We start from the raw sequence: 57,320 nt of genomic DNA, 5'->3' as shown, positions 1-57,320 counted from the left end.
GCGGTTGATCGCGCCCTGCTCGTCCTTGATGAAGGCGTTGAGCTGGTGCTTCCAGTTCAGTTCGCCCGGCCGGATGCCGAAGGTGATGCGGTAGACCAGCGAGGGGTCGCCCTTCTCCTTCACCAGCGGCGTCACGACGAGCTCCACCGGCGACTTCTTGGCGTAGTAGCCACCGATCGGCCCCCACAGGATTCCGGCGTCGATATCGCCGGAATCGAGGTCGTCGATCATCGCCTGCGCGGGGTTGTCGTACCGGCGGTCCACCATCAGCGCATAGGGCTTGGCCATGGCCATCAGCCCGTTGCGGGTGAGCAGGTCGCCGGGCGGCGAGCCCGCCACCACGCCGATGCGCCGGCCTTTGAGGCGCGGGTCGGACAGCGTGTCCACATCGGCGAGATCGCTGCCCTTCTTGGTCAGCAGCACCCAGGCCGAGCGGTAATAGGCATTGGTGTTGAGCACCGGATCGCCGCCGGCGACATAGCCCATCACGACGTCGCAGCGCTTGGCGGCGAGAGTCATGCGGTAAAAGCCGGTGGCCTGCGGGAACCAGGTGTAGTCGAGCGGCAGGCCCATCTTCTCGGCCATCAGCTCGGCAATCTTGTTCTCGAAGCCCTCGCCCGCCTCATTGGTGAAGGGCAGGTTCGCCGGGTCGGCGCAGACGCGCAGCGTCGAGCGGTCGACGAGATCGGCCACCTGCGCCGAGGCGGGCGTGGCCACCGGGGCGAAGGCGGCGAGAAGCAGGGCGAGAAGCACGGCGCCCCGCGCGCCCGGGCGCGACGCCGCCGCCCGGACAAAACCGGAAGGCGGCGCCGTCACGCCCGATACCGGATCAGCCCGGCCGTCCGAAACACTGGTTTTCATTGGAGGTGTACGCCTTCGTCTTGTCCTCGCGCTTGCTCGGCCGCTCGCGGCCCAGAGCGCCGTCGGCGCGGGCCTTGAGGTAGACATAGATGTCGTCGAGGTAGCACATGACGTTCTTGTTCTCGCCGAAGGCGGGCATCACCTGGTCGGCCGTGCCGACGCCGACGTTCCGCTTGCCGTTGACGACAATCTCCATGAACTCGGGATAGGTCATGGTCTTCAGCGAATTGGCGAGCGCCGGCGCATAGGAGGATCCCATGCCGTCCGGGCCGTGGCAGACGTGGCATTCGGCGTGATAACGGCGGTAGCCGGAATAGGTGTACCAGTCGAGCGTGCCGTCGGCGCCGATATTGTAGGTCGGATCGCCATCCGGCAGCGTGTACTTGCCGAGTTCGTCCTTCTCCTTGGCGACCGGCTGCGCGGTCGCGGCCGGGGCGGCCGCATCCTGTGCCACTGCCGGGACAGGCAGGACGAGCGTCGCCGCCAGGACGACAGCCGACATGCCGGCGGACGCCGGCAGGATGCCGGAAACAAGCCATCCGCGAACGGAATTCATCATGAAGCAGTCTCCTCAGGGGCCACGAGGGGGCCTTGTCCGCCGCTGGGGACGGGCGCTCGGCCCGCATGCCCGGATCGGAATTGTTCTAAGAGTCTCATAAGGCGCGAAGGCCGGAGACGGTGGGGCCTGGCGCACCGGTTTCCCCGGCGGCCAGGCCCCCCGCAGCGTCTCGGGAAGGGCGGGCTCCCTTGGGAAGCCCGCCAACCATGCTCAGTTCGGGATCGCGAACACCGTGAGCTGACCACCGAGGTTGGTGTAGTTCGACAGGGCCGCATAGCCGCCCACCGCCCCCAAACCGGCGTTCGGGTCGGTCAGGCCGGCCGCCAGGCCGATGCCCGCCCAGCCACCGACACCCGACAGGATGGCGATGTATTGCTTGCCCTTGTGCTCGTAGGTGGTGACGTTGCCGATGATGCCCGACGGGGTCTTGAACTTGTAGAGTTCCTTGCCCGTCTTGGCGTCGACCGCCTTCAGGTAGCCTTCGAGCGTGCCGTAGAACACCACGTCGCCGGCAGTGGCCAGAGCGCCCGACCACACCGAGAAGGGCTCGGGGAGCGACCAGACGATCTTGCCCTTGGTGTTGTCCCACGCGATGAAGTTGCCCATGCCGCCATGGCTGTTCGGCGCCGGGAACATCGAGAGGGTCGCACCGACATAGGGCTGGCCCGCAGTGTAGCTGACGCGGAACGGCTCGTAGTCCATGCAGACGTGGTTGGTGGGGACGTAGAACAGGTTGGTCTTCGGCGAGAAGGCCGCCGGCTGCTGGTCCTTGGTGCCGAGCGCCGCCGGGCAGATGCCCTTGGTGTTGACGTCTTCACCCTGCTGAGCCGTCGAGTACTTCGCCACGACCTGCGGCCGGCCGAAGGTCGGGCTGTTCTTGTCCATGTCGACCTTGGTGGCCCAGTTCACCGCCGGATCGAACTTCTCGGCGACGAGCAGTTCGCCGGAGACGCGATCGAGGGTGTAGCCGAAGCCGTTACGGTCGAAATGGGTGAGCAGCTTGCGCGGCTGGCCGTTGAACTGCTGATCCGTGAGGATCATCTCGTTCACGCCGTCGAAGTCCCACTCGTCATGGGGGGTCATCTGGTAGACCCACTTGGCGACGCCGGTGTCGGCGTCACGCGCCCAGATGGTCATCGACCACTTGTTGTCGCCGGGACGCTGGGCCGGGTTCCAGGTCGAGGGGTTGCCCGAGCCGTAATAGACGAGGTTGGTCGCGGGATCGTAGGAGTACCAGCCCCAGGTGCAGCCGCCGCCGATCTTCCACTGGTCGCCTTCCCAGCTCTTCAGCGAGGAATCCTTGCCGATCGGCTTGCCGAGCGCCGTGGTCTTCTCCGGGTCGACGAGCATCTCGTCGTCGGGGCCCATCGAATAGCCGCGCCAGACCTGCTTGCCGGTCTTGGTGTCGTAGGCGGTGACGTGGCAGCGCACGCCGAACTCGCCGCCCGAGATGCCGACGATGACCTTGTCCTTCACCGGCAGAACGGTGGCGGTGTTGGTCTCGCCCTTCTTCGGGTCGCCGTTGACCACCGACCATTTTTTGGCGCCGGTCTTGGCGTCGAGCGCGACAAGGGTGGTGTCGGCCTGGTGCAGGAAGATCGTGCCGTCGGCATAGGCGAGACCGCGATTGACCGTGTCGCAGCACATCACCGGGATGACGTTCGGATCCTGCTTGGGCTCGTACTTCCAGATGATCCTGCCGTCGTTGTTGAGATCGAGGGCATAGACGATGTTCGGGAAGGGCGTGTGCACATACATCACGTCGCCGATGATGAGCGGACCGCCCTCATGGCCACGCAGCACGCCGGTCGAGAAGCTCCAGGCTACCTGAAGCTTGCCGACGTTGCCGGCGTTGATCTGGTCGAGCTTGGAATAACGGGTGTTGGCGTAATCGCCGGTCTGGATGCCCCACTGCTTGGGGTCTTTGATGATGTTCGTCAGCCCATCATTGGCCGAAGCGGGCCAAGCGTAGGCCGCCACAGCAGCCAGCGCTGCCGCCGCAATTATCTTGCGCATGCCTATTCTCCTCCTGAACGATCCTCCGGGACCGATCATGCCGATCGACCCGTCGCGGCTTGTTTGCCGTTCTGACCTTTTTGTCCTCGGCAGCGTGTCACGACCGGCTGGGGGAGAAACAGCCGGATCTCACGGGGGCGCCTCGCCCCAAGCTGGCCTACGAACCGGGTCGGGGCGAGCCCCGATAGCCGTTGAAGCCGAAGACGAAAACGAGGCTAGTCCGAATTGCAGGGGTTCGCAATAAGAACTCTTAGAGAACACGAACCTATTATAATTTTGCTGCGACAGCGAAACAAAATACAATATACCAGATTCAAATACTTGATTTCACCTTACCGGGCGACCCATACGATGCTGCATCGCAGCACGCTCATTCCCACTCCAGCTCGTGGTAGGCGGCGATCGCGTTGCGCGGGTTGAACTCGTCGAACAGCGCCCATTCGTTGCGTTCCGACTCCGCCGCCAGCGCCGGCGCCTCGCCCATCGGCCGCCCTTCGGCCAGGATGCGGCGCACATCGTCCCGCAGCACGGTAAGATAGCGCCGCTCGGCCTCGCTCGCCTGCGGCCAGGGCACCGCCGCCGGCCCGTGGCCGGGTACCGCCCGCGCCGTCGGCTCGGCCGCGAGCGAATCAAGCAGCTTCAGCCACCCCATGAGACTGCCGTCGAGCGTCGGTATATGGCCGACGAAGAGCAGGTCGCCCATCACCCGCGTGCCGGTCGCCGGGTCGAACACGGTGAGATCGTTGTCGGTGTGCGCCGTCGGATGGGCCACCAGTTCCAGCGGGCGGCCACCGAGGTCGAGCGTTATCCGGTTCTCGACGAGAAGATCGGGCAGCACGATCTCGGTGCCCTGCGCCTCCTCGCCCAGAAGGCGCCGCGCCTGCGCCAGATAGGTCTCGGCGCGTTGGGAGAGGGCGCGGGGAAGCTTGTGATGGCCGACGAAACGCGTCCCCTCCCCCACGAAGGCGGCGTTGCCCAGCGTGTGGTCGGGATGCATGTGCGTGTTAATGACGTAGCGCAGCGGGCGGTCGGTGACGCCGCGCACGGCCTCCTTCAGCCGCGCACCGGCCAGCCGGCTGTTGCCGGTGTCGACCACCGCCGCCGCCTCGTCGCCGACGATGAGCGTCGCATTGGCGATGGCGCCGTCATTGTCGGGCGCGGCCAGCGCATAGGGTGCGCGGTAGACGTGGATACCGGGCGCCACCGTCTCGAAAGGCAGCGGCCCGGCGGGAGGTGCGGCGAAGGCACGGCTCGCCACGCTTCCCGCGACGGCGGCGCCGAGCGCGAGGAAATGGCGGCGATCCAGTCGGGGAAACACCGGCATGGCACCAGGGCGTCCGGCGCGGCGGCCAACAGGCGGTTCCGGCCGGCAGGCCCGCCGGAGCCGGCAGGCCGCCGCAGCGGGACGCTACTTCTTGGTACCGTCGGCGTTGAACTGGTCGAGATAGGCTTCGAGATCGGCGCGGTCGGTCTCCTTCGGCAGACCGGCGAACACCATCTTCACGCCCGGCATGTAGGCCTTCGGATTCTCCAGATACTTGGAGAGGATCTCGGCGGTCCACACGTCGCCCTTGGCGTTGTGCTCCTTGAGCGTGTCGGAATAGTTGAAGCCTTCGACCGAGCCCATCTTGCGGCCGACAATGCCGTTCAGCTCGGGGCCGACCTTGTTCTTGGCGCCCTCGCCGACCGCATGGCAGGCCATGCACTTCTTGAAGACGTTGGCGCCCTTGGCGGGATCGCCGGTGGGGCTCTGGGCCAGCGCGGCGGTGGAGCCCAGCGCGAGCAGGGCGGCAGTGATGACGAAGCGGTTCATGGCGTCCTTCCGAGGCAGAGGTTTTTCCGGCACCGTCAAGCGCGGCACCTTTCGCGCGGCGCATAGTGTAGCGCCCCGTTAGAATGATCCTAGACGGCCAAAGGTCCAGCCCGCACGGTGCATTTCGTCGCGGGGGCGCCCTCGCGCCCCGACGGCGGAAACCCCTGCCGGCGGTCGCGGCGCTTCAACCGCGCGGCACCAGTTCCCACATCCGCTCGAAATGCACCATCTGCCAGGCCGACCAGCGCTCGAACTGGGCGAGGAAATCCTCGTCCATGGAAGCGATCTCGCCGGCCGCGCCGAGGGCGAACCAGCCGCGCTCCTCGGCCTGCGCGAACAGGCTGCCGACATGGGCGGGAGAGACGCGGAACCGTTCGGCCAGCGCCCGCCGACCGAGCGGCACTCCCTCCGGCGCCCCGGCCACCGTCGCGGCGTAGTGGCGCCCGATCACCGCCGCCAGCATGGGATAGCCGCAGTCGCGCAGGGTGAAATGCAGCACGGCGGGAAAGGCGTGCAGGAGAGTGCCGTTCTCCAGCACATAGGCGGCCGAGCGGCTGATGAGGCTGCCGAGCCGGTCGGGATCGGCAAGCGCGGCGCCACGCCCCGGAGAGCGCGCCTCCACGATGTCGGTGGCTTCCACGAAGAGCCGCTGCGAGCGTCCGATCTCCGCGATCACCCGCTCGGTCGGGCGCAGCAGCGTGGCGCGCCGGTCGTCGGGGTCCGGTTCCACCTCGACGAGCCGTCCCGCCCTCAGCGCGGCGACGAAGCCGGCGGTGTGGCGCGGGCTGCCGCCCGCCGCCCGCTGGAGCGCCGCGAGCGTCGGGGCGGGTCCGCCACGCTCGCGCCAGGCGTAGTAATTGTGGATCAGCATGAAGCAGACGAGATAGCGCCCGAGCTGGTCGAACAGCTTGTAGTAGGGCCAGTCGAGTGCCGCGCCGGTCGCCATACCGTGGCAATAATGCGCCAGCGCCAGCCGCAGGCGCGGGTGGGCGAGCAGGCGCGTCGCCTCCTCATCAAAGCCCGGGGGGAGTTCGGCCGCCGGCCGGCGGGTCGGCGCGGCCGCCTGTTCGCCCGCCGCCGCACTGGCATCCCGCCTCGGCAAGTCTTCACCCCCCGCAATAGCTGCAAAGTTTGGGCTGGCCGGCCCTTCATCCGTAGAAATACTGGGCAACGGACGAAAAACGGAGGTATCCATGCGGGGTACGCTCGCCGGCGCGCCGGTGGCGTGCCACCGCGCCCGCGTGCCGTCTCGCCGTCCAGATCCGTCGACCCGAGAGGAAACCCGCATGTGCACCGACCATCGTCTCAGCCTGTCCCGCCGCCGGACCCTCGGCATGGGTCTCGGCCTTGCCTCCACCGCCTTCCTCGGCGGGCTCGCCCTGCCCGCCTTCGCACAGACCGACATCGCCACGCCGCCCAACGCCATCAGCCCCGACGAGGCGCTCAAGCGCCTGCTCGACGGCAATGCGCGCTATGTCGCGAACACGCCGGAGCAGAAGGATTTCACCGCCGGCCGCGCCGCCCGCGCCAAGGCGCAGTATCCGTTCGCCGGGCTGGTGAGCTGCGCCGACTCGCGCGTCGCACCGGAACTCGCCTTCGATCAGGGGCCGGGCGAACTCTTCGTGGTCCGGGTCGCCGGCAATTTCGTGAACGATGACGGGCTGGCCAGCCTCGAATACGGCGTCAAGTTCCTCGGCGTGCCGCTGATCATGGTGCTCGGCCACACGAGCTGCGGCGCGGTCGACGCCACCATCAAGGTGGTGAAGAACAATATCAGCCTGCCCGGCCACCTCGACGACCTCGTCGGCCACATCAAGCCGGCCGTCGAGATCGCGCTGAAGCAGAACCCCGACAACCCGCTCGACGCGGCCATTGCCGAGAACGTCCGCTACAATGTGGCGGAGCTGAAGAAGGCGACGCCGATCATCTCCGAGTTCGTCGAAAGCGGGAAGATCAAGGTCGTCGGCGGCCTCTACGACCTCGCGAGCGGCAAGGTCAGCCTCATCTGAGCGACCCGGCGGCCCGTCATCCGGCCGGGCCGCCGCCCTCTTCACCACCTTCCTTCCGGTTCGAGGAAACGCCGCTTCCCGGCGGCACTGGTCGCGCACCGCATAACTTAGGTATTGACCTAAGTATTATCTGCCGGTAGGTAAGTGGCCGACAACATCGGCACACACGGCCTTCCATGCAGCCTCAAACCTCCGCTCCGCCCGCCGCCGTCATCGATGGAATCTTCCGCGCCCTCGCCGATCCCACGCGCCGCGACGTGGTGCAGCGGCTGACCGCCCGGCAGGCCTCGATGAGCGAGCTTGCCGCGCCCTACCGTATGGCGCTGCCCTCCTTCCTTGAGCACATGAAGGTGCTGGAAGGCTGCGGGTTGGTGCGCTCGCGCAAGGTCGGGCGGGTGCGTACCTACCAGCTCGAAACGGCCCAGCTCAAGGTCGCCGAGGACTGGCTCGGCCGCCAGCGCACGCTGTGGGAGCAGCGGCTCGACCGGCTCGACAGCTATCTGCTTTCCATGAAGGAGGAGACGCCCGAATGACCGCCCTGCTCGCGACCTTCGACCCCCGCTATGACCTCAAGCTGGAACGCGAGATCGACGTGCCTGTCGACCTCGTCTGGAGGGCCTGGACCACGCCCGCGCATCTGCGCCAGTGGTTCGTGCCCAAGCCCTGGACCATCGCCGACTGCGAGATCGACCTGCGGCCCGGCGGCATCTTCCGCACCGTGATGCGCTCGCCGGAGGGCGAGGAACACGACAATTCCGGCTGTTTCCTCGACGTCGTGCATCACGAGCGGCTGGTGTTCACCGACACGCTGCTGCCCGGCTTCCGGCCGTCGGCCAAGCCCTTCTTCACCGGCGCGCTGCTGCTGGCGCCCCTTGGGAGCGGAACGCGCTACACGGCGTTCGCCATCCATGGCGACGCGGAAACACGCGATTCGCACGAGAAGATGGGCTTCCACGACGGCTGGGGCACGGTCGCCACCCAGATGGTCGACTACATCAAGTCCGGCGCGCTCTGAGCGGCCGGCGCGCGCCGCCTCAGCCGGGGCGGCGCGCCACGATGAACAGGCGCGGGAAGCGCAGCAGCAGCGTCCCGCCCTCATGGTGCTCGTAGCTCGCGTCGATGCGCTCGATATAGCTATCCACGAAGGCCTTGCGCTCGCCGTCGTCGAGGCGGTCGAGATAGGGCTTCAGCCCCGTGCTCTTGAACCATTCGGCGATGGCGGACGCCCCTTCCATCGGGTGCACATAGGTGGTGCGCCAGATGTCCACCGTGCAGCCGGCGGCGCGCAGCCAGCGGTAATAGTCGTCGAAGGAACCGAGATCGGCCTTCGAATCCTTGGCGCCGCGCAGTTTTTCCGCCCACGGTCCCGCATCGGCGATCTCGCGCATGGCGACGTGCGAGGGCTCATGGTGATTGTCCGGCATCTGCACCGCGAGGCAGCCGCCCGGCGCCAGCGCCTCCGTCAGATGCGGCAGAAGCCGTTCATGGTCGCCGAGCCATTGCAGCACCGCATTGGCGAAGACGAGATCATAGGCCCGCGCGGGCTGCCACGTCGCGATATCGCCGAGATGGAAGGTGAGGCCCGGCAGGCGTTTGCGGGCTTTCTCCAGCATGTCCGGCGAGGAATCGAGCCCTTCCACCGCCGTGCCGGGATAGCGCGCCGCGACAAGTTCCGTGCTGTTGCCCGGCCCGCAGCCGATGTCGATCGCCGTGCGCGGCGCGACGAGCGGCACCCGCGCCAGGAGGTCGGCGGAAGGGCGCGTGCGCTCCGCCTCGAACTTCAGATACTGCGCGGCGCTCCAGTCATTGGCGGTCATCGGCGCACTCCCTGCACGTTGGTCTCCCTGCCCTAGCACGGCCGGCGGCGCGGGCGCCAACCTCCGGCACGCACCCCATTGACACAGACGTCGCTAAATGAGAAATACGTCTCACTTTGATCCAACCGTGTCATCACGAGACCCTGCCATGCCCCTTACTCCTGCCCTTATGGACGCCAAGATCAACGAGCATTTCGCCTTCGAGGCGAATGACGACGTAGAAGGCGTCCTCTCGACGCTGACGCCCGACTGCGAGCACGATGTCGTCGGCTGGCCGGCCGGCCCGTCCTTCGGCCACGAGCCGACGCGCGGCTTCTACGAGACGCTGTTCGCCGACCTCGCCGACGGCAGCGCCACGCCGATCCGCCGGATGTATGGAGAAAACTTCCTCGTCGACGAGACGCTGTGGAGCGGGCGCGCGGTCGGCCGCCCCTTCGGCATAGAGGGCGGCGGACGCCCGCTCGAATTCCGCATGCTGCACGTGATCGAGTTCGCGTCTTCCGGCAATATCAGCCGCGAGCAGGTGTGGCTCGACGTTGCCGCCATCCTGCGCCAGCTGTCGTGAGCCGGACGATGGCCGAGGCTAAGCCGCGCGAGCGGTCGAACCAGCATTACCGCACCCGCAAGGACCTTCTCGCCGCCGCCGCGCGGCTGATGAAGGAAGGGCGCAAGCCCTCGCTCGAAGAGGTGGCGGAGAACGCCCGCGTCTCGCGCGCGACCGCGTACCGCTATTTCCCGAACCTTGAGGTGATGCTGGCGGAGGCTTCGGTGCACATCGCCATGCCGGAGGTGTCCGGCCTGTTCGACGGCGACGACACCACCGACCCGACGGCGCGCGCGCTGAAGGCCGAGCGGGCGCTGCACCGCATCGTCTACGACAACGAGCCGGCGCTGCGGGTGATGCTCGCCTCCTCGCTGCTGGTGGAAAACAAGGCCGTGCCGGTGCGGCAGAACCGGCGTCTGCCGCTCATCGAGGCGGCGTTGGCGCCGGCGCGCGATGAGATGACCGACGACGATTACCGGCACCTGTGCGGAGCCCTGGCGCTTCTCCTGGGCCCCGAAGCCATGATTGTCTTCCGGGACGTGCTGCGGGTTGACGAAGTCACGGCACGGGATGTGAAAGAATGGGCCGTGCGAGCGCTCGTCCGGGCAGCGCTCGACGGTGACGTGCCGGGAAACGTGCCGAAAAGCCCTGCGCCGCCGGCGAGCCCGGCGGCCTGACGACCTTCAAAAATGGGGAGCGACCACAGATGAAAAGGAACGTGCTTGCAACGATGATTGCCTTCGCGGCCGGTGTTGCGGGGCTTCCCGCCGCCGGCCATGCGGATGCCAAGCGCGGCGCGTATCTCGCCGCCATCATGGACTGCGGCGGCTGCCATACGCCGGGCATCATGCTCGGCAAGCCGGATTTCGAGCGCGCGCTGAGCGGTGGCAATGTCGGCTTCCAGATCCCCGGCCTCGGGGTGTTCTTCCCGCCCAACCTCACTCCCGACGACGAGACAGGGCTGGGCAAGTGGAGCAAGGCCGATATCGTCAAGGCCGTGACCAAGGGCGAGCGGCCGGACGGGCGCATGCTGGCGCCCGCCATGCCATGGCACTCCTACAGCCAGCTGACGGCGAAGGACGCCGACGCGCTGGCGAGCTACCTCAAGTCGCTCAAGCCGATCTCGAACAAGGTGCCGGCGATCTCCGGCCCGAACGAAAAGCCCGGCGGGCTTTACCTCGTCGTCACCCAGCCCTGACGGGCGGGCGACCGGCCTGCCCCGGCGCATGGCGGGGCAGGTCTTCCCTCGATGAACGCGCTGCCTATCCCTCGATGATCTCGCGGATGCGCTTGGCCAGGACGTCCATGGCGAAGGGCTTGGTGATCATCGCCATGCCCGGTTCGAGGAAGCCGGAGGCCAGCGCCGCATTCTCGGCATAGCCGGTCATGAACAGCACCTTCAGCTTCGGCCGCGCCAGCCGCCCGCCATCGGCAACCTGCCGTCCGTTGAGGCCGGGCAAGCCGATGTCGGTGATCAGCAGGTCGATGCGCCGGTCGGACTGCAGGATGGCGAGCCCCGTCGGCCCGTCCGCCGCCTCGATGGCCCGGTAGCCGAACTCGCTCAGCACCTCGACGATCAGGCCGCGTACGACCGGCTCGTCCTCTACCACGAGGACGACCTCGCCGGCATCCGAGCCGGGCACGTCCTGCGGCCGGTCGGCGTCCTCCTCCGCCTCGTCGGGGCCGCGGTAGCGCGGCAGGTAGAGCTTCACCGTGGTGCCCTGCCCGAGTTCCGAATAGATGCGGGCATAGCCTTCGGACTGGCGGGTGAAGCCGTAGATCATCGACAGGCCGAGCCCCGTGCCCTGCCCGATCGGCTTGGTGGTGAAGAAGGGCTCGAAGGCCCGCGCCATCACCTCCCGGCTCATGCCCGCGCCCGTATCGGTCACGCAGATGCACACATACTGGCCGGGCTTCACATCGCGCTGGCGCGCCGCGTAATGGCTGTCGAGATGAGCGTTGCAGGTCTCGATGGTGAGCTTGCCGCCTCCCGGCATGGCGTCGCGTGCGTTGATGGCAAGGTTGAGGATCGCGCTTTCGAGCTGGTTCGGGTCGCAGCGCGTCAGCCACAGACCGGCCGCCAGCACCAGTTCCAGCTCGATGCGCTCGCCGAGCGTGCGCCGGAGCATGTCCTCCAGCGAGGAGACCAGCGGGTTGGCCCGCACCGGGCGCGGGTCCAGCGGTTGCCGGCGCGAGAAGGCGAGCAGGCGATGGGTGAGGGCCGCCGCCCGCTCCGCCGACATGCGCGCCCCCGCCAGCCAGCGGCTGAGGTCGTCGAGCCGGCCCTGCGCAATGCGGTTGCCCAGAATATCGAGGCTGCCGGATATGCCCTGAAGCAGATTGTTGAAGTCGTGCGCGATGCCGCCGGTGAGCTGGCCGACCGCCTCCATCTTCTGGCTCTGGCGCAGCGCATCCTCCACCGCGCGCTGGTCGGTGATGTCGCGGCCGACGGCATGGACGCGCCCGTCATGGGGCACCGCGCTCCACGCCAGCAGCCGGAACTCGCCGGGCTTGGTGCGGTAGCGGTTCTCGAAGGCATAGGTGGTGACGCCGGCGGTCGAGCGGGACAGCTCGCGCATGCTCGCCTCGACATCGTCGGGATGCAGGAAGTCGACGACGCTGCGGCCCACCATCTCCGCCTCGTCCCAGCCGAGCAGGCGCTGGGCGGAGGGATTGACCGCCGTGATCACGCCCTCGAAATCGCAGACCAGCATCAGGTCCTGGCTGATCGTCCAGAGCCGGTCGCGATCCTGCGCATAGGCCTCCTCGGTGCGCTTCTGCGCGTCGATCTCGGTATTGGTGCCGATCCACGCTGTGATGACACCGCGCGCGTCGAACAGCGGCACGGCGCGCGCCAGATGCCAGCGATAGACACCGGCGGCGTCGCGCAGGCGGAACTGGGTCTCGTAGGTCTCGCCCGAGGCGAGCGCCGCAACCCAGCGCTGGAGCGTCGCCGGCACGTCGTCGGGGTGCACGAGCCGGGTCCAGCCCTCCCCTTCGAGCGAGCCGCGCGCCGCGCCGCTGAAGGCGTAGACCTGATCGTTGAACCAGTCGAGCCGGCCGTCGGCGCGGGCGGTCCACACCTGGTTGGGCATGTTCTGCGCCAACGCGCTGAACTGCGCCTCGCTCTTCTCCAGCGCCGACTGGATGCGCCGGCGCTCGGTGACGTCCTGCACCGCGCCCACCATGCGCACGGGCCGGCCGTCCTCGTCGCGCTCATACTCGGCCTTGCGGGCGATGATGCGCAGCTCGCCGTCGTCCCTCCGGCGGATGCGGTATTCGACGTCGAGCGGGGCTTCGCCAGCCCGCCGCTTCGCCGGGCTGGAAATGATGCCGGCATCCTCCGGCAGAACCAGCTCCTCGACGGCCGAGGTCGGAATCTCGTCCGCCGGAGGGAAACCGAAGATGCGGCAGAACTCCGGCGTCGCGCTGATGAGATTGGCCGCGATGTCGACCGAGAACAGCCCGACACCCCCCGCCGCCTGAGCGCGGCGCAGATGTTCCTCGCTCCGCTGCAGCGCCATCTGCGCCCGGTATTCCTCGGTGCGGTCGCGGATGAGCTTGACGAAGCCGATCGGCGTGCCGCGGTCGTCGCGCAGCGGCGCCATTTCGCTGAGCCCCCAGAAGCGGTCGCCCGACTTGAGCAGGTGCCAGCGCGCATCATGGGCGCGGCCAGTCTCCAGCGCCTCGGCGCGCTTGGCCTCCGGCCGGCCGAGTTCGCGGTCCTCGGGGGTGAAGAAATCCGCCATCGGGCGGCCGAGCATCTCGGCCTCGCTCCAGCCGAGCATGCCGGCCGCACCCCGGTTCCACAGCGTGATGCACCCGTCAAGATCGGTGGCGACGATGCCGTAATCCACCGTGCTGTCGAGGATCTGACGGTGATGGGCCTCGCGCGCCCGCATCAGCCCTTCGGCGCCGGCGCGCTGGATATGTGCCCACGAACGCTCCGTGACCTCGCGGATGAGCGCCACCTCCTCTGCCGTCCAGCGGTGGGGCGCCTTGTCGTGCACCGCCATCAGCGCGGTGAGCCGTCCTTCCTTGACGAGGGGCATGCACACGGTGGCGGCGATGCCGATGGACTGGAAGGCCCGCGCTGCCGCCTCCGGCAATTCCACCGCATTGTCGGCGATGACCAGAGGTCGCCCGGCACGCAGCTCTTCCACTGCGCGGGCGCCGAAATCGGCGAGGCTGTAATGGCCGAGCAGGGAGGGCGATCCTTCCGCGTGCCAGTTGCCGCGAATGGTGAAGCCGTCCTCGTCCTCATCCATGTCGGCATAGGCGCAGCTCGACAGGCCGAGTTCCTTGGCCGTGAGCCGGGTGGTGATCGCCAGTATCTCGTCGGCGTCGAGGCTGCCGGCCACCGCCCGGCCGAGACCGTCGAGAAAGCGCAGCCGCGCCTCGCTCGCCTCCAGCGCCACGCGGGTGCGGTGAGCCTCCGTGACCTCGACGACGACGGCGATGACGCCCGCCGGCTGGCCGGTATCGTCGGCCACCGGCGAATAGTCGAGATTGAGCCAGACCTGCTCGGGCTCGCCAGCGCGGTGCAGGGTCAGGGGAAAGTCGCGGTAGCTCAGCGTACCGCCCGCGAGCCCCACGCGCATGACATTGTCGTTGAAGTCGGCGACCTCGGGCCAACCCTCGCGCACATTGGAGCCCAGCAGGCGGCTGTCGCGCCCCCCGGCGAACACCGAATAGGCGTCGTTGTAGATCATCACGCCCTGCTCGCCCCACAGCAGCACGAGCGGCACCGGGCTGGGGAGCATCAGGTTCACGGTGTTGCGCAGGCTGGGCGGCCAGCTAGTAAGCGGCCCTATCGGCGTTGCGTCCCAGGGATACAAGGCGATCCGCCGCGCCATCTCGCCGCCTCCGGCAAGAAAAGGATGCGCGGCAGGCCCGTCGATCTCACGGCGTTCAGGCCCCATTCACTCCCCCCGGGGCACCGGACACGCGCGCACTGGAACGCCGTCACTATACCCGACCCGCTCAAACGCCCGAATCCGTGAAAAGTTCCGGTACGCCGAGCGCAATGATAGAACAGCTTCGGGCTCGGAACACGAAAGCGCGCAATGGAGGCGGACGGCCGGAACGCCGCCCTTCCTCCGGACGTTCATGCCGCAGGAATCGGGAGATCACGATGGACGAGCGAGAACACCGCATCCGTGAACGGGCACACCGCCTGTGGGAAGAGGAAGGCCGCCCGGACGGGCGCGCCGACAGCCACTGGTTTCAGGCCAAGGAGATCGTCGCAATCGAGGAGGGGCGCCCGGAGGCGTTCCGACCCGTGGACGCCGCCGAGGCGCCGCCCGAGCCCATCGAGGCGCTGACCAATGCCGGCGAGTTCCCGACCTTGACCGATCAGGGTGAGATGCAGATCCCGCACCGCGCCAGTCCCGAGTCCGATACCGGCGGCGACAACGAGCCCGTCAGCGAAATCGAGACCATCCACCGCACGCTGGAGGTACCGGCGAAGCGGCGCCGCAAGACCTCCCCGGCCGGCGACCCCGAGGGCGCCATGAGCGGCAATGCCGGGCGGCGGATCAGAAGCTGAGGGTGCGCCGGCACGCCCGCCCTCGCGCGAGGACGGCGTGCCGGCACCCATGGCCTCTAAGCCTCGCCGGAGACGAACAGGCGGCGCGTCAACGCGCGATACGCCTCCTCCGAAGCCCCCCGCCGAGCCGCCAGCAGCGGGGCTATGTCGTTCGTTGGCGCATAGCGCAGCCGGTCGGTGCCGTCAGTGGCGGCCTCGAAGATCGCCGCGACCACCTTTTGCACCGCGTCGGCATCGGGTGCCTCGGCCATGCCGCCATAGACCCGGCCGATGTGCTCAAGGAACGGCACATAGTCTGCGACAGGCTGGAGGGTGGCGCCCTCGCCGCTCATTCGCGCGATGAACTTCGTCTGCGGCGCGGCGCCGGGCTCGACGAGCTTCACCCTGATGCCGAGGGAGCCCAGTTCATAGGAGAGCCCCTCCGACCAACCTTCCAGCGCGAATTTCGAGGCGCTGTAGATAGATGCCATCGGAAAGCCGATGGCTCCCGCGCCCGAGCTGACATTGACGATGGTGCCGGCGCGATTGGCGCGCAGATGCGGAAGCACCGCCCGTGCGGCCGGCACTTGCCGAAATCACCGAGGCCATCGAAGGCGTGCACGAGCTGCGCGACCGGCCCGCCGGGCTCATCCGCCTCAATGCGTCCACATGGGGCGCGGACCGGCTGCTGCCGATCATCGCCGGCTTCATGGCCGACTATCCCGACGTCCGCATCGACCTTGTGACCAATGGACGACTGGTCGACATCATCGCGGAAGGTTTCGACGCAGGACTGCGCCTTTCCTCCGTCGTGCCGCAGGACATGGTGGCGCTGCCTCTCGGCATCGAGGAGGCGCTGGTGATCGTCGGCGCCCCGGCCTATCTCGACTTCGCCGGCGTTCCGCAGACGCCGGGCGACCTTCTCGCCCACCAATGCCTCCGCGCCCGGCTGCCGAGCGGCGCGGTCATGGCCTGGCATCTCGGCAAGGATGGCGAGGGCCCGGAGGTAGACGTCACCGGACGCCTGATCCTCGGGACAACGGTTCTCGCGGCCAAGGCTGCGGCCGCCGGGCTGGGCCTCGCCTATGTCGAGCGCCGCGAGGCCGAGGCGTTCCTCGCCGACGGCCGGCTCGTCCAGGTGCTCGCGGACTGGACGCCGCCTTTCGACGGCGAGGCGCTTTACTATCCCCGCCAGCGCCATCCCTCGGCGGCGTTCCGGGCCTTCGTCGATTACGTGAAGGCCTGGAAGGCAGCCCGTCACGCCGCGGCTACCGCGCCGGCCTGACGCCCCTTGACCACGCCCGAGGTCACGCCGGCGCGACCGGCGGCGAAATCCGGGGCAACGCAACACCCGAAATCTCCCCGCAGATCGCGATCAGCCGATCCTGCAGGCCGGTATCGAGCGCCTGCGGGTTCGGCTCCATGCGCTTCATGTGATAGAAATACCGGCCCGTCACATCCGCTTGGGGATCGTCACCGGCCGCGAGCCAGGCCTGGGTGAGATGGGCCTGATCCATGTCGTCGGGCGCGCCGGGGCCGCCCATCCGGGTCGGTACCCAGCCGGGCTCCAGCGCATTGGCGAAGACGTCCGGCCAGCGGCGCGCGATGGCGAAGGCGAGCATGGCGTCGTGCAGCTTGCTCTCGGCATAGGCTTCCGAGCCGTTCCAGCGCCGCTTCTGCCACAGAATGTCGTCGAGATGGGCGCCGGCGTGGTGATGCATGCCCGACGAGAGATAGACCAGACGCTTCGGACGCTCGATCAGCGCCGTCAGCATATAGGCGGACAGCGTGTTGATCGCGAAGACGTGCGGCAGTCCGTCGGCGGTCAACCTGTGGGCCTCGCGATAGCCGACGGCGGCGTTGTGGATCACGGCGTCGAACGTGCCCAGCGCATTGACCTGCGTGGCGACCTCCCGCGTACCGGCGATGGTTGAGACGTCGCCCGTCAAGACCGCTTCGGCCTGCGGCAGGGCCGCGCGGGCATCGTTTGCGCGCACGGCATTGCGCGCGTGCAGCACGACGCGGTGCCCCCGCCGGGCGAGCCATTCAGCGGCCATCAGCCCGAGGCCCGTCGACGAGCCGGAAATGAAGATGCGGGACATGGGTATTCTCCTTGTCGCGATGATGACGGTTCAGGAACGGACGGTCCGGGCGGTGGCGACCAGGGCCGCACCGGCCAGGGCAGAGCCCGCGCCGAAGAGGTAGACGGTGGCGTAGCCGAAATGCCCGGCGATCACGCCGGCGGCGGGCCCCGAAATGCCGTAGGCGATGTCGAGGAACGCGACGAAGGCGCCCATGGCGCTGCCGCGATTGGCCGGCGGCACCCGCTTGAGCGCCTCGACGCCGAGCGCCGGGAAAACAAGCGCGCAGCCGAGGCCCGTGACCAGCGCGCCGGCGAGCGCCACGACCTCGTTGGGCGCCAGCCATATCGTCGCCTGACCGAGTGCCTCGATCGCCAGCGACCACAGCGCGACACGGTAGCCGCTCATGCGGTCGGGCAGCTTGCCGAGCACCACCCGCACGAAGATGAAGCCGGCGCCGAAGGCGGTCATGACGAGGCCGGCATTGTCCCAGTGGCGCGCCGCGAAATAGAGCGAGGCGAAGGCGGTCAGCCCGGACAGGCCGACCCCTTGCAGCATGAGGCCGAGGCCCTCGCGCCAGATCTGGCCGACGACCTTGTAGAAAGGCAGCCGCGGGCCGGCGGGCGTCACATAGGAGGTCTCGCGAACTGCGAGGCCGGCGGCGGCGAGCGGCGCGACGATGCAGGCGATCATCGCCGCCTCAAGGCCGGAGGTCTGGTAGAGCAGCATGCCGATGGGCGCGCCGATGGCGAGAGCGGCGAACATGGCGATGCCGGTCCACGACATCGACATGCCGGCGCGCTGGGGCCCGACCGAGGCGATGGACCATGACACGCAGCCCGTGACGAACTGGCTTTCGCCGAGACCGGCCGCGAGCCGGCCCACCACGATGATCGCCAGGCTGACGGAAGGCGGAAGACCGGGCAGCGCCGCGACGAGGTAGAGTAGGCCGGCGAGCGCGCTCACCACCGCGCCCTGCAGCGCGGCGCACCTGCCGCCGTGATGATCGGTCAGGCGGCCGGCATAGCCGCGTGTCAGCACCGTTGCGAGGAACTGGATGCCGATCACCAGACCGACGACGAAGGTGGAGAAGCCGAGCTTCTCGTGCACGAAGAGCGGGACCACCGGCAGTGGCAGACCGACCGCGAGATAGCCGCAGAACAGCGCCGCGATGATGCCCGGTGCCGGACGGGAAAGGATTTGCGGCGCGGCATCGGGCCGGCCCGCACCCTTGACGGCGAGTGCCGACATGAAGGCCTCCTGAGATGAACGTGGAAATGGAAGCGCCGCCCGCGAAGGAGGCCGCTGTGATTTTTCAGGCGGCCGTGTCCGCGTGCACCCCGGAACCTGCCGGCCGGTAGCCGCTGGCGTCGAGCAGATGGCCGAGCGAGCCGTTCACCTCGGCCTGCAATTTCGGCAGGTCGACGCCGACCAGCTTGCCGCCGCGCTTGCGGAACGCGCCCGCGACCATCACCGTGTCCACATTGGCGCGTTCCACCGCCTGCACGATGGTTCCGATCGCATCGTTGACCGGGAAGACGGCCACGTCGTCGGTGCGCACCATGATGATATCCGCCTCGCGACCGACCGCGAGCGTGCCGATGCGGTCCTGCAGGCCGGCGGCGCGGGCGCCGTTGACGGTGGCGGCCTCCAGCACGGCCGCGACCGAGATCGGGGCCGGCACATCTCGCTCCTTGCGGAAGCGGCGATAGCGCATCGCCGAGCGCTGCTGGCCGAACAGCGCGTGCATCTCGCCGAACAGGTCGCTGCCGAAGGCGGTGTCGAGGTCGATGCCGAGCGCCGGCGTCAGGCCGTGGCCGATGGCCTGCTGATAGGCGAAGCTCTCGTCGTCGAAGCCGAACAGGGCGTCGGAGCGGGGATTGACCGTGACGTTCACCCCGGCGGCGGCGAGCCGCTGCCAGGTCTCCTCCGGCAGGCGCGTGCAGTGGTTGAAAATGTTGTGCGGCCCGAGCAGGCCCGGCTCGTCGAATTCCGAGCCGAGCGCCGCGAGATCGCCGATGAACTCGGTAAGGATGCGCATGTCGAGCGCACGCGCGGCGCGCCACCAGTCGAGATTGAACTGGCCGAACGACCCGACCCGCACCAGACCGTCGCCCCGGTTCCAGTTGTCCGCAAGGCGCTTGAGATCACCCGGGATGTGGGCGGACGACGCCTTCTTGTCCATCGCGGCGCCAACCATGTGCAGGGCGCGGATACCGCTGCCGTCGAGCGCATCGAGCGCCGCATCGGTGTGCTCGGGGCTGCGCGAGGAGTGGCAGGCGTCGATGACGGTGGTGATGCCGGCATCGAGGCAGGCGAGCGCCGTCAGCTTCGTGCTGAGATACATGTCGAGCGGGCGATAATGCGAGCCCAGCTTCTCGGCCACGACGTCGATATAGGCAAAGAGGTCGTCGACGTCCGGTATCAGGCGGCGCATCACGCCCAGCCACATGTGATGATGGGCGTCGACAAGGCCCGGCATGACGATGCTGCCGGATGCGTCGATGACCTCGGCGCCGTCCGCCGCCAGGTCGGCGCCGATTGCGGCGATCTTCCCGTTCTCCACCAGCAGGTCGCCGACGGGAGGCGCGGCGGTGACCCTGTCCATCGTGACGAGCGTGCCGCCCTTGAAGAGCGTGCGGGATGTACCTTGCGTGCTCATGATCCAATCCTTTCGTCCGGGGCTCTGATGCCTCGCCCTCGGTATCGCGCACCGCCGTTCTTGAATTAAATGCGATTGTGTCAGATCATTCCTGAGCAAAAATCAGATACAGGTATGCATCGGGCATCGATGGGTATGGCATTCGACGGCAGAATCCTGTCCGGCGTCAGCGTGCTGGCGGCCGTGGTGGAAGGCGGCAGCTTCGTGAAAGCGGCCGAGCTCATCGGCCTCACCGATTCCGGTGTCAGCCGGGCCATCGGCCGGCTGGAGGCGCGCGTCGGCGTGCGCCTGCTCGACCGCACGACGCGTTCGGTCAAGCTGACCGACGAGGGCCGCCGCTTCTACGATGAGGCCAAGCCCCATCTCGATGCCATCGAGAACGCGGCGCTGGCCGCCTCGGGTGCCGCCTCGGCCGTGCGGGGGCGCCTGCGGGTCGACATCGACCCCTTCTTCCTGCCGCTGGTGCTCGCCGGGCGGCTCGGCGCCTTCTGCGAGCGCCACCCCGATCTGACGGTGGAGTTCGTGACCCGCGCGCAGCTCGGCGATCTCGTCGCCGACGGTATCGACCTCGCCATCCGTTTCGGCCGGCCGCGCGGCGCCTCGCTCATCTCGCGCAAGCTGATCGAGGCGCCGATCCTCACCGTGGCGTCACCCGCCTATCTCGACCGCCACGGCCGGCCCGCGCATCCCTCGGAGCTGACCCGCCACCGCTGCCTGCAGTTCCTCGACCCGGCCACCGGGCGCCCCTTCGAGTGGGAGTTCGTACGAGGCTCGGAGACGATGGAGGTGGCGACCACGGGGCCGCTGACCTTCACCGACCCCAAGGCGCTGCTGGAGGAGTGCCTGGGCGGCACCGGCATCGCCCAGGTGATCGGCTGGGGCGTCGGCGCGCAGCTGGCCGCCGGGGAGCTGATCGATCTTTTTCCCGACTGGCACGGCGAGCGCTTTCCGCTCTACGCCTACCATCCCTCGCGGCAGCACCCGCCGGCAAAGGTCCATGCTTTCATCGACTATTGCGAAGAGATCGCCCGAAGCCTCTAGGACGCCGATTGCGCCGGAGCGGGTCCTTCCCGCTCGCTGAACCGGCGCGCGGCCCAGTCGATGAAGACGCGCACACGCGGCGACAGCAGCCGGCTGCGGGGATAGAGCAGCGACACCGGCCCCGGCAGCGGCGGCGTCTGCCTCAGCAATTCCACCAGCCTGCCGCCCGCGAGGTCGCGCTCGACGTGGAAACGGGGCAACTGGGCCAGACCCAGCCCGAGCTGAACCCCGAGGAGATAGCTCTCCGGGCCTGTCACCGAGAAGGGCGCCGCCATCTCGATCGCCCGCGGGCCATCCTGCGTCTGGAAGACGACCGGCGTCAGCGCCCCCGTGCTCAGGCGGCGAATGCCGACAAGACGGTGGCGGCTCAGCTCCTCCAGCGTCTCGGGCACGCCGAAGCGTTCGAGATAGGCCGGGCTCGCGCAGGTCACGCGCTCCAGCAACGCCACCTGCCGCACGGCCAGATCGCTGTCGGGCAGCGTGCCATAACGCAACGCGCAATCGACCCCTTCCTGCACCAGATCGACCCAATGGTCGCTCTCGCTCATGGACAGCTCGATGCCGGGAAAGCGGGCGAAGAAATCCGGCAGGCCCGGCATCAGGAAATGACGCGCCAGCGTGCCCTGCACCTCGACGCGGAGCATGCCCTTGGGCTCCGCGCCGGCGAACGCGCCTTCGGCGTCCTCGATATCCTCAAGGATCGCCACGCACCGGCGATACCAGGCTTCGCCGTCAAGCGTGGGCCGCACGGTCCGGGTGGTGCGCTGGAGAAGCCGCACGCCCAGCCGATCCTCCATCGCCTTGATCACGGTCGTCGCCGTCGAGCGGGGAATGCCGAGGTCATGGGCGGCCTCGGTGAAGCTGCGCCGCTCCACTACCCGGATGAACAGGCGCATCGCATCCAGCCGATCCATCTCGCCTCATCGTTCGTGTCTATTGAATAGAAATGCCGAATCTAACGCGATTATCTTCATCCGACCAGAGCGCATATCCCTCTCATAGCGTTCACGGCAGAGACGGAGATACGAAAATGCCTGCTGAGACACACACCAGGGTCGCGCTCGTGACGGGCGCCTCGCGCGGCATCGGCGCCGCCATCGCCACGCGCCTCGCCAAGGACGGCTTCACCGTCGTCATCAACTATGCCGGCAACGCCGCCGAGGCCGAAAAGCTGGCCGGAGAGATCGAGAAGGCCGGAGGCCATGCGCTGACCGCGCAAGCGGACGTGTCGGACGCCGCCGCCATCGCCCGGATGTGGGATGCGGCCGAAGCGGCCTTCGGCGGCATCGACGTGCTGGTGAACAATGCCGGCATCATGAAGCTGGCCACCCTCGCCGAGGGCGACGACGCGCTGTTCGACAGCCAGATCGCCATCAACCTCAAGGGTCCGCGCAACACGATGAAGCTGGCGGCAACCCGGCTGCGCGAGGGCGGACGCATCGTCAACCTGTCGTCCAGCGTCGTCGGCCTCTACCAGCCGACCTATGGCGTCTACGCCGCCACCAAGGCCGGCGTCGAAGCCATGACCCACGTGCTGGCGAAGGAACTGCGCGGCCGCAACATCACGGTCAACGCCATCGCGCCGGGACCGACCGCCACCGCGCTGTTCCTCGACGGCAAGCCGCAGAGCGTGATCGACACCCTGACCAAGCTCGCCCCGCTGGAGCGCCTCGGACAGCCCGAAGACATCGCCAACGCGGTCGCCTTCCTCGCGGGGCCAGACGGCGGCTGGATCAACGGACAGATACTCCGCGCCAATGGCGGGATCGTCTGATCACCCCCCACAGAAAGGACCTTGTCATGAGCGGGAAGATCATCCTCGTCACGGGCTCCTCCAGCGGTTTCGGCCGGATGACCACGGAGGCGCTGGGCCGCGCCGGACACACCGTCTACGCCTCCATGCGTGACGTCGCGGGGCGCAACGCCGCGAACGCCGCCGAATTGTCGGCTATCGCCGGCAGCGACATCCGCCCCGTCGAGCTCGACGTCCAGTCGGAGTCCTCGGCCAATGCCGCTGTCGAGAAGATCATCGCCGAGAGCGGCCGCATCGACGTCCTCGTCCACAATGCCGGGCACATGATGTTCGGCCCCGCCGAAGCCTTCACGCCGGAGCAGTTCGCCCAGCAATACGACGTCAACGTGCTCGGCACGCAGCGCGTCAACCGCGCGGCGCTGCCTCACATGCGCGCGCGCCGCGAGGGGCTGCTGGTCTGGATATCGAGCTCCAGCTCGGCGGGCGGAACGCCGCCCTATCTCTCGCCCTATTTCGCGGCCAAGGCGGCGATGGATTCGCTTGCCGTGCAGTATTCCCGCGAACTGGCGCGCTGGGGCATCGAGACCTCGATCATCGTGCCGGGTGCGTTCACGCGCGGCACCAACCACTTCGCCCATTCGGGCCGGCCCGCCGACAAGGCGCGCCTCGCCGCATACGAGGCCGGACCCTATGCCGGGTTCGGCGATCAGGTGCAGAAGGCTTTTGCCGAAATCGTGCCCGACGATGCCGATCCCGAACCCGTCGCCGAAAAGATCGTCGACGTGGTCGATGCTCCGTTCGGGCGTCGGCCGTTCCGGGTGCACTACGACCCGACGCAGGACGGCGCCGATGTCGGCTTCGCCGTGCTCGATCGCCTCCGCGCCGAGATGCTGCACCGCGTCGGTCTTTCCGACCTGCTGAAGCCTGCGGCGAAGGGCTGATGGCAGGGTGGCGCGACAGGGTCGGGGCGCGGGAAGCGCTTCGGCCCTGTTGAAGGGGTAGGCGACGAGCCAGGCGGGCCGCCGCCCCCGAGCGAGCGGCAAGTGCCCATCTTCCGGCGGAACTCAGAACGCCTTGCCGACGCGGATCGAGAAGGATTGGCTCTGCTGGTCGCCGCCGAGACCCGACATGCCCTGATAGGCGAGACCGAACTGCGTACCGTCCGCCGCCCGCAAATCCAGCCCGAGGCCGAGGGTGAGGTAATCGCTGGCGAGCGGATCGATGACCACCGCATAGGGAAGTCCGTTGGCGAGGTCGGCATAGCCCAGCTCCGCCGCATCGCTCTGCGTAAAATTGTGCGCATATTCGACCCGGCCACGCGCGGTCAGCAGCCCCCATTGCGTCGGCATGGCGTATTCGGCGCGCAGGCCGAGGACGCCGGCGAGGGTCGAGAAGGTCTGCTCGCCATAGACGAGGTTGTAGACCCCGGCATCTGTCTCGGTGAACCCTTCGAGCTTCGACCAGGTCATCTCGACCCGGCCATAAGGCGAGACGAGCAACGTCTCGTGGCGCAGCTCATAGGCAGCCGTGATCGAGCCGAACAGCTGGTTGCCGTTCCGCGAACCCGCCGCCATGTCGCCGGTGTCGGTCACATAGCGGTCGCTGTCGAAGTCGAGATAGGCGTAGCCCAGCAGGCCGTCGATGAAGATGTTGCCGACGGGGTTATAGCTGGCATAGAGCGCCGAGCTGAAGGCCATGCCCTCCGTCTCCGTCCCGTTGGCGCCGATCTCGGCGGCGTAGCGGCCGAAGCCGAAGCCGATGCCCGCGATCAGTCCCGGCTGGACCTGGACATCGACGCCCGCGCTCAGGCCGATCAGGGTCTGGGAGATATCGAGCTCGTTCTTGTCGTTCGTGCCGAAGTTCACGAAGCCTCCCAGCCAGAAGGCGGGCGCGCCCTCGTCCTCGTCGGCGGGCTCGACACGGTTCTGCAAGGAGAGGCCGCCGCTGCCGGCAGAAGGCGCTGTCTCCCCGGCATAAGCGAGCGCATCGAAGGGATCCGTCGCCGAACGGCCGGCGGGCGGGCGGTCGCCGGCGAAATAACTGCGGATGCTCTCTTCCTCGACATCCGTCGCCGACGACGAAGACATGCCGAGGCGCACATTCATCGCGGAGCCCCGCCGGCTCGCCGCCGAATGCAGGCGCTCCAGCCGGTCGCCGAAATTGCGGATTTGCGCGGTCGCCATCTGCTGGGCGCCCTGCGCCTGCGCGTTCAGCAGGCCGATCACCTCGGGATCGCGCGACGGATCGGGGCGCGCCTTCACGACGACGCTGATGCTCGCGGGCGCCGAGACGCCCCATGAGTTGGACAGCGTGTAGGTGACGACGGCCGCGCCGGCGGCATTCGCCGCGGCGGTGAAGACGAGGGTGTAATTCCCGTTCTGGGAAACGATGGACGCCGTGCCGAACTCCGCCGGCGGGGGCGTGGCGATGGCGGCGCCGGTGAACGGTCCGCCGGTCGCTCCCTCGGTCAGCGCAACCCTCGCGCTGGTGCCGGCGAGCAACTGCATTTCGCGGTTCGGCGCCGTCGGCACAGGGGCGGTGACGGTCAGCGTCAGCTGAACCTCGCCCGTGAAGCCGCTGGAATCGGTGGCCGTCACCGTGAAGGTGAACCCTCCCGACGCGGACGGCGTTCCGGACAGGACACCTTCCGGGCTCAGCACCACCCCGGCGGGCAGGCTGCCGCTGGTGAGCGCGAAGCCATAGGGCGCCTTGCCGCCGGTGGCACTGAAGGGCACCGGGCCATAGCTCTCTCCGCCCGTCGAGAGGGGAAGCGAACTCGGCGTGACCGAAATATCAGGCGCGACGACCGTGACGCTCACCGTCGCCGGAGACGAAGTGCCGCCGGGATTGGTCGCGGTATAGGTGAAGCTGTCGGGTCCGGCATAGCCGGTCGCCGGCGTGTAGAGGATTGTCAATCCGCTGACCGCCGCGGTGCCGTGCGCCGGTGTGGACGCCACCGCCACACTGGTTGCCTCGCCGGTGATGGCAAGGGTGATTTCGTTGTCCGCCGAGCCGGCATCGACATCGGTGGAGACCGGACCGACCGTCGGCGCGGGAGCTATCACGGCGATGGAATAGTTCTGTGCCACCGCATTGCCCAGGCTGTCCGTGGCGGTCACGGTGAAGCTCGCTGTCTCCACGCTGGTCGGCGTGCCCGACAGCACCCCGCTGCCGGAATCGAGGTTCAGTCCAGCCGGCAGGGCCCCCGACGTGACGTCGTAGGTGTAAGGCGTTCTCCCGTCGCCGGCGATGAAGGTGGCGCCCGCATAGGACGTGCCGACGATGCCGCCCGCGAGCGCACCGGCCGCCGGCTGCAGGGTCAGCGTCACCGCCTGATAGGTGAAGCCGCCCATCTCGGTAGCGCTTCCCCCCGGCGCCGTCACCACCACATCGACCGCGCCGGCCACGTGCGGCGGGCTTTTAACGGTGAGCGAGGCATCGCTCGCCACCGACAGATCCGTGCCTTCCACACCACCGAAGGTGACCGAGGTCGCGCCGGCAAGGCCGCCGCCGGTGATCGTCACCGAGGTGCCGCCCGTCGACGGCCCCGTCGACGGGGTAAGCGTGCCGATCGTCGGCGCCGCCGGGGCGACGGCAATGCTGTAATCGGCCGAGCCGCTATTTCCCAGGTTGTCCGTGGCGGTCACGGTGAAGGTCGCCGTCTCCACGCTGGTCGGCGTGCCCGACAGCACCCCGGTGCCCGAAGCGAGGCTCAGCCCCGCAGGGAGGTCGCCCGGCGGGACGCTATAGGAATAGGGCGCCTGCCCGCCCGAGGCCGTGAAGGTGACGCCCGTATAGGACGTGCCGACGACGCCGCCCGCGACCGCCCCGGCCGCCGGCTGCAAGGTCAGCGTCACCGCCTGATAGGTGAAGCCGTCCTCCTCGGTAGCGCTTCCCCCCGGTGCTGTCACCGCGACATCCACTGCACCGGCCACGCGCGCCGGTGTTTTCACGGTGAGCGAGGCGTCGCTCGACACCACGAGGTCCGTACCCGCCGCGCCACCGAAGGTGACGGCGGTCGCGCCGGAGAGTCCCGCGCCGGTGATCGTGACCGAGGTGCCGCCCGTCGTCGGACCTGCGGAGGGCGTAATCGCGCTGATCGTCGGGGCGGGCGCAGCCACGACCAGAGTGTAATCCGCCTCCCCGGCAGCCCCGTCGTCGTCGGTGGCCGTGATGGTGAAGTCGAATTCGCCCGACTGGGTCGGCGTCCCCGACAGCTCGCCGTCGTCCTCGTCGAAGGACAGTCCCGTCGGCAAGGTGCCGGTCAACGCATAGCCATAAGGCGCCTGCCCACCGGACGCGGTGAATGTCTGCGAGTAGGCCACGCCCCGCGTGCCGTTGAAAGTCGATCCGGAAGCGGGCGCGAGCGATATGTCGGCCGCCGGCCCCTCGCAGGTCATTTGCAGCGAAGCGGTGTTGTTGCTCCCCCCGCTGTTCTTGACCAGTACGACAATCTCCAGGCCGGTGATCGAGGGCGGCGAGAAGGTTATGCTCTCCGTCACGTTAAAGTTTGCCGTCAGATTATTATATTCCCGCAGGTTGACGACAACAGCCGCGAAGTTTGTCGAGCCACCGGTTCCCGTCGACGATGTCGTATAGGTTACTTTTTCACCGTCATTGAAGGGGCCATAATTATAGATCTGATCATCCGTCCCGAAGGTCCTCCCGGCACTCCATGCGGTGTTCACCGCGCTGCAGGCCGATGACAGCGCCTGCGCCTGGGCGCGTTCCGTGGTTGCGACGTTGCCGAGCATGAAGGCCGCGACGAAAAGGGTGGCGCGCCACAGATTGAGAACAACGGCCCTCACCGCTGCCATCCCGCAGCGAATGCCCCCATGCCCGGCAGAGCCGGCGGCAGGTCCACACTGCTCCGCAGGACGCCCGCGAAGCGGACGCTTTTGTCGATGTCGAGCGTGTCGGCATCGAAGATACGCCGATCCGTCCATGTGTACGGTATCGCAACATGGAGGGCGAACAGGTCGAGCGAGGGAGCGGGGATGCCGTTGTAATATTCGACGATATCCCCGGCGTGCTCCATCATCTGGCCGATCATTTCCGAAGCGACGAATATGACGATCCCGCCGACACCGCCGGTCAATATACCGAACAACGTGCCGACGCCGACGGCGACATAGCTGGCGATCTTGCCCTTCTCCCTGTACTCGGGCGCCACCTCCATCCAGTTCCGCACCAGCACTTCCTGCTTGTTGCCGAAGGAGATGTAGCCGTCGCCATTCGGCTCCTTCTCGATGCAGAGCCTGTAGGTGCAGGAATATTCGGCATAGGCGGTGAACTCACCTTCCCGGCCGATCTGGCAATGCGTCCGGCAGGACAGGACGTCACCCCGCAGGCCCACCTCCATCAAAGTCAACAGAGGCTGGAATTGCGAGCCCCCGACGGTGACGCGCGTATCGAGCGCACGCGGCTCCTTCAGCCGGATTTCCGAGTGATCCTCGGAGACGAAGAAATCGCCGATCCTGGCGCCGGGGAAGGCGCGCGGCAGCGAAGGCCGGATGATGGCGTCGAGAAAAATCTGCCTGGAGATCAGGATCGCCGAGGTCGCATTGGCCGGGACGGCGTCGGGAGCCACATTGTGATCCAGATGTCCGGGGTCGCGTCCGTCTACCATGGACAGGATCGCCACGAGGCAGTCCTCGATTTCCGGCGCGTCGTGATAGGCGAAACTGACCGCCGTCGGCTTCAGCCAGGAATCGGACGCGGCGTAGCCGGCATCCACGACGTCGACCCGCGCGAACACATGGGCGAGCGCTTCGGGATGAGCGTCCAGCCACAGGCGCAGGGCGACCAGCACGATATTGGCGAGATCGCCTTCCTTCTCGCCGAGGCGCAGCGAATCGATGAAGGCGATTTTCTCGGCCTCGGTGACGCGCAGCTCCAGATGAGACGCAATAGGCCCGAAGACATTCGAGTAATTGAGCGTGGAAAGCCGCACCGTCAGGCGGGCAATGCCGGAAAACGGCCGAATGTCGGCCCCCTGCCGGACGACGCCGTTCTCCAGCCGCAGTTCCGCATTGAGCAGACTGCCCGATCCTCCGGGAACGATGCTCCAGCCCGCGAGCGTGGCGGAGACGTCCATCCCCTTCATGACCATGGTCATCTGCTCGGGCGCAAGCGCACGGATCTGGGCGTTTATCTCGGGCAGCCGGACGGCGTAGACGACGTCCCATCCATAGGTCGAAGCCGTCATGTGTCGCTTCCCGCGCTCCGCGCCTCAAGGCCGAGCACGAAGGCGCCGTTGAGCCCGGCGCAGACCAGTTTCGATTCCGACGCCCCCGGCCAGGTCGTATGCCGGATGCAGTTGCTGCCGAAGTTCACCAGCGAGGGGATCTTCGCGCCGTCCTGCTGATAGGCGCCCAGCGAGGCGAGGTTCGTGCCCTGGCCGTAAAGGCCGCCGATGAGCTGTCCGCCCATGAAGGCGAGGAACGTGCGGTCGAACCGGCTCGGCACCTCGCCGACAGGCACGCCCTTGGCAGCCCCCTGCCCCGCCGCAACCTCGCCCTTCAGCCCCGTCTCCGCGCTGAGTTCGCCGGCCGTGAGAACCTTGCCCGTCGCCTGGAACTCGCCGCGCAGTGCCGCCGCCTCGCCGGACTGAAGGGCACGCCCCATGCCGCTCTCGGCGACCTGGACGAGTTCCCTCTCCGTCACGGTGGTCGCTTCCTTCGCGAGCACCTGCGCGCCTTCGCCCTCAATCACGGTGGCACCGCGGAACAGGCTTTTGGCCCCGCCCGCCACCTTGCCGACGACACGGCCCCAGGGAATGACGGCGATCGCCAGGGTCACGCCCATATTGATGGCGAAGCTCTTCCAGCCCTCGCCCGTCACCTTCTTCGGGTCCGGAACGACGTTGAGATGGCGGATGATCTCGCCCGAGGTCTTGAGAGCGAACTTCTTCGCGTCGTCCACGCCGAGAATGTTGGCGTGGCGCATCACCAGTTCGACCGACAGGACGTCGTCGCGGCCAAACGGGAAGGTCAGGCTCTCGAAGCTGGTCTTGAGCATATGCTTGTCGACCTCGATCGAGAAATTGCCGGCCTTGATGGTGCCGATCTCGACCGATCGGAGCTGGTCGTAGTAATGCTGTTCGAGTTCAAGCGGGATATGCAGGTCGACGAGGTTGGTAATCTTCGTCCCTTCGCGGTTAAGCCCGAAATCCGTGCTCTTGAGATCGCCGGTAAACATACCGGCGATGTAGGGCATGATGAATTTCTCGACGAAGAGCCGGGGCGAGATCAGGAAGGCCGAATTCACCCCGGCATTGCTCGGGATCGAGTCCACCGAGACCGCGGCCGTCGCGCCGGCCGGGTTTCTTCCCTCCGTCATCGCCAGCACCGCGAAGATGCTGTCCTTCGCCGAGGTCTTCTGGTCGGCATCGAGTATGTCGGCCACCGCGTATCCCACGCGCGTCGGCTTGATCCACTTGAAGTCGCCGACATCCTCCTGTTCGGCGATATCGACGGAAAGAAACACGAAATCGAATATTTCCGGATTCTTCTCCAGCCACGTCTTGAGAGCGCTCCCAAGGAACATGGAGGCGAAGGCGGCATCCTCCTTGGCGAGCCCGGTCGCTTCGAGGCCGCGAATGTCGCGCACGGAAACGCCGACGTCGAAATCTGACGCCTTGCCGCTGGCGGAGGCGTTCTTGCCGAGCGTGTCCTGCGAGGCGCTCGTCACCGCCGGTCCGCCGACGACGATCTTGAGATCGGCCAGCAGCCCCTTGCCGGGGTCGTCAGGCGCCGTGTGGAAGCCGAGCAGGACCTCGACCTTTGCGACGAGGTCGGCGAGTTTTACGGTGACGCCGAACAGTTTGAACGTCACCTCGCCCTCAGTGAACGGCATCTCGAGGAAGATGCGGTTGCCGGAGCCTCCCGTCGTCAGCCGCCATGCGCCGAATTTGCCCTTGATGGAGACATAGCGGTCGTCATGTTCGATGATCAGCGCGTCGGCAAGGTCACCCTTCGGATCGAAATGCTTCTTCAAAGCTTCATTTATAATAGGAAAACGCACGGCATAGACGGTGTCCCAGCCATGGGTATCGGCAAAACCTGAGTTATCGGGATAAAGGCAGGTGGTGAAATTGTCCGCACTCATTTCCTACCCCACGTGATCTTTGAATGACACTGAGACGCCAAGTATCAGCCCGCCGTTTATGCCTGCGCGCTTGAGCACGACGGAGGGACGCGAGGCCTCGCTGTCGAACTGCGTCATGAACGGAAAATGCAGGGCGCCGAACAGGCGGGCAGCGCTTTGCCCGGCCACTCTTTCCTCGCTTTGTCCGGGATCGTCCCCGAGGAAATCCTGCTTGCCCGAGCGCGCCTTGTCGGCGGCCGACTTGGAGCGCAGGACGAAGTTGGGAACCGCAAGACCGACCGCAAGTCCGATCAGATAGACACCCACAGCTCCGCCCAGCACCCATTTGGGCACCGGCTGCCGCGTGATGATCAGCTTGAGGGCGGAAAGCGTGCCACCGGGCTCCCGGCCGACCGCCTCGCCGAAATCACGAAGCAGGCCCTCCTTGATCGGGACGCTGTCGACGATCCTCCAGGGCAGAAGTTCACGCCCCTGGGTTTGCAGGCGCACAGAACTGCGCACCCACGGGGAATTCGAAAGCAGGCCCGACCCAGCCTCGGACCGCCCGCTTTGCTCGAACGTATAATTCACGAAGGCCGGCGAGCTTTCGACCAGCCTTATATAGTCGCCATCGCCTATAAGTCCGTTCTTTCGGGCGTTATTTATGAATAATATAAGGTCCCGATACACCAATTTGATATTGGCATTGTCTATGAGATTTTTTTCAGTATTTCCATGCTTAATGAGCGATGCCAGACTCTCTATATCCTGCACTTCAGCCAGCGGATCGCGAACGGCCTCATTCAATTTCACATTGTTCAGCCAGTTTTGCAGGAGCTCTGGGGCTCCGGCACCGTCTGTGCCCGCGGCCTTCTCACGAACCAGCGGACCGACGACGTCCCGGAACTTCTTGAAATTGCCGCCATAGGCACGGGTGGCGTAGTATATGAACGTTGCGAGGTTGTTCAGATCAGCGTCGGCTTCCCCGCCCTCGATCGGGCGATCCGACGGAAGCATTTCCCTGGCGACTTTGATCGCTATCTTCTTGGTATTTCCGTAATTTCTTGGGGCATCGAGCGGCGACGCCTCGCTGAGCTGCTCGTTGACGCTTTCGATCGGGTTGTCCCTCGATGTAAGAGCGACGTTCTCCTCACTTGGATTGACGATCAAATTCTCCTGGCTCTGATGTTCGGAGACATTTTGCATTTCCTCCCTCAAGTCGGAGGACTTCATCTTCGGATGGGCGGTCACTGCGCTATCGAGCTCAGGCTTCAGCTCGAACACCCCGCGATAGGCGGAATCGAACGCTATGGGCTCGCCGCCTTCGCGCGCGATCCGCGGGGAAACGACGATCCGCCGTCCCCCGCCGATATTCACCGCGACGGCCCTGTTCTCGCGTTCGGCCTGATAGATCGCCGCCGCGCAATCCATGGCATAGGCGTCGATCTTCTTTTCCGGGATGGAGGTCACGTGAGCGTAGGAACGCTCGAAGACGAAGGCGAGCACCTCAAGCGCGATACTCAGCACCACCTGCGCGCCGATCATCGCGGCTCCGGAGCCTTCCGTATCGCTGGGCGCGGCGGTGAGGATGGTATCTTCCTCCGGCGCACCGATCGGGGCGAGGTCAATCGAGCCGTCCTCCAGCGCGACGAGCCCCAGTTCGTGGCGCATCCGCAGGACGAGTTCGTTGCCGTGCCCGATGTCCACCCGGGCGTCGAGCAATTCGACGACGATGGAATCGTCCCCGAAGGAAAAGCGCAGGCTCTGCTTGGGAATGGTGAGCGGAAAGGTTCTTCCCTGCGAATTCGCCAGGCCTTCCCTCGTCACGAACTCCGCAAGGCCCGTTTCCGCGTTGATCCGGTAGAAAGCCTCGACCTTCTTCCCGTTCGAGATGCTGCCCGACATGCGGTCATAGGCGAAATCGGCGAAACCCGTATCGCTCAGGCTGTCGTTCAGCACCTTGTAGTAGGTATCGCTTGCAAGCACCCTGGGGTTGATGATGACGGCGGCGTTGACGTCCGCATCCAGGGGCATCGCGCGTATGTCGACGTCTTCGGTCAAGCCTGCCGTGAGACCGTCGACGCGGCCCAATACCGCCAGAAAGCCATCTGTCGGCGGATTACCTTCAAGATTGACCGTCGTGAAAGCCACCGCCTTCGGCGTCAGCCAGGGAAGGTTCACTTCCTCCCTGTAGTCCTTCGCGTAAATGCCCGTTATCCAGTCCGTCAGACCGGCGGCTTCCATATCGCCTTCAAAAATCTCGGCCAGAGCTTCGCGAACGCGCGAAATGGCGAGGGTGGATCCGGAATATGGATCGGTGCCGTCTGCAGCTTTTACGGCCGGGTCGCTGGCGACCACGACCGATTGCGCCTCAACCGCGAGATGCTGCAATCCAGTCGCGGAAGACAGGAAGAGCGCCGCCGTGATCCTGACCGTAATGGTCAAACCCTGCAGCGTGGAGAGGCCGGAACCGGAAACCTTGGCGGCGGTGATGGTCACCTCGAAGTCCAGCGACTTCTTCGCCGCACCGGGGACGATACGGATCGCGCCGATCTTTCCGCTGAGCGCTACCCTGATGCTGGAGTTGCTCCCCGGAATGGAGACGCTGACGTTGCCACCGCCGGCTCCTTTGGCCCAAGGCTGCCGTGCTGCGAGGTCCACGTTCAGCGACGCATATTTGACGAGATAGGCGATGTCCCACGTGCCGATCGCGTTCATCGGCGGCGCGGTGCCCCCGAAGGTGCATTGCTGCGCGTAAACCGTCATGCCCTCTCCCCACCGGCCGTCGGCATCGACCGTGAGGCATCTCGCTCAGCCATCGCGGGTTGCGCACCAACACTGAAAAATGGCGCGCTATGCGGGAACATGACAAGGAGGCATATGTTACGAGTTGTAATGACTCGTCACGTCACGCCACAAAAACCGTGCCTTTCACGCAACGGTTGTCGGAAATACGTATTACACAACAGTTTTAAGTTAAATGAGATACGCGGAGCGACGAAGCGGCGCGGAGGCTCACAGAATTGCCAGGGGACCTTGCGAAGGGGCGGCGCACAGAGTGAGGCCGCCTGTACGGTCTCCCTCTCGCCGACATCACCTGGAAGTTGATGCACCGCTCGTCCGACCGGGAACGGGCGCGAGCCTCCGGCGCGAAACGACACGATTTACGTGAAGACCGAGCCCAGCACGGATTTGGCGGCGTTCGGAGGAGTCTCAATCTTCCACTCGATTGTTCGCAATGTAGGTAACGAGCTGAAATTTCTCATGTAAAAATTTCACGCTCAAAGACTACCGAGCCTCTGCCGCCGCTTGAAGCGCATGTGTTGCTGATGGCGGCCAGCTATCAGGCGAACTTCTTGTAGCGGCCGAAAGCTACCTGACAGTGGTGAATGTAGTAGGCGCAAATGCCTCCGGTTAACGAATGAGTTCAACGGCGTGGGGTGGATGCTCTGACATTCATATTCGAATGATGCGGCGGTCGGATTGTGGCCGGCCTGTTCCTCAGAATGAAGATGACGAAATTTTCGAAATCGTCGGCCGACACGATGGTCATCGGGATCGACGGGACAGTTTTTCAGGTACTTGTCTCGTCAGATGTACATCAGGAGGTCGTGACTCGCGCCGTTGAGGGGAATACGAGCCGATCTATCCGGTGCCGGGATGCGAACGCCGTCGAGTAACGAATATGGGTCCTCATCTTCGGCAATAGCACGAACCTCGATCTGGTATACCCCTTCGCCCAGCCTCACCGTCGCTTTGAATCCCGGCCACGCCGCTGGGATGCAGGGAGCGACGACAAGGAAATCACCCTTCCGCCGGATGCCGAGAATGCCCTCGATGCCGGCCCGATGCATCCAGCCAGCGGAGCCGGTGTACCAGGTCCAGCCGCCGCGCCCGACATGGGGGGCGACGGAGTAGATATCGGCGGCGACCACGTAGGGCTCGACCTTGTAGCGCTCGGCCTCGTCGGGCGTGCGCGCATGGTTGATCGGATTGAGCAGGGCGAAGAGATGATGCGCCTTGTCTCCCGCACCCAGCTTGGCGAAGGCGAGAACCGCCCACATGGCAGCATGGCTGTATTGCCCGCCATTCTCGCGCAGGCCCGGCGGGTAGCCCTTGATGTAGCCGGGCTCGAGCGGCGTCCGGTCGAAGGGCGGGGTGAACAGCAGGGCGAGTTGCTCCTCGGTGCGGATCAGATGGCGCTCTAGCGAGGCCATCGCGGTGGCAGCACGCAGTGGATCGGCGGCGCCCGACAGCACCGCCCAGGATTGCGCGATGGAATCGATGCGGCACTCGCCGCTATCCTTCGAACCGAGCCAGGTGCCGTCGTCGAAGGTCGCGCGCCGATACCATTCCCCGTCCCAGGCCGAGCGCTCCAGCGCCCGCCGCACCGACGCCGCATGCGCGCGCCAGCGCCGGGCGCACCCGGGATCGCGCGCTTCCGCCAGCGGTGCGAACAACTCGATGGTGCGGATCAGAAGCCAGCCGAGCCAGACGCTCTCGCCCTTGCCGCCCTCGCCGACGCGGTTCATGCCGTCGTTCCAGTCGCCGGTGCCCATCAGCGGCAGGCCAAGCTCGCCGGTGAGGGAAAGCGCATGGTCGAGACCGCGGGCGCAGTGCTCGAATAGCGAGGCGGTCTCGTCCGCCGGCATCGGCTGGAAGAAATGCTCGTGCTCCTCCGGTAGCAGTTGCGGTCCGTCGAGATAGGGCACGGGCTCGTCGAGGATCGTGGCGTCGCCCGAGCTGTCGATATAGGTGGCAGTGGCGAAGGCGAGCCATACATGATCGTCCGAGATACGGGTGCGCACGCCCTGGCCCGATTGCGGCAGCCACCAGTGCTGGACGTCGCCCTCGACGAATTGTCGCCCTGCGGCGCGCACTATATGGCCGCGCGTCTCCGCCGGCAGCGCCAGCGTCAGCGCCATGCCGTCCTGCAACTGGTCGCGGAAACCATAGGCGCCGCTCGCCTGATAGAAAGCCGAGCGTGCGGTGATGCGGCAGGCGAGCGTCTGGTAGAGCAGCCAGCCATTCAGCATGATGTCCATCGCCCGGTCCGGCGTCTTCACCTGGACGGTGCCGAGCACCGCGTTCCAATGGGCCGTCACGGCGGCAAGGACGGCATCGAGGTCGGCCTGACGATAGCGGGCGATCAGCGCCCGCACCTCCTCCACCGACCCGCACTGGCCGATGAACGAGACGACCTCGATTGTCTCGCCGATGCCGAGCTCGACCACCGTCTGCAAGGCGGCGCACGGATCGAGGCCCGCGCCGGTCACCCCGGACAACGGCGCATTGCCCGCAAGGCCGAGAGGTGATGCAGGTCCGCCATCGCGGCTGAAGAATTCGGTGCGGTCCGCGGTCCACGCTGTCTGCCGCCCGGCAAGATCGGCGAAGGCGACGCGGGAGCCGAACGTGGCGCTCCAGCGATTGCGCGCCAGCATCGCGCCGTTCCTCTCATCGATCTCCGTGGTGATGAAGGGAGCGGAGGCTCCGCGCGAGGTGCCGAGCACCCATTCCGTATAGGCGGTAACGGAGAGCTTGCGCGGCCGGCCCGACAGGTTGGTGAGCTTCAATCGGGAAATCTTGATCGGATCGCCGAGCGGCACGAAGTGCAGCAGGTCGAGCGCGATGCCGTTCGCCTCATGCTCGAAGCGGCTGTAGCCGAAGCCGTGCCGCGCGACATAGATGCCCTCGTCGCGGATCGGCTGCGCGGTCGGGCTCCACAGATCGCCGCTCACCTCGTCGCTGATATAGATCGCCTCGCCCACGGGGTCGACGACGGCGTCGTTGGTCCATTGCGTGAGCTGGTTCTCGCGGCTGTTCTCCGCCCAGCTGTAACCGCTGCCCTCCGCGGATATCTGGAAGCCGAAGCCGGCATTGGCCACGACATTGATCCAAGGCGCGGGCGTAACCTGGTCCGGCCCTAGGATGGTCACATATTCCCGCCCATCGTTGTCGAAGCCGCCCAGACCATTGAAGAATTCGAGCGCAGGTGGCTCGTGCCGCGGCACGGGACCGTGCATCGAGGTCAAGGCGCGCGCCCGACGCCGGGCGCGCGGGGAATTCGACGGCTGGCCCAGGCGGGCGAGATGGGCAGCGATGGTGCCGCGCCGCGCCGAAAGGACGATGCGGGCGACCGAGCGCAGAAGCGCACGCGACTCCACACTCATGAGATCAGCACGCAGCACATAGACGGAACCCTGCGCCGGTTCCTTGTCGAGCAGCGGACGCGACGCGTTGATCCGAACCGCCGCCTCGATGGCGATCTGCAGGTCCTGCACATAGGAGGAGGCGCGCTCGTTGACGATGACCAGATCAACCGCGAGACGCTTCATGCGCCAATATTCATGCGCGCGCAGCAATTGGCGCACCTGCGCCATATCCTCTACATCGTCGATCCGCAGCAGCACGATCGGCAGGTCGCCGGAGATGGAATGCTGCCAGAGGCCGGACTGCGGGCCGGCACCGCGCATGATCGCCTCGGAGGGCGACCTGAAGCGCCGGTCGGCATAGAGCAGCGGCGCGGCGAGCCGCTGGAAGTCGGCGGCTTCCTCCACATCCACGGCGAGGTGTCGAAGCTGGACCTGTGCCTGTGTCCACGCCAGGGTCTTGGCCCGGTCGAACGCGTTGCGGTCGTGATGGGTATCGATCAGATCGAGCAGCTCCGCCCGCGAGGACGCGACGACGGTCCAGAAGGCGACACGCGCGACCTTGCCCGGCGCGATGCGCACGCTCTGGCGCAGCGAGAAGACCGGGTCCAGCACCGTGCCCACGGTGTTCGAGAGCGGCCGGCCGCCCGCCGTGGCCTGGGCCCTGCCGACGCTGCGCCCGCGGCCGATGAAGCGGGCGCGGTCGGTCTCGTATTGCGGATTGGCGGCGACCTCGCCTTCCACCACCGCGAAATGCGCCGCCCATATCTGCGGCTCGCCCGGCGCCCGAATCCGCCGCGTGGCAACAAGGGCACCGAACTCGGGCAGATGCTCGGTCTCGACGAACATCTTGGCGAAGGTCGGGTGGGCATTGTCGGCGGCCGGCGTGGTCAGGACAAGCTCGGCATAGGAGGTCAGCTCGATCTCGCGGGTCCGCCGGCCGCTATTTGTCAGCGAGACGCGCCGAACCTCGCCATTGTGCTCACCGGAGACGATGACATCCATCGCCGTGGTCAGGCCGACATCGTGACGGATGAACTCGGCATGGTCCTCGCCGAACACCACGTCGCTTTCACCTGCAGCGTCAGCCATCGGCTGCGTAGTGACGGACCAGACTCTGCCGCCCCTCATATCGCGCAGGAAGATGAAGGAGCCCCAGTCGTCGCGCGTGGCGTCCTCGCGCCAGCGCGTGACCGCGATGTCGCCCCAGCGGCTGTAGCCGCTGCCGGCCGCGGTCATCATGACGGCGTAGCTACCATTGGAGAGCAGATGCGTAATCGGCGCCCCGGGAGCGGGCGCGGTCAGGCGGCGCACCATCGCCCCCTCGCTGCGGGCCTCGACGGCCGCGGCCCGAACCTCCTCGGCGCGGGGACGGGCCACGACCACGTCGCGCGGCGAGCGTTCCTGAAGCAGCAGTTCGCTCGCCCGGATCATCGGCTCGCGATGGAAGCGGGCACGCATCTCGCCGCCCAGCAGCGTGTTGGCGATGGCGACGATGGTCATGCCCTGGTGATGGGCCATGAAGCTGCGGACGATGGCGACGTCCTCGTCTTCCGGAAGCCGCGAACGGGTGAAGTCGAGCGCTTCGTAGAAGCCGTAGCGGCCCTGCGCGCCCAGTTCGGCGAGACGGGCATAGTTCTGCCGTGCGCGCTCGGGATTCACCATGCTGGCGAGGCCGGTGGCATAGGGCGCCACGACGACGCTCTCAGAGAGGCCGCGCTTGAGGCCGAGGCCGGGCACGCCGAAATTGGCATATTGGTAGGTGAACTCGATGTCGCGCGCATTGTAGGCGGACTCGGACATGCCCCACGGCACGCCCAGGGACCGCGCATAGGATTGCTGGCGCTCGACCACGAGGCGGTTGGTCTGTTCGAGCACGCTGCCGGCCGGCGCCCGCATCACCAGCGACGGCATGAGGTACTCGAACATCGATCCCGACCACGAGATCAGCGCCGAGCCATTGCCGAGCGGCGTCGCAAGCCGGCCGAGCCGGAACCAGTGGCGGGTCGGCGCATCGCCCTTGGCGATGGCGAACAGGCTGGCGAGCCGCGCTTCGGACGCCAGAAGGTCGTAGCAGCTCGGGTCGAGGCCGTTCTCGGTGAGCGAATAGCCGATGGAAAGCAGCTTCCGCTCGGGATCGAGCAGGAAGGCGAAGTCCATCTCCATCGCCATGGTCCGCGCCGTGTCGGCCAGCGCGGTCAGGCGGTCCCGCGTGGCGACCGGCGCGGCCAGAAGCTGGAGGCGGTCGCGCTCATGTTCGCTCACCGCCCTGCCAAGCACCTCGACCCAATAGGCGATGTCGGTGGAACCCTCGTCGCCCGTCGCGGGATTGATTTCCTTCGCGATCCTCGCGGCCTTGTCGGCGAGCCGCTTGAGCGCCGGGGCCGTCGCTTCCAATGCCTGCACGCCGTTCAGCTGAGCTTCGATCTCGTCCAGGGCCGCCGCCAGCGCCAGTCCCTGCGGGCTGCTTGCGCTGGGCAGGGCCGTCATCGCCTCGCGCGCCAGGGCGAGAGCGTCCTGAATGCCCGCGCGCGCGCTCACGCCGACGGGGGCATCCGTCCACTCCTCGCAGGCATTGGCCAGCGCAATGAGATGGCCGGCGAGATTGCCGCTGTCGACCGACGAGACATAGTCGGGCGGCAATGATGCGAGGTTCTCTGTCCCGTACCAATTGAAGAAGTGCCCACGGTAGCGGGGCAGCCTTTTCAAGGTGGCGAACGTCGCTTCCAGCCGCTCGATGGTCTCGATCGTGCCGGTCCAGCCGAAGTCGCGGGCGGCGACGGCCGACAGTAGGTAAAGCCCGATATTGGTCGGCGAGGTCCGGCGCGCGACGACCGGCTTGGGGACTTCCTGGAAATTGTCCGGCGGCAGCATGTTGTCGGCCGGGGTGACGAAGGTCTCGAAGAAGCGCCAGGTGCGCCGGGCGATCAGGCGCAGGTCGCGAGCTTCGGTATCCCCAATCGCCAGACGCAATGGCATGGTTGGCGAGCGGCTCGCGCCTAGCGCGATGAGGGGCGCACCAAGCCAGAGTAAGGCAAGGGGAAGGACGAGCGGCCACGAGGACGGCGCCAAAGCGAGGGCACCCACCGCGAGAACGAGGGCGAGCACGATGCCACCGGCCATCTGCCGATAGAAGCCGAGGACATCCAGTCGCGGGCCAGCCGAGGACTTGGCGGCTGTCGTCCATTCCAGGAGATGCCGGCGCGTCACGAACAGCCGCAGCAATGTGCGGATCGCGGCATCGCCCGCCCGCCATGCCTGATCGGCGAGAAAGGTGAGTGACAGCAATGTCTGGGAAGCGGCGAGCCGCACATCGGCCAGCAACTGCACGAGGTGGCTGCGTATGCGTATGTCGGGGTGGCGCGGAAGCAAGGCGAACAGGACCGGCAGGAAGGCGTGAACTGCGAGGGTGGAAATGACCAGAAGCGTGCCGATCAGTGCCGCCGGCATGGTGAACAGCCAGCACGCGCCCAGCGCGAGCAAGGTGCTCGGGCCCAGCGCGGAGCGTCGCAGATTGTCGAGCATCTTCCCGCGGCCAACCGGTGTAAGCCCACGCCGCGCCGACCCCTTACTGACAATCCACGGAAGCAACTGCCAGTCGCCGCGCATCCACCGGTGCTGGCGCTTGGCGACGACGTCGTAGCGCGCGGGGAATTCCTCGACCACCTCGACATCCGAGGCGAGCCCGGCGCGGGCGAACACACCCTCGAACAGATCGTGGCTGAGCAGCGCATTTTCCGGGATACGCCCAGCCATAGCGGCCTCGAAGGCATCGATGTCATAAATGCCCTTGCCGGTGTAGGAACCCTCGCCGAACAGGTCCTGATAGACATCGGAAACTGCCGCTGCGTAAGGGTCCATGCCGCCGCCGCCGGAAATCACTCGCTGGTAGAACGAACCCTCGCGGCCAATCGGCAGCGAAGGCGTGACCCGCGGCTGGAGGATGCCGTAGCCGCCAACCACTCGTTGCTCGGCGGCGCTGAATTTCGGCCGGTTGAGCGGATGCGCCATCTTGCCGACCAACCGCAGCGCGGCATCGCGCGGCAGGCGCGTGTCGGCATCGAGCGTGATGACGTAGCGCACATCCGCCGGGACCTGCGGGGGGCGCCCGCCAACGGCCATGAAGGAGGTGTCGTCCGCTCCGCGCAGCAGGCGGTTGAGCTCATGCAGCTTGCCGCGCTTGCGCTCCCACCCCATCCATTTGCCTTCGCCCGGATTGAACCGGCGATGGCGGTGCAGCAGGAGGAAGCGGTCGCCGGCCGGGCCGGGGCCATAGCGCAGGTTCAGTTGCTCGATCCCCTGCGCGGCGAGCTCCAACAGCGGCGCGTCGCCCGGCAGGGTCTCGCAATCGGCGTCGATGCCGTCCGACAGCAGGGCGAAGGTGAGATCGCCGCCGGCGCCGGAGAGGAAATGGACCTCGAGCCTTTCGACCTGTTCCTGAAGATCGGCCCCGCTGGTGAGTAGCGTCGGCACGGCGACAAGGGTACGCAGGGAGCTCGGGACGCCGCCCGCGAGTTCGAGGCCGGGCAGGATGGTGGCGCCGAACATCCATGCCACGCCTCGGTTCACCAGGGCGCTCGCCACCTCACTCGCCGGGATAAAGCCGGCGAGAGCGAACAGCGTGAGCCAACCGCTTGAGAGGCCGGCCGCGCAGAGCGCCCAGGACGCCAGCGCGACAAGGCCGAAGGTTACGACGAGGATAGTACCGATATAACCGCCGATGCCGAGGCGTATGCTGAGTCGGCTGAGGTGGAGTCGGACCGGCGGACGGAACTGGATCGTGCGCTCGAACACGCTCCGCCCAGTGCCGATGAGATAATAGCCGGGATCGCCCGCCGGCTCGGCCGCCTGGGAAGCCGCGGACGCCGCCGCCTGCAGCGCTGCCCCTGCGATGTCGAGCTCGGACGCCGGGGAGCCGCGGGCAAGTTGCTCGATGGCGCTGCGGTAGAGGTTGCGTGTGGCGAAATCCATCGTGGCGAAGGCACTGCCCGCCCGCAGTCGATCATCAATCAGGCTGACGTTCTCAAAGAGATCGGCCCAGTCGATGTCGGAGATCAGCCGCATGCTGGTGATGACGTTTCGCACACTGACGTTGGAAGCGCCGAGTCGTTGTTGGGCGTGCTGGACCACGCTCTCGGCGGAAGCGCCTTGGGCTCGCAGCCGTGTTTCCAGCCATCCGAGCGCCGGCATTATCCGGGGGTCCTGATCCCGGAGCCGCTTGGCCAGTTGTGCGGCGAAAACCTCGTCCAGCGGCTCGGGCGAGCGGAGCAGGATGTCCGCGTCGAGCGCGGCACGCGCCTCATCCGAGGCGAGAAGCCGGTCGGCCAGCAGATCAGCTTCCCGACGCCACTGACGTCCGGCGGTGATCTGGTCGGCCAGCCGGCGCAGGTTCTCGATGAGTACGATGCGCAGCGTGATCGCCACCGCCCACAGCTCGCCGATGGTCAGCGGCTCGACCTGCTGATAGGCCGCGATGAAGCGGCGCAACATCTCGGGATCGAAATGGCTATCGGTGTGGGCGATATAAGCCCAGGCGAGGCCTAGAACCCTAGGATAGCCGGCGAACGGTCCGCTGGCGAGCTTCGGCAATTGCCGGTAATAGCCGGGCGGCAGGTCGTCGCGGATCTCGCGAATCTGTTCCTCGATAAGGTGATAATTGTCGAGCAGCCATTCGGCGGCCGGCACCACGGCGCGTCCAGCTTCCGCATCAACGGCCGTCGCCCGATAGGCCGCGAGCAGCACGCCGGCGTTGTTTTTCAGGCGGGCATGGAGAGAGGGGACGGATGGCGGGCGCGCGGTAACCGTTTGAGCCGCGGCCAGGCTTCGGGCATGCTGCTCCAGTCGCTCGGCGCCAAAGAGTTCCTCGCGGATGGGGGAGGTATCATTCCACACCGAGCCCTGCCAAGCGCGGCCCCGCGTTAGTGAAAGCTGCGATCCGTAGCGACGAAGATCAGTGATCGGATTCATGGATGCCTTCCGGACCGGGGTGGGGCGAGAGGCATGTGAACGGCGTTCCAAGCCAGATGCCGTTTCTCCGGCGTGCCTAACCGCGCGCGCCCCTGGCATGGAGCGGGGGGATCGAGGGCCGGTCCGGCCCTGTGGGCTGGGGTGCGTTCCATGCCGACCGGCGACGCCATTCGGCGGCTGCCGGCAGATCGCCCGCTACATCGACGTGCGCGGCGCCGTTACAGCTCGATGGCAAGCGCTTCTCGGAAAAACGAAGCCGCAGCCACCGGCCGTCGGCGGTCTGCAGCTTAAGGTCCGCGCGGCCGAATAATTCCCTGAGCACGGAAGCCGGCAGGCGGATTTCGCCGCAACTCGTCACCTGGCCGCCATTTGAGAGATACCCGTCGAAATCATACTGCGTCCGTGCGACCGCCGCGTTCCCGTACACGAGACGGCCGGTGCCACGAAGTCCGCCGAGATAGTCCATGCCCGATGTGTCCCTGGGTTAGACGCAAGATCCCGTTCTCAGGTCGGCGTCCAGCGCCTTCGCCAGTTCGTCGGGATTGACCGTAAAAACCTGGATGGAGCCGGCGGCGGCGATCGCGGGTGTGTGCAGCATCGTCGCGGAACGCCGATAGGCCAGAAAGGTGATGTCGGGGATATCTTCCTCATCGATCACCACCCGATAGGTCCCGGCAGGCTGCGAACGGTCGATCGTGCTCAGCTTGAACGGATGCCTGAACGTGACCGTCGTTTCCCGAGTACGCATGCCCATGGCTCAACCCTTCTTCTTAGGTGATCCAATGGACACCGGCGTCCCCTTGACGAGGGTAGGTGCCGCCACAGGCTCCTTGATCTTCTTCGGCTTCTTGGCTTCGCGATTGCCGCGTAACTGACCCTTGGCCATGGTTCGATCCTTATCTTTGCGTCGGCGGCGTCGCCGGTGAAATAAAAGCCCCGCGTCCTCGTGGAGGCGCGGGGCTGACAGGCGCCGGGCGCCTTCCGATCGCATCTATATCGTTCGCTCAGGCCGCCAGTACATCCGTGGTCGACTTGGCAAGGACGATCGAACATGGACGACTCGGGAACCCGGTTCCGTCGTTGCGATCAGCTCAGCGACTGGAGCTTGTCGGCGCTCGTCTTGCCGCTCCGCTGGTCAGCGACGAGCTCGAAGCCCACCTTCTGACCCTCGCGCAAATCGCTCAGACCGGCACGTTCCAATGCACTGATGTGAACGAACGCGTCGCGCCCGCCGTCATCTGGCGCAATGAATCCAAAGCCCCTCTGGGCACTGAACCATTTTACGGTTTCCGTGGTCATGGGAAACCTTTCGTGATTGTATTCTAGCTTGCCCACTCGAATGTGGGCCGTCGAAATCGCATTTTCAGGAAAAAGAGACGTAACGGCACGAAAACATATTCCGTGCGATGAACGTTCATCTTGCCGTGTATCGACGGATTTAATATGGCATCAGTCGAAAATATTACAAGGCTATCGGATTTTTAAATCGCAAATTCCAGAATCAGCAATTCCCGCTCCGGAAAAACGGCGTGTTTACGAGTGAACGGAAATTAATAGGGCGAGCCGTGTCACGGCGAACGCGTCGACGCCGATCCAGGCCCCAATGCGGCGTGCACTGGGGTTAAAGTCTCATTCGCGTTGGTGACGTCCGCAAATCCGGCCGCCTATCCGTAGAGCTGCCCCATTTCCCGGAAGGAGATCAGCCGCCGCTGCCGGTCATCCCATAGCGTCAGCCGCACGCAGCCGAAGCTCTCCCACAGCGTCAGGCGGCCGATGTCGCGCAGGTCGGGGTGGTCGCGCAGCACCTCCGGCAGGCGGTAATAGGGAATGCGGCTGCACAGATGGTGCACGTGGTGCATACCGATGTTGGCGGTGAACCAGCGCAGCACGCCCGGCAGGTCGTAATGCGAGCTGCCGTGCAGAGCGGCCTCGTGGAATTCCCAGCCCTCATTCCCGGACCAGTGTGTGCCTTCGAACTGGTGCTGCACGTAGAACAGCCAGACACCGGCTGCAGCCGCGAGGCAAACGATAGGCAGATGGACCAGCAGGAATGGCCCGATCCCTACCGACCATATGAGCAGGCCCGCCGTGAGGGCGACGGCGAGGTTCGTGGTCATCGTGCTGACCCATGGCGCCCAGCCCTTGCGAACAAAGCCGAGCGGCAGGCGGCTTTGCAGGAGGAAGACATAGATCGGGCCGATGCCGAACATCACCAGGGGATGCCTGTACAGGCGGTACTGGATCCGCCCCCAGCGGGAGCGCGCCAGATACTCGCGAACGGTCAGGGTGTCGACGTCGCCTATGCCGCGCCGGTCGAGATTCCCTGAACTGGCGTGGTGAATCGCATGGCTGCGCTTCCAGTGATCATAGGGCGTCAGCGTCAGCACGCCGATCGCCCGCCCGGTCCAGTCGTTGCCGCTTCTATTGCCGAAGAAAGAGCCATGGCCACAATCGTGCTGGATCATGAACAGGCGGACCAGGAATCCGGCCGCTGGCATGATGAGGAGCGCGTAGAGCCAGAACTGCTCCAGCTTCAGCGCCGTCAGCATGGCGCTCCAGGCGAGCGCGAAGGGAATGGCCGTGATGAGCAGCTCCCAGACGCTCCGTCGCGGATCGGATTGCCGATAGCCGTTCAGCCGGGCCATCCAGCTCTTTGCATCAGATTGCGCTGCGCCGCATTGGACAGCCGTAGGCATCGTGTCTCCAGATCCACGCGCGTCAAGCGCGTATCTCGGCGTGGATCATTGATGTTTTCGAGGTTTAGGCGCCGCCAACGGTAAGCTGAATATAGTTATGACATTAAAAATTGTTCGAATTAAGCAGCTGATATTCTCTTTGTGGAATTATTCGGCGACAGACCAGCTGCCTGCCTGTGATGAATTCGGTAATTTGCCACTAGACGCATTATTCGCCCCGCTCGTTATGGCCATCTCTGGCAATCGAGCGTCAGGGCGCCACATGCGGTGGATACCGGCCCGATCTTCCCTCCATCCGAGGCTGGGAAGCGGCCTCGGCGCGTGCCATCAAGCGGTTCTGCAGAGGTCCCGCTGACTGAATGGAGATGCAGTGAGCGTCCTGAAGATTCATCACAGCACGACCTATCGCTACAACAGGCCCGTGAGCTTGCGGCCGCATCAGATGATGCTGCGTCCCCGCGAGAGCCGGGAGCTTCGTCTGCGTTCGATCGACCTGACGATCACCCCCGGTGCGGTCGTGACGTGGGCCCATGACGTCGCCGGCAATATCGTGGCAACGGCGACCTTCCACGAGATGACAGACAAACTCGTCATCGAAAGCAGGGCCGAGATCGAGCTCGATGCGGTCGCATGGCCGGTATTCGATGTCGCCGCATCGGCGATCTTCTATCCCTTCCAGTACAGCGCGGACGAATGGACGGACCTTGGTGCCCTGACAACGCCTCAATATTCCGATCTCACAGAACGGCTGCGAACATGGAGCCGGACTTTCGTCCGGAGCGTGCCTACAGACACGCTTGCGCTGCTGAAGGACATCAATGCCGGCGTGGCGGCATGGATCTCCTATCAGAGCCGCGACGACGAGGGCACGCAGTCACCGGTCCACACGCTGGAACGCGGCTGGGGATCGTGCCGCGACATGGCCGTTCTCTTCGTCGAGGCCGTGCGGACCCTGGGCTTCGGCGCGCGGATCGTCTCGGGCTATCTGTACAATCCCTCCCAGGAGCTTGCGGGAATGACGGGCTCGGGATCAACCCATGCCTGGGCGGAGGTCTATGTACCCGGAGCGGGCTGGATCACTTTCGATCCAACGAATCGCAACGTCGGCGGCGTCAACCTCATCCCGGTCGCCGTCGGCCGCGATATTCGGCATGTGATGCCGGTGATCGGGGAATTCTTCGGGATGAACGATGCGTTCGAAACGATGTCGGTCGAGGTTTCCGTCTGGGCGTAAAGGCAATGGAGCACGACCCTTCGGTCAGCCGCCGCGCGTATGGCGCTATGGCGTTCTGCGAGACGTCAGCCAGTTCAACGCCAGGAAGCCGGTTGCTGCCGAGATGATGGAGGCGCCGAGAATGCCGTGCTTGACCGAGTCCAGAAGCGTGGCCTCGAAGGCAAGTTCGGCAATGAAAAGCGCCATGGTGAACCCGATCCCGGTCAGCAGGCTTCCTGCCACCAGCAGGCTCCACGACAGCTCGCGCGGACGGATCCCCAAGCGCAGCTTCACGGCAACGACGCTGAAGAGCACCACCCCGATGGGCTTGCCCACCACGAAGGCCGCGACAATCGCACTGGTGAGAGTGGCATCAAATCTTGTCGCCGCCATCGGCACGCCGGCATTGGCAAGGGCAAAGAGCGGCATGACGGCGAAAGCCACCCAGGGATGAAGAGCGATCTCCAGACGCTCGATCGGCGACAGCGCCTCGCGCGTGGCGACACCCGCTCGATGGAGGTCGCCGCGTGCTGCGGCATCTCCGCTCCAGTGGTCGCCGGGGGGATAGGCGACCACGCGATCGAGGATCGCATGCAAACGTGTGTCACTCACCCAGCTCCGCGCCGGCGTCATCAGTCCGAGGATTACCCCGGTCAATGTCGCGTGGATGCCCGAGGCATCGAACGCCAGCCAGATGCCGCTCCCTATCGCGAAATAGACGGGAATGTTGCGGACCCCCAAACGCGAGATTCCGGCAACCACGGCAAGTCCGATCCCGGCAGCGCCAAGAGCGGCCCAGTTCAAGGTGTCGCCATAGCCAATCGCCACCACGAGGATGGCACCCACGTCGTCGAAAATCGCCAGCGAAAGGAGGAACAGCCGCAAGCTCTCCGGAATGCGCGAGCCGAGCATCGCCAGACATCCAATGACGAAGGCGGTGTCAGTGGACATGACTGTGCCCCAGCCGCTTGCGCCCGGCCCACTGCCAACAACAAGCAGAAACATCCCGGCTGGCACCAGCATCCCGCCGAAGGCAGCCGCCAAAGGCAGGGCGGCGACGCGCGGGATGCACAGTTCCCCAAGCACCAGTTCGCGTTTCAGCTCAAGCGCGATGACAAAGAAAAAGAGCGTCATCAGCCCGTCGTTGATCCAGTGCTTGAGCGAACGCGAGACCTCGATCTCGCCGAGCCGAATCCCCGCCGGCATATCCCATACGGCGAGGAATGAGGCCGACCATGCTGTGTTGGCGAGCAGCAGTGCGAGGAGCGTGCTCAGCAGCAGGATCACGCCCGTCATAGCCTCGATGCGCAGGAAGCGCATGAAAGGCCGGGTGAACCGGTCAGCCGGTTCTCTGGGAAGCCGCGCGAGGCTCTCGTTCATTCGGCAAGCCTGCTCCGGGCTCCCATCGCCGCCAGCGGAGGTCCCTGCGCCTATGACAGTCCCTGGACCTCGTAGGTCCACACCCGAAAGGACTTCAGAACATGAGGCCCGAAGGAATTGATCAGCGGTATGTCGGCGGCGTCGCGCCCGCGGGCGACGACGATCCGACCGACCCGCGGCACGTTGTTGCGGGGATCGAAGGTGTGCCATGCGCCGTCGAGAAAGACCTCGATCCAGGCGCTGAAATCCATCGGATCGACGACCGGCACGCCGATGTCGCCGAGATGCCCGTTCACATAGCGGGCCGGAATGTTGAGGCAGCGGCAGAAGGCGACGGCGAGATGGGCGAAGTCGCGGCAGACGCCGACGCGCTCCTGAAACGTCTCGAATGCCGTTCGCGTGGAGCGGGCCTGCATGTAGTCAAAGCGGATGTGGTTGTGAACGAAGTCGCAGATCGCCTGCACGCGGCCCCAGCCAGGCGCGAGTGTGCCGAACAGGTCCCACGCCGTCTGGCTGAGACGGTCGGTTTCGCAGTAGCGGCTACCCATTAGATAGACGAGGCATTCGTCCGGCAGTTCGGGGACGGCCATTTCCCGAGCGGCCGGTAGCATCGGATCCGGCCTGCCATCATCCTCGATCGTGGCGTCGCCCCAGATTGTCAGGTCGCCCGCGGGCGCGACAAGCCGCCGGCATCGATTACCGAAGAGATCGCGATAGGTCGATGTCGGGACATCGGGCGTGGTGAAGAATGTCTCATCCGCCCGGATATCGGCGGCGCGATCCTCATGGACGGACAGCAGGCAGACAAGCGCGGTCGGCTGCTGGCAGGTCAGCGTTATCTCATAGCCGTAGCGGATTAGCATGAAGGATTCCTGGAAGCATCGATCCGTCTAGCGGATGTCGGCGGCGGTGAGGATGTATGGGGCGCGGCGGCCATTCGAATAGGCCTTGGCGGCGGCGGCATAGATGGAGGTTCGCCGGGCGTCGAAAGCGGAAAGGCATGCCGTTTCCGACGGCTCCGACATGAACAACTCAGGGGCCGAATTCACCAGCGCGCCGATGTCGACAAGGAACGCAACCTCGAACATGCCATCATAGCCGGTAAACCGAACGGCGTTCCGCGCCGTGTCGAGGCTGCGGCTCGGATTGGGGAACGCCAGTGTCATGACGACCCTGCCATGATTCCAGATGTGTCGCTCCGGGCGAGCATGAGACCAGATCGGTTCACGGCGATGGCCTCTCCTTTTGCTCCAGAGCGGCGTCGAAGGCGCAGGAATGAAGTGTGCGGCCGCTCTCGTCGAAGATAACCAGAGCATCGGGCCGCTGCGGCATGTCGAGCGACTGAGCCAGCGACCGTGCCATCTCGATGGCAGCGTCGAGGTCGGCCACGTCCATAGCTTCGCGACCGACCACCGCATGCGCGTCGTCCTGCTTCCGGATGCGATAGAATTCGATCACGATCTTCATCACATTCTCCAGCAGCAGGGATAGAGGCGGTCAGCCACGGAACGTCCTTGCGGCCAGAGAGGATTCCTCGTCCGCCTTTTCATGGCGAACCATTTCCAGGCTGTCCTCCGTTGCAACCCGCTCGTGCAGTTCGCTGTCGTTGCGGATGCGATACTGCAGCGAAGTCCCACTCGGCGGCAGCATGCGGGTGATGCGGTAGATGTCGCCAAACCGGGAGGTGAAGACGCCGTATCCGCCCCGGAGCCTGACGGTCTGGCCAATCGTGAAGAGATGAATCGCGGCGTCGCTTTGGATCGGGCGAGCACTGCGTTGCGGGGTGCTTGTAGCAGTCATGATAGCTTAGGTCCTTTGAGATATGGCGGCCAGCCGCACCAAGCGGCGACCTGCCATGTCGAATGCCAGTGGCGGTCGGCGGCCAATCCGGCGATGGCGAACGCGCGCCGCAAGCCGATATGGAAAGCCGCTCCTGTTCGAACCGGGACGACCATGCTGGCACCACATCCGCGGTCCGCAGGAGCGTTCAGGATCCGAACAGCGCGATATGCGCGCCGGCTCGGCGCCACGCATCGGTTGTTGAGAGCTTGACGGTGATCGCGGTCAATGTCGGTGACGCCGCGAAGAGCTCACCCGAGAGAATTTACAAATACATCCTCTTTGCGTTCCAAGCAAGGCAGAATCGCTCAAACAGAAATATATCTGCCGCCCATCTGCTGATTCTGAAAAATAAAAATTCAGACAAACACATCAGTTTTTCTGTTGGGATCCGCCTGTTCCTCGATAGAAATGTTGGCCGGCTGGTTCAATGAACCGCATCAACGAAATTACAATTCTGGCAGTTCTATCGCCTGAGTGCCAAAGGCGCTATATTGCCGTTGCGGCCCCCCCTTTACGCCGGCCGCAGAAAGAACCCCATGAAATTCCGGCCACTCCACGACCGCGTCGTCATCCGACGTTCGGAAGGCGGTCTCGTATCCAAGGGCGGGATCATTATTCCCGACACCGCGAAGGAAAAGCCGCAGCAAGGCGAAGTCGTCGCCCACGGCCCCGGCCAGCGCGACTTAAGCGGGAAGCTGGTTCCGCTCGATGTGCAGACCGGCGACCTCGTCCTGTTCGGCAAATGGTCCGGCACCGAGGTGAAGATCGACGGCGAAGACCTCCTGATCATGAAGGAGGCCGACCTCCTGGGCGTCGTCGAGAGGACCGCAGCGACGGGCCAGCAAGCCGCCTGACGGCCGATCTCCGATTCCCGCCTCCCAAGACCGAACTGGACCTAACCCTATGTCCGCCAAGGAAATCCGCTTTGCCACCGACGCCCGCGACCGCATGCTGCGCGGCGTCGAGCTGCTCAACAATGCCGTCAAGGTGACGCTCGGTCCGAAGGGCCGCAACGTCATCATCGAGAAGGCCTACGGCGCCCCGCGCATCACCAAGGACGGCGTCACTGTCGCCAAGGAGATCGAGCTCGAGAACAAGTTCGAGAATATGGGCGCCCAGATGGTGCGCGAAGTGGCCTCGAAGACCAACGACCTCGCTGGCGACGGCACCACCACCGCCACCGTGCTCGCCGCCTCCATCCTGCGCGAGGGCGCCAAGCTGGTCGCCGCCGGGATGAACCCGATGGACCTCAAGCGCGGCATCGATCTCGGCGTGGCCGCGGTGGTCAAGGAAATCCAGGCCCGCGCCCGGAAGGTCGAGTCCTCGGCCGAAATCGCGCAGGTCGGCACGATTGCCGCCAATGGCGACGCCGATATCGGCGAGATGATCGCGAGGGCAATGGACAAGGTCGGCAACGAGGGCGTCATCACCGTCGAGGAGGCTCGCACGGCCGAGACCGAGCTCGACGTGGTCGAGGGCATGCAGTTCGACCGCGGCTACCTCTCGCCCTATTTCATCACCAACACCGAGAAGATGCGCGCGGAGCTGGAGGACCCCTATGTCCTCATCCACGAGAAGAAGCTCGGCAATCTGCAGGGGCTGCTGCCGATCCTCGAAGCGGTGGTGCAGACCGGCCGACCGCTGCTGATAATCTCCGAGGACGTCGAGGGCGAGGCGCTCGCCACCCTCGTCGTCAACAAGCTGCGCGGCGGTCTCAAGGTCGCGGCGGTCAAGGCGCCCGGCTTCGGCGACCGCCGCAAGGCCATGCTGGAAGACATCGCGGTCCTCACGGCGGGCCAGATGATCTCCGACGATCTCGGCATCAAGCTGGAGAACGTCACCATCGAGATGCTCGGTCGGGCCAAGCGCGTGCTGATCGAGAAGGAAACCACGACGATCATCGACGGCGCCGGCAAGAAGAAGACCATCGAGGCGCGCATCGCCCAGATCAAGGCGCAGATCGAGGAGACCACCTCGGACTACGACCGCGAGAAGCTGCAGGAGCGCCTCGCCAAGCTCGCCGGCGGCGTCGCGGTGATCCGCGTCGGCGGCGCCACCGAGACCGAGGTCAAGGAAAAGAAGGACCGCATCGACGATGCGCTAAACGCGACCCGTGCCGCGGTCGAGGAAGGCATCGTCCCTGGCGGCGGCGTCGCGCTGCTGCGCGCCAGATCCACCCTGCGCGCTCTGGTGGGCGGCAATGCCGACGTGACGGCCGGCATCCTGATCGTGCTCAGGGCGCTCGAGGCGCCGATCCGCCAGATCGCCGAGAATGCCGGCGTGGAAGGTTCGATCGTGGTGGGCAAGCTCACCGACGGCAAGGATCACAACCAGGGCTTCGACGCGCAGACCGAGACCTATGTCGACATGATCAAGGCCGGCATCGTCGACCCCGCCAAGGTGGTGCGCACCGCCCTGCAGGACGCCGGCTCGATCGCGGCGCTGCTGATCACCGCCGAAGCGATGATCGCCGACATTCCCGTCAAGGAGACCGCCTCGCCGGCCGGCAATGGCGGCATGGGCTCCTGACGCAGTGCCTGACTCGTCCGGCCAACTGCGTCGGACAGCGGAATCCACCATCACTCGCCAAGGAGACTTCCAATGGCCATGCAGGACAGCCGCAAGACATCACTCAGCCAGCGCATTGACGACTATCGACCCTCCAAGATGATCCTCGTATGGGCCTGCGTCGCCACGGCGGCGGCCACGATGATCATCGGCTTCAACTGGGGTGGCTGGGTGACCGGCGGCACCTCACGCGCGGAGGCCGCAACCGCAGGCGATGTCGCGCGCGGGGAGCTGGCATCTGCCATCTGCGCCGAGCGGTTCAACGCCGCGCCGGATGCGCCTGCGAAGCGCGCCGAGTTCAAGGCGCTTCCCGACAATTACAAGAAGCGCCAGTTCGTCGAGGAAGGCGGCTGGGCGATCATGCCCGGCCAGACTTCGCCTGACCGCCGCGGCGTCGAAGGTTGCGCGACGGCTCTCGCCACCTGATCGGTCTCGAGGGCGAGCGGCCCTGCCATCCGGGCTGCGTGCGATGTCTTCGGCAACGACTGCCGATTGCATTGGGCGGCGTGCACATGTTCGGCGGAGGCCCGTTCCCCCGGACTCAGCGCATCAGACCCGCACTGCGCAGCGCATCTTCGATGATCTTCCGCACGGAGCTCTCATGAGCCGAGCCATGGATGACAGGACGTGCCTGAGGACCACTCGCTCCCGCACCCCGTATGCCTGAAAGGCGGGTTTCTGGAGGAAGGAAAGTGGCACGAGAAGCTTCGGACATATCTGGACCGACGTCTGGCGATAGATCGTCATCAGCCTCGACGAGGCCCCAAAACCCGGCAATCTCTCGGGTCGAGGAGATGCCGACGTCCAGCATATAGGGCCCCGGCGTGCCCAGTTCGTTGCCGAGCGGCGTGCCGTGGCCCATAGCAGCGACCGTGTTGAGCTCGATCACCGCCTCGCCCGCGCCGTTGCACCAGGTCCGCCGCCAGCGCGTGCCCTGTCTTTCGGTTCGCGTCGCCGCCGCATCCAGTCCGTGCACGCTGCGCCATTGCGCGGCGATGTCCTCGGCGTTGGAGGGAGCGACCGTGTGATCGGCCGAACCCTGCCAGATGGTAATTCGCGGCCACGGGCCGGAATGGTCGGACGCTTCGCGCAGCAACCGCCAGAGCTCGGCGTCGGAAGCAGGGCCATGGCCGTGCATGCAGCTGAACGCCTCGGGAACCGTCGTGGCGCGGCCATAGGCGAGGCCGGCGATGATGCCACCTGCCGCGAACACCTCCGGATAGGTCGCAAGCATGACGCTGGCCATGGCGCCGCCGGCCGATAGACCGGTGACGAAGACCCTGCTCCGGTCGAGATCATGAGCAAGGATCATCGACTCGATCATCTGTCGGATCGAAAGAGCCTCACCGTGGTTGCGCCGCGTATCCTCCGGGTGGAACCAGTTGAAACACAGGTTCGGATTGTTGTCGTGCCGCTGCTCCGGATAGAGCAACGCGAAGCCGGCTCGATCGGCAAGCTCCGACCAGCCGGAATGATGATCGTACCCCGCCGCATTCTGCGTGCAGCCATGCAGCACGACGACGAGCGGCGCACCCGGACGGATGCCGGGCGGCAGATAGAAGCGCGCCCTCAACGCTCCAGGATTCGTCCCGAAGGTGGTGAGCGTCAACAGCCGGTCGGCATGGACGGGATCGGCGGAGAAAGTGCCCTTTTGCCCGCGCAGGACTGCAAGTCGGGCAAGCGCATCCGAGATGTTTCGCAAGCGAGGCGTCCTTTGTTGTGACGCCCGGACGGGCGACGAATTGGAACAACGCACATGCAGCAATATTGTGCTGCATTGCACAATGGCAAGAGGCTTGGAATTCCGATGGGAGCGCCTTGCCGCTGACGAGCGGCGCGCGGCGATCTTCATGATCCAGACGTTGGCACCTCGGAACTATTCGCCAGCGACCAAGTCATGCATCGACCTGGCGACATCACGTTGCCGATAGGGCTTGGCGAAGAAAACGCTCCCTGCAGGAAGCTCGGAGGCGTCGACGGATCTGTGTCCGGACGTGACGATGATGTGTACGGGAGGCCAGCGGTCGCGCACTGCCGCCGAGAGCTTCAGCCCATCCATGCTGCCCGGCATGTCAATGTCGGTAAAGAGCAGTCGGATGTTCGGGACGGCCTGCATGATCTCAAGAGCCTGATCGGCTCCGGCCGCCTCATGCACCTCGAATCCCTGGCCGGAGAGATAATCGGCGATGTCGATGCGCACGAGCACCTCGTCCTCGACGACCAGCACGGCGATTGGCGTACGCATGAGACCCGGCACCGGTGCGGTTGGAGGCGGAAGAGCAATTGGACTGAACGCGCCATCGCAGCGAAAGGTCCCGAACTTCTTCCCCGCTGGATCCTTTAGTCGCGCGGCAGGCCGTTGTGAGCACTATCACACGGTGCTGAGCCGGCATGGTCGATATGTTGACAGCCTGCGGTGAGTTCATATCACCTGCCAAAGGCCGCACGGCGCCTGTCGATTTCCGCGTGCAAGCCACTTTTGAGCTGAGGCGGGCTCGAATAACAGGGAGACAGCTATGTCGTCTCGGTCTTCGGCGGAAAGCGCCAATGGCGCATATGAGGCACCCGCTGGGACCGCCGACCCGTCCGCTGTTTTGATCGGATGGGAGCAGACGCGCCTACACGACTTTCTGAAGGCTTTTCCCCAGGCCGTCTATGTGACCGATGCGGCGGGCTGCCTCGTCTTCTTCAACGAGGTGGCGCGGCATCTTTGGCCAACGGAACCGCAACTGGGCACGGGAGACTTCGCGCGATCATGGAGGCTCTTCTGGCCGGATGGTCGGCCTATGGCCTATGCACAGTCGCCGATGGCCGCGCCCCCCGCGGAGCGCCGGGCCGGCCGGGGACATGAGCTCGTCATCGAGGTGCCGAACGGATCGCGCATGAGCGTCCTGGCGTTCTCGACGCGGCTGCTCGATGACGGCGGGACGTTGACGGGCATCGTCAACCTGCTGGTGGACATGTCCGATCGCGCCGTCGCCTACGAAGCCGCCCAGCGTCTGGCAGCTATCGTCGAGACATCGGCCGATGCGATCCTCACCAAGGATCTCGATGGCATCATCACCAGCTGGAACGGCGGGGCCGAACGGCTGTTCGGCTATGCCGCCGAGGAGATCGTCGGCAAATCGGTTTCGATGCTCGTGCTGGCCGACCGTCCCGACGAAGAGCCGAACATCCTGGCGCGCATCCGCGCCGGCGAGCGCATCGAGCACTATGAGACGACGAGGCGCCGGAAGGACGGCAGCCTGGTCGACATCTCGCTGTCGGTCTCGCCGATACAGGACCATTCCGGACGGATCATGGGCGCCTCGACGATCGCGCGGGACATCAGCGAGCGGCGGCGCGCCGAGGAGCAGCAGCATCTTCTCATCCGGGAGATGGATCACCGGGTGAAGAACCTGTTCTCGCTGGCGAGCAGCATCGTCTCCCTCAGCCGGAGGTCGGCGACGAGCGTGGACGATCTCGCCTCCGCTGTCATGTCGCGGCTGATCGCCCTGTCGCAGGCACATGCCCTGACGGTGCCGCACACCTCCACGGCCAGCACACGATTGCAGCAAGGGACGACACTGCACACGCTCATGCGCACCATCCTGTCGCCATATGACGAATGCGACGGGAAGCCTGGGTCCCGTGTCACAATCGAAGGGCCGGATATCGATGTCGCTGGCGGCGCGGTGACCGGTTTCGCCCTGTTGTTCCATGAATTCGCGACGAATGCAGCCAAATATGGCGCTCTATCGGTGCCGGGCGGAGGGATGGACATCCGCTGTGAGGATCAAGGAGCGACCTTCGTCCTGACCTGGAGAGAGCGTGGCGGCCCGCAGATCGCTCGCGCTCCCGACGGTGACGGCTTCGGCAGCCTCCTCGCGCGCTCCACCGTGCGCGGCCAGCTAGGTGGCGAGATTGAGCGCGAATGGAAGCCGGAGGGTCTTTTCATCCGGCTGGTCGTCGCGACGGACCGGCTCGCCGGCTAGCGCTGCCGCTCGTCTCAGGCACCGCCGTTCCCAAATGTCCCTGGACATCCGACCGGGCCGAGAATGTCACCTGCCCGGGGCCTGATAGCGGATATCGTCGCCATCACGCCGACGTGCGCCGATCAGGGCAGCACCGGTGGTAGGGGTCGCGGATGGACAATGCCGCTGGTTTCGCAACCGAGCTTTCTCGGCCCCTACGCTTTCGCTCTTTCTGGCCTTCTGCCGGTTTCGTCGACACCGAGATTGGGTGTTTCATGAAGCCGGAGGTGGCGGATGCAGCGACGGAAGTTTTCGCGGGAGTTCAAGGTTGAAGCGGTTCGGCTGATCAAGGAGCGGGGCGTCTCGGCGGCTCAGGCCGCGCGCGATCTCGACGTGCACGAGAACGTGCTGCGCAGATGGGTGCGAGAACTGGCGTTCGATCCCCGCCAGGCCTTTCCGGGTCATGGTCAGATGAAGCCGGAGCAGCTTGAGATCGAGAAGCTGCGGCGGGAGGTCGCCAAACTCAAGGCGGAGCGTGACATCCTAAAAAAGGCCGCAGCCTACTTCGCGAAGGACGTGACATGAGGTTCGCGTTCATTGCGAAGCACCGGGGGATCTGGCGGCTCCTCGTTTGAAGATTGGGCATGGCTTTGCGAAGCGCTGGATGTGTCGCGGTCGGGCTTCCATGCCTGGCTCAGCCGGAAGCCCAGCCATCGCAGCCTGGAGGATGAGGAGATCGGCGCCAAGGTGCGGGCGAGCTTCATCGGCTCAGCGCGCACCT

At 65.9% G+C, this 57,320-nt stretch carries 47 protein-coding genes and 1 pseudogene (1 of these 48 running past the window's edge); 18 read left to right on the top strand and 30 right to left on the bottom strand.

Annotated elements, in window-relative coordinates:
- The 6 genes from MWN33_RS11715 to MWN33_RS11690 all read right to left on the bottom strand — a co-directional run.
- A protein-coding gene (locus MWN33_RS11715) for a substrate-binding domain-containing protein (protein ID WP_247200914.1) crosses the window boundary here: on the bottom strand, positions 1-753 show its 5' portion. 66 nt of this gene lie to the left of the window's left edge; only the first 753 of its 819 coding nucleotides appear in the window; the start codon lies at positions 751-753; the stop codon falls past the left edge of the window.
- A 76-nt stretch (positions 754-829) separates the two neighbouring features.
- Complete coding sequence (locus MWN33_RS11710) at positions 830-1,420, bottom strand: c-type cytochrome, methanol metabolism-related (RefSeq protein WP_247200913.1); 591 nt, start codon at positions 1,418-1,420, stop codon at positions 830-832.
- A 210-nt stretch (positions 1,421-1,630) separates the two neighbouring features.
- Entirely contained in the window at positions 1,631-3,436 is a 1,806-nt protein-coding gene (gene xoxF5 / locus MWN33_RS11705; protein WP_247200912.1) for a lanthanide-dependent methanol dehydrogenase XoxF5, read from the bottom strand.
- Between the two features lie 370 nt (positions 3,437-3,806).
- Positions 3,807-4,760 carry a quinoprotein relay system zinc metallohydrolase 2 gene (locus MWN33_RS11700; protein ID WP_247200910.1) on the bottom strand — a complete coding sequence of 318 codons (954 nt, stop codon included), beginning with the start codon at positions 4,758-4,760 and terminating at the stop codon, positions 3,807-3,809.
- Positions 4,761-4,844: 84 nt separating this feature from the next.
- Positions 4,845-5,249, bottom strand: a complete 405-nt coding sequence (locus tag MWN33_RS11695; protein ID WP_247200908.1) for a c-type cytochrome — start codon at positions 5,247-5,249, stop codon at positions 4,845-4,847.
- 184 nt (positions 5,250-5,433) lie between these two features.
- Entirely contained in the window at positions 5,434-6,351 is a 918-nt protein-coding gene (locus MWN33_RS11690) for a hypothetical protein (protein WP_247200906.1), read from the bottom strand.
- A gap of 184 nt (positions 6,352-6,535) precedes the next feature.
- Here MWN33_RS11690 and MWN33_RS11685 point away from each other — a divergent pair, with 184 nt between their 5' ends.
- The 3 genes from MWN33_RS11685 to MWN33_RS11675 all read left to right on the top strand — a co-directional run bounded on the left by MWN33_RS11685 (position 6,536) and on the right by MWN33_RS11675 (position 8,273).
- Positions 6,536-7,258 carry a carbonic anhydrase gene (locus MWN33_RS11685; RefSeq protein ID WP_247200905.1) on the top strand — a complete coding sequence of 241 codons (723 nt, stop codon included), beginning with the start codon at positions 6,536-6,538 and terminating at the stop codon, positions 7,256-7,258.
- Between the two features lie 176 nt (positions 7,259-7,434).
- A complete protein-coding gene (locus MWN33_RS11680) occupies positions 7,435-7,791 on the top strand; it encodes an ArsR/SmtB family transcription factor (protein ID WP_247200904.1) in 357 nt (118 codons plus the stop codon).
- On the top strand, positions 7,788-8,273 hold the full coding sequence (locus tag MWN33_RS11675) for an SRPBCC family protein (RefSeq protein WP_247200901.1): 486 nt from the start codon (positions 7,788-7,790) through the stop codon (positions 8,271-8,273). The genes MWN33_RS11680 and MWN33_RS11675 overlap by 4 nt, the downstream gene beginning before the upstream one ends.
- Positions 8,274-8,292: 19 nt before the next feature.
- On the opposite strand, the gene tam is transcribed toward MWN33_RS11675, so the two are convergent.
- Positions 8,293-9,075 (bottom strand): trans-aconitate 2-methyltransferase, encoded by a 783-nt coding sequence (gene tam, locus MWN33_RS11670; RefSeq protein WP_247200900.1) that lies wholly within the window; start codon positions 9,073-9,075, stop codon positions 8,293-8,295.
- A gap of 148 nt (positions 9,076-9,223) precedes the next feature.
- Between tam and MWN33_RS11665 the strand changes: the two genes are divergently transcribed.
- The 3 genes from MWN33_RS11665 to MWN33_RS11655 are packed head-to-tail and all read left to right on the top strand — an operon-like array spanning position 9,224 to position 10,817.
- Positions 9,224-9,640: an ester cyclase gene (locus tag MWN33_RS11665; protein WP_247200899.1), complete on the top strand. Its 417-nt coding sequence runs from the start codon at positions 9,224-9,226 to the stop codon at positions 9,638-9,640.
- Between the two features lie 8 nt (positions 9,641-9,648).
- Positions 9,649-10,296: a TetR/AcrR family transcriptional regulator gene (locus MWN33_RS11660; protein WP_247200897.1), complete on the top strand. Its 648-nt coding sequence runs from the start codon at positions 9,649-9,651 to the stop codon at positions 10,294-10,296.
- Positions 10,297-10,349: 53 nt separating this feature from the next.
- Positions 10,350-10,817 carry a c-type cytochrome gene (locus MWN33_RS11655; RefSeq protein ID WP_247200896.1) on the top strand — a complete coding sequence of 156 codons (468 nt, stop codon included), beginning with the start codon at positions 10,350-10,352 and terminating at the stop codon, positions 10,815-10,817.
- Positions 10,818-10,881: 64 nt separating this feature from the next.
- Here MWN33_RS11655 and MWN33_RS11650 read toward each other — a convergent pair whose 3' ends face one another.
- The gene (locus MWN33_RS11650; protein ID WP_247200893.1) at positions 10,882-14,382 is read right to left on the bottom strand and encodes a PAS domain S-box protein; all 3,501 of its coding nucleotides are present in this window, start codon (positions 14,380-14,382) and stop codon (positions 10,882-10,884) included.
- Between the two features lie 371 nt (positions 14,383-14,753).
- On the opposite strand from MWN33_RS11650, the gene MWN33_RS11645 reads away from it, so the two are divergent.
- Positions 14,754-15,167 (top strand): DUF2934 domain-containing protein, encoded by a 414-nt coding sequence (locus MWN33_RS11645; RefSeq protein ID WP_247200892.1) that lies wholly within the window; start codon positions 14,754-14,756, stop codon positions 15,165-15,167.
- 56 nt (positions 15,168-15,223) lie between these two features.
- Here MWN33_RS11645 and MWN33_RS11640 read toward each other — a convergent pair whose 3' ends face one another.
- Entirely contained in the window at positions 15,224-15,733 is a 510-nt protein-coding gene (locus tag MWN33_RS11640) for an SDR family NAD(P)-dependent oxidoreductase (protein ID WP_247200891.1), read from the bottom strand.
- Between MWN33_RS11640 and MWN33_RS11635 the strand changes: the two genes are divergently transcribed.
- Positions 15,721-16,431 (top strand): LysR substrate-binding domain-containing protein, encoded by a 711-nt coding sequence (locus MWN33_RS11635; protein ID WP_247200890.1) that lies wholly within the window; start codon positions 15,721-15,723, stop codon positions 16,429-16,431. The two genes, MWN33_RS11640 and MWN33_RS11635, sit on opposite strands and share 13 nt — an antisense overlap.
- A gap of 22 nt (positions 16,432-16,453) precedes the next feature.
- Here MWN33_RS11635 and MWN33_RS11630 read toward each other — a convergent pair whose 3' ends face one another.
- The 3 genes from MWN33_RS11630 to MWN33_RS11620 form a co-directional block, all read right to left on the bottom strand.
- On the bottom strand, positions 16,454-17,248 hold the full coding sequence (locus MWN33_RS11630; RefSeq protein ID WP_247200886.1) for an SDR family NAD(P)-dependent oxidoreductase: 795 nt from the start codon (positions 17,246-17,248) through the stop codon (positions 16,454-16,456).
- Positions 17,249-17,278: 30 nt separating this feature from the next.
- The gene (locus tag MWN33_RS11625; protein WP_247200885.1) at positions 17,279-18,478 is read right to left on the bottom strand and encodes an arabinose transporter; all 1,200 of its coding nucleotides are present in this window, start codon (positions 18,476-18,478) and stop codon (positions 17,279-17,281) included.
- Between the two features lie 64 nt (positions 18,479-18,542).
- Positions 18,543-19,889, bottom strand: a complete 1,347-nt coding sequence (locus tag MWN33_RS11620) for an amidohydrolase family protein (RefSeq protein WP_247200883.1) — start codon at positions 19,887-19,889, stop codon at positions 18,543-18,545.
- Between the two features lie 135 nt (positions 19,890-20,024).
- Between MWN33_RS11620 and MWN33_RS11615 the strand changes: the two genes are divergently transcribed.
- Entirely contained in the window at positions 20,025-20,930 is a 906-nt protein-coding gene (locus MWN33_RS11615) for a LysR family transcriptional regulator (protein WP_247201253.1), read from the top strand.
- On the opposite strand, the gene MWN33_RS11610 is transcribed toward MWN33_RS11615, so the two are convergent.
- A complete protein-coding gene (locus MWN33_RS11610) occupies positions 20,927-21,844 on the bottom strand; it encodes a LysR family transcriptional regulator (RefSeq protein WP_247200881.1) in 918 nt (305 codons plus the stop codon). The two genes, MWN33_RS11615 and MWN33_RS11610, sit on opposite strands and share 4 nt — an antisense overlap.
- A gap of 116 nt (positions 21,845-21,960) precedes the next feature.
- Between MWN33_RS11610 and MWN33_RS11605 the strand changes: the two genes are divergently transcribed.
- Both MWN33_RS11605 and MWN33_RS11600 read left to right on the top strand, forming a co-directional pair.
- Positions 21,961-22,704 carry an SDR family oxidoreductase gene (locus MWN33_RS11605; RefSeq protein WP_247200869.1) on the top strand — a complete coding sequence of 248 codons (744 nt, stop codon included), beginning with the start codon at positions 21,961-21,963 and terminating at the stop codon, positions 22,702-22,704.
- A gap of 26 nt (positions 22,705-22,730) precedes the next feature.
- Positions 22,731-23,624, top strand: a complete 894-nt coding sequence (locus tag MWN33_RS11600; protein ID WP_247200866.1) for an SDR family oxidoreductase — start codon at positions 22,731-22,733, stop codon at positions 23,622-23,624.
- 123 nt (positions 23,625-23,747) lie between these two features.
- On the opposite strand, the gene MWN33_RS11595 is transcribed toward MWN33_RS11600, so the two are convergent.
- The 10 genes from MWN33_RS11595 to MWN33_RS11555 form a co-directional block, all read right to left on the bottom strand.
- Complete coding sequence (locus MWN33_RS11595) at positions 23,748-27,500, bottom strand: autotransporter domain-containing protein (RefSeq protein ID WP_247200863.1); 3,753 nt, start codon at positions 27,498-27,500, stop codon at positions 23,748-23,750.
- Entirely contained in the window at positions 27,488-28,891 is a 1,404-nt protein-coding gene (locus MWN33_RS11590; protein ID WP_247200860.1) for a TULIP family P47-like protein, read from the bottom strand. The genes MWN33_RS11595 and MWN33_RS11590 overlap by 13 nt, the downstream gene beginning before the upstream one ends.
- The gene (locus MWN33_RS11585; protein ID WP_247200857.1) at positions 28,888-30,792 is read right to left on the bottom strand and encodes a TULIP family P47-like protein; all 1,905 of its coding nucleotides are present in this window, start codon (positions 30,790-30,792) and stop codon (positions 28,888-28,890) included. The genes MWN33_RS11590 and MWN33_RS11585 overlap by 4 nt, the downstream gene beginning before the upstream one ends.
- Positions 30,793-30,795: 3 nt before the next feature.
- Complete coding sequence (locus tag MWN33_RS11580) at positions 30,796-33,537, bottom strand: hypothetical protein (protein WP_247200855.1); 2,742 nt, start codon at positions 33,535-33,537, stop codon at positions 30,796-30,798.
- 824 nt (positions 33,538-34,361) lie between these two features.
- Complete coding sequence (locus MWN33_RS11575; RefSeq protein WP_247200843.1) at positions 34,362-42,887, bottom strand: GH36-type glycosyl hydrolase domain-containing protein; 8,526 nt, start codon at positions 42,885-42,887, stop codon at positions 34,362-34,364.
- A 76-nt stretch (positions 42,888-42,963) separates the two neighbouring features.
- Positions 42,964-43,353: a hypothetical protein gene (locus MWN33_RS11570; RefSeq protein WP_247200839.1), complete on the bottom strand. Its 390-nt coding sequence runs from the start codon at positions 43,351-43,353 to the stop codon at positions 42,964-42,966.
- Positions 43,354-43,371: 18 nt separating this feature from the next.
- Entirely contained in the window at positions 43,372-43,641 is a 270-nt protein-coding gene (locus MWN33_RS11565) for a hypothetical protein (RefSeq protein ID WP_247200837.1), read from the bottom strand.
- Between the two features lie 3 nt (positions 43,642-43,644).
- Positions 43,645-43,773 carry a hypothetical protein gene (locus MWN33_RS19070; protein ID WP_281493743.1) on the bottom strand — a complete coding sequence of 43 codons (129 nt, stop codon included), beginning with the start codon at positions 43,771-43,773 and terminating at the stop codon, positions 43,645-43,647.
- Between the two features lie 200 nt (positions 43,774-43,973).
- A complete protein-coding gene (locus MWN33_RS11560) occupies positions 43,974-44,186 on the bottom strand; it encodes a cold-shock protein (RefSeq protein WP_247200834.1) in 213 nt (70 codons plus the stop codon).
- Between the two features lie 365 nt (positions 44,187-44,551).
- Positions 44,552-45,583, bottom strand: coding sequence for a fatty acid desaturase (locus tag MWN33_RS11555; protein WP_247200832.1), 1,032 nt, complete (start codon positions 45,581-45,583; stop codon positions 44,552-44,554).
- Between the two features lie 370 nt (positions 45,584-45,953).
- Between MWN33_RS11555 and MWN33_RS11550 the strand changes: the two genes are divergently transcribed.
- Positions 45,954-46,817, top strand: coding sequence for a transglutaminase family protein (locus MWN33_RS11550; protein WP_247200829.1), 864 nt, complete (start codon positions 45,954-45,956; stop codon positions 46,815-46,817).
- A 45-nt stretch (positions 46,818-46,862) separates the two neighbouring features.
- Here MWN33_RS11550 and nhaA read toward each other — a convergent pair whose 3' ends face one another.
- From nhaA to MWN33_RS11525, 5 genes are read right to left on the bottom strand one after another with little or no spacing between them, the layout of a single operon-like run.
- Positions 46,863-48,176, bottom strand: a complete 1,314-nt coding sequence (nhaA, locus tag MWN33_RS11545; protein WP_247200826.1) for a Na+/H+ antiporter NhaA — start codon at positions 48,174-48,176, stop codon at positions 46,863-46,865.
- A gap of 50 nt (positions 48,177-48,226) precedes the next feature.
- Positions 48,227-49,039: a transglutaminase-like domain-containing protein gene (locus MWN33_RS11540; RefSeq protein ID WP_247200823.1), complete on the bottom strand. Its 813-nt coding sequence runs from the start codon at positions 49,037-49,039 to the stop codon at positions 48,227-48,229.
- Positions 49,040-49,066: 27 nt separating this feature from the next.
- Positions 49,067-49,342: a DUF1488 family protein gene (locus tag MWN33_RS11535; protein ID WP_247200820.1), complete on the bottom strand. Its 276-nt coding sequence runs from the start codon at positions 49,340-49,342 to the stop codon at positions 49,067-49,069.
- A 58-nt stretch (positions 49,343-49,400) separates the two neighbouring features.
- The gene (locus MWN33_RS11530; RefSeq protein WP_247200817.1) at positions 49,401-49,643 is read right to left on the bottom strand and encodes a hypothetical protein; all 243 of its coding nucleotides are present in this window, start codon (positions 49,641-49,643) and stop codon (positions 49,401-49,403) included.
- A gap of 30 nt (positions 49,644-49,673) precedes the next feature.
- Positions 49,674-49,976: a hypothetical protein gene (locus MWN33_RS11525; RefSeq protein WP_247200813.1), complete on the bottom strand. Its 303-nt coding sequence runs from the start codon at positions 49,974-49,976 to the stop codon at positions 49,674-49,676.
- A gap of 68 nt (positions 49,977-50,044) precedes the next feature.
- Here MWN33_RS11525 and MWN33_RS11520 point away from each other — a divergent pair, with 68 nt between their 5' ends.
- From MWN33_RS11520 to MWN33_RS11505, 4 genes are all read left to right on the top strand, one after another.
- Positions 50,045-50,449, top strand: coding sequence for a hypothetical protein (locus MWN33_RS11520; RefSeq protein WP_247200811.1), 405 nt, complete (start codon positions 50,045-50,047; stop codon positions 50,447-50,449).
- Between the two features lie 105 nt (positions 50,450-50,554).
- Positions 50,555-50,872 (top strand): co-chaperone GroES, encoded by a 318-nt coding sequence (locus MWN33_RS11515; protein ID WP_247200808.1) that lies wholly within the window; start codon positions 50,555-50,557, stop codon positions 50,870-50,872.
- A 49-nt stretch (positions 50,873-50,921) separates the two neighbouring features.
- Entirely contained in the window at positions 50,922-52,547 is a 1,626-nt protein-coding gene (groL, locus tag MWN33_RS11510) for a chaperonin GroEL (RefSeq protein ID WP_247200805.1), read from the top strand.
- Positions 52,548-52,619: 72 nt separating this feature from the next.
- Positions 52,620-53,012 (top strand): hypothetical protein, encoded by a 393-nt coding sequence (locus tag MWN33_RS11505; protein WP_247200802.1) that lies wholly within the window; start codon positions 52,620-52,622, stop codon positions 53,010-53,012.
- 115 nt (positions 53,013-53,127) lie between these two features.
- Here the strand turns inward: MWN33_RS11505 and MWN33_RS11500 are convergent, their stop codons facing one another.
- On the bottom strand, positions 53,128-54,288 hold the full coding sequence (locus MWN33_RS11500) for an extracellular catalytic domain type 1 short-chain-length polyhydroxyalkanoate depolymerase (RefSeq protein ID WP_247200799.1): 1,161 nt from the start codon (positions 54,286-54,288) through the stop codon (positions 53,128-53,130).
- 174 nt (positions 54,289-54,462) lie between these two features.
- On the bottom strand, positions 54,463-54,831 hold the full coding sequence (locus MWN33_RS11495; protein ID WP_247200798.1) for a response regulator: 369 nt from the start codon (positions 54,829-54,831) through the stop codon (positions 54,463-54,465).
- A 271-nt stretch (positions 54,832-55,102) separates the two neighbouring features.
- Between MWN33_RS11495 and MWN33_RS11490 the strand changes: the two genes are divergently transcribed.
- The gene (locus tag MWN33_RS11490) at positions 55,103-56,560 is read left to right on the top strand and encodes a PAS domain S-box protein (protein ID WP_247200795.1); all 1,458 of its coding nucleotides are present in this window, start codon (positions 55,103-55,105) and stop codon (positions 56,558-56,560) included.
- Between the two features lie 273 nt (positions 56,561-56,833).
- A pseudogene (locus MWN33_RS11485) lies at positions 56,834-57,320 on the top strand (transposase); the annotation flags it as partial.

It is taken from the genome of Ancylobacter koreensis, assembly GCF_023016525.1.
Taxonomy (GTDB): domain Bacteria; phylum Pseudomonadota; class Alphaproteobacteria; order Rhizobiales; family Xanthobacteraceae; genus Ancylobacter; species Ancylobacter koreensis.
The sequence above is the reverse complement of the archived record's forward strand: the minus strand, read 5'-3'. Positions and strand labels throughout refer to the sequence as shown.

Excerpts from the sequence above, each read along its gene's own strand:
- MWN33_RS11495 (WP_247200798.1), bottom strand. The coding sequence starts at position 54,831 with ATGCGTACGCCAATCGCCGTGCTGGTCGTCGAGGACGAGGTGCTCGTG.
- MWN33_RS11650 (WP_247200893.1), bottom strand. The coding sequence starts at position 14,382 with ATGCTCCCCAGCCCGGTGCCGCTCGTGCTGCTGTGGGGCGAGCAGGGC.
- MWN33_RS11565 (WP_247200837.1), bottom strand. The coding sequence starts at position 43,641 with ATGGGCATGCGTACTCGGGAAACGACGGTCACGTTCAGGCATCCGTTC.
- MWN33_RS11680 (WP_247200904.1), top strand. The coding sequence starts at position 7,435 with ATGCAGCCTCAAACCTCCGCTCCGCCCGCCGCCGTCATCGATGGAATC.
- MWN33_RS11600 (WP_247200866.1), top strand. The coding sequence starts at position 22,731 with ATGAGCGGGAAGATCATCCTCGTCACGGGCTCCTCCAGCGGTTTCGGC.
- MWN33_RS11555 (WP_247200832.1), bottom strand. The coding sequence starts at position 45,583 with ATGCCTACGGCTGTCCAATGCGGCGCAGCGCAATCTGATGCAAAGAGC.
- MWN33_RS11595 (WP_247200863.1), bottom strand. The coding sequence starts at position 27,500 with ATGGCAGCGGTGAGGGCCGTTGTTCTCAATCTGTGGCGCGCCACCCTT.
- MWN33_RS11620 (WP_247200883.1), bottom strand. The coding sequence starts at position 19,889 with ATGAGCACGCAAGGTACATCCCGCACGCTCTTCAAGGGCGGCACGCTC.
- MWN33_RS11630 (WP_247200886.1), bottom strand. The coding sequence starts at position 17,248 with ATGTCCCGCATCTTCATTTCCGGCTCGTCGACGGGCCTCGGGCTGATG.
- MWN33_RS11505 (WP_247200802.1), top strand. The coding sequence starts at position 52,620 with ATGGCCATGCAGGACAGCCGCAAGACATCACTCAGCCAGCGCATTGAC.
- nhaA (WP_247200826.1), bottom strand. The coding sequence starts at position 48,176 with ATGAACGAGAGCCTCGCGCGGCTTCCCAGAGAACCGGCTGACCGGTTC.
- MWN33_RS11685 (WP_247200905.1), top strand. The coding sequence starts at position 6,536 with ATGTGCACCGACCATCGTCTCAGCCTGTCCCGCCGCCGGACCCTCGGC.
- MWN33_RS11525 (WP_247200813.1), bottom strand. The coding sequence starts at position 49,976 with ATGACTGCTACAAGCACCCCGCAACGCAGTGCTCGCCCGATCCAAAGC.
- xoxF5 (WP_247200912.1), bottom strand. The coding sequence starts at position 3,436 with ATGCGCAAGATAATTGCGGCGGCAGCGCTGGCTGCTGTGGCGGCCTAC.
- MWN33_RS11625 (WP_247200885.1), bottom strand. The coding sequence starts at position 18,478 with ATGTCGGCACTCGCCGTCAAGGGTGCGGGCCGGCCCGATGCCGCGCCG.
- MWN33_RS11695 (WP_247200908.1), bottom strand. The coding sequence starts at position 5,249 with ATGAACCGCTTCGTCATCACTGCCGCCCTGCTCGCGCTGGGCTCCACC.
- MWN33_RS11535 (WP_247200820.1), bottom strand. The coding sequence starts at position 49,342 with ATGACACTGGCGTTCCCCAATCCGAGCCGCAGCCTCGACACGGCGCGG.
- MWN33_RS11590 (WP_247200860.1), bottom strand. The coding sequence starts at position 28,891 with ATGACGGCTTCGACCTATGGATGGGACGTCGTCTACGCCGTCCGGCTG.
- MWN33_RS11655 (WP_247200896.1), top strand. The coding sequence starts at position 10,350 with ATGATTGCCTTCGCGGCCGGTGTTGCGGGGCTTCCCGCCGCCGGCCAT.
- MWN33_RS11605 (WP_247200869.1), top strand. The coding sequence starts at position 21,961 with ATGCCTGCTGAGACACACACCAGGGTCGCGCTCGTGACGGGCGCCTCG.
- MWN33_RS11575 (WP_247200843.1), bottom strand. The coding sequence starts at position 42,887 with ATGAATCCGATCACTGATCTTCGTCGCTACGGATCGCAGCTTTCACTA.
- MWN33_RS11585 (WP_247200857.1), bottom strand. The coding sequence starts at position 30,792 with ATGAGTGCGGACAATTTCACCACCTGCCTTTATCCCGATAACTCAGGT.
- MWN33_RS11675 (WP_247200901.1), top strand. The coding sequence starts at position 7,788 with ATGACCGCCCTGCTCGCGACCTTCGACCCCCGCTATGACCTCAAGCTG.
- MWN33_RS11560 (WP_247200834.1), bottom strand. The coding sequence starts at position 44,186 with ATGACCACGGAAACCGTAAAATGGTTCAGTGCCCAGAGGGGCTTTGGA.
- MWN33_RS11570 (WP_247200839.1), bottom strand. The coding sequence starts at position 43,353 with ATGGACTATCTCGGCGGACTTCGTGGCACCGGCCGTCTCGTGTACGGG.
- MWN33_RS11665 (WP_247200899.1), top strand. The coding sequence starts at position 9,224 with ATGCCCCTTACTCCTGCCCTTATGGACGCCAAGATCAACGAGCATTTC.
- MWN33_RS19070 (WP_281493743.1), bottom strand. The coding sequence starts at position 43,773 with ATGGCCAAGGGTCAGTTACGCGGCAATCGCGAAGCCAAGAAGCCGAAG.
- MWN33_RS11580 (WP_247200855.1), bottom strand. The coding sequence starts at position 33,537 with ATGACGGTTTACGCGCAGCAATGCACCTTCGGGGGCACCGCGCCGCCG.
- MWN33_RS11645 (WP_247200892.1), top strand. The coding sequence starts at position 14,754 with ATGGACGAGCGAGAACACCGCATCCGTGAACGGGCACACCGCCTGTGG.
- MWN33_RS11540 (WP_247200823.1), bottom strand. The coding sequence starts at position 49,039 with ATGCTAATCCGCTACGGCTATGAGATAACGCTGACCTGCCAGCAGCCG.
- MWN33_RS11530 (WP_247200817.1), bottom strand. The coding sequence starts at position 49,643 with ATGAAGATCGTGATCGAATTCTATCGCATCCGGAAGCAGGACGACGCG.
- tam (WP_247200900.1), bottom strand. The coding sequence starts at position 9,075 with ATGACCGCCAATGACTGGAGCGCCGCGCAGTATCTGAAGTTCGAGGCG.
- MWN33_RS11490 (WP_247200795.1), top strand. The coding sequence starts at position 55,103 with ATGTCGTCTCGGTCTTCGGCGGAAAGCGCCAATGGCGCATATGAGGCA.
- MWN33_RS11710 (WP_247200913.1), bottom strand. The coding sequence starts at position 1,420 with ATGATGAATTCCGTTCGCGGATGGCTTGTTTCCGGCATCCTGCCGGCG.
- MWN33_RS11660 (WP_247200897.1), top strand. The coding sequence starts at position 9,649 with ATGGCCGAGGCTAAGCCGCGCGAGCGGTCGAACCAGCATTACCGCACC.
- MWN33_RS11615 (WP_247201253.1), top strand. The coding sequence starts at position 20,025 with ATGGCATTCGACGGCAGAATCCTGTCCGGCGTCAGCGTGCTGGCGGCC.
- MWN33_RS11610 (WP_247200881.1), bottom strand. The coding sequence starts at position 21,844 with ATGGATCGGCTGGATGCGATGCGCCTGTTCATCCGGGTAGTGGAGCGG.
- MWN33_RS11515 (WP_247200808.1), top strand. The coding sequence starts at position 50,555 with ATGAAATTCCGGCCACTCCACGACCGCGTCGTCATCCGACGTTCGGAA.
- MWN33_RS11700 (WP_247200910.1), bottom strand. The coding sequence starts at position 4,760 with ATGCCGGTGTTTCCCCGACTGGATCGCCGCCATTTCCTCGCGCTCGGC.
- groL (WP_247200805.1), top strand. The coding sequence starts at position 50,922 with ATGTCCGCCAAGGAAATCCGCTTTGCCACCGACGCCCGCGACCGCATG.